70 protein-coding genes and 2 pseudogenes (2 of these 72 running past the window's edge) are annotated in these 51,899 nt (G+C 71.0%); 23 read left to right on the forward strand and 49 right to left on the reverse strand.

What is annotated here, in order from left to right; all coding sequences use genetic code 11:
• From AB0F62_RS06375 to AB0F62_RS06420, 10 genes are all read right to left on the reverse strand, one after another.
• Positions 1-597 carry the beginning of a phage tail tape measure protein gene (locus AB0F62_RS06375; protein WP_361792760.1) on the reverse strand. It extends 1,665 nt beyond the left edge of the window, so 597 of the gene's 2,262 nt are visible here — the first part of the coding sequence; the start codon lies at positions 595-597; the stop codon falls past the left edge of the window.
• Between the two features lie 4 nt (positions 598-601).
• The gene (locus AB0F62_RS06380; protein WP_361792762.1) at positions 602-811 is read right to left on the reverse strand and encodes a hypothetical protein; all 210 of its coding nucleotides are present in this window, start codon (positions 809-811) and stop codon (positions 602-604) included.
• Positions 808-1,302 carry a hypothetical protein gene (locus AB0F62_RS06385; RefSeq protein WP_361792764.1) on the reverse strand — a complete coding sequence of 165 codons (495 nt, stop codon included), beginning with the start codon at positions 1,300-1,302 and terminating at the stop codon, positions 808-810. Before AB0F62_RS06385 ends, AB0F62_RS06380 begins: the two co-directional genes overlap by 4 nt.
• Positions 1,302-1,814: a hypothetical protein gene (locus AB0F62_RS06390; protein ID WP_361792766.1), complete on the reverse strand. Its 513-nt coding sequence runs from the start codon at positions 1,812-1,814 to the stop codon at positions 1,302-1,304. Before AB0F62_RS06390 ends, AB0F62_RS06385 begins: the two co-directional genes overlap by 1 nt.
• 13 nt (positions 1,815-1,827) lie before the next feature.
• The gene (locus tag AB0F62_RS06395) at positions 1,828-2,262 is read right to left on the reverse strand and encodes a minor capsid protein (RefSeq protein WP_361792768.1); all 435 of its coding nucleotides are present in this window, start codon (positions 2,260-2,262) and stop codon (positions 1,828-1,830) included.
• Positions 2,259-2,615 (reverse strand): hypothetical protein, encoded by a 357-nt coding sequence (locus AB0F62_RS06400; protein WP_361792770.1) that lies wholly within the window; start codon positions 2,613-2,615, stop codon positions 2,259-2,261. Before AB0F62_RS06400 ends, AB0F62_RS06395 begins: the two co-directional genes overlap by 4 nt.
• On the reverse strand, positions 2,612-2,929 hold the full coding sequence (locus AB0F62_RS06405; RefSeq protein ID WP_361792772.1) for a hypothetical protein: 318 nt from the start codon (positions 2,927-2,929) through the stop codon (positions 2,612-2,614). Before AB0F62_RS06405 ends, AB0F62_RS06400 begins: the two co-directional genes overlap by 4 nt.
• Positions 2,926-3,318: a hypothetical protein gene (locus tag AB0F62_RS06410; protein WP_361792774.1), complete on the reverse strand. Its 393-nt coding sequence runs from the start codon at positions 3,316-3,318 to the stop codon at positions 2,926-2,928. The genes AB0F62_RS06405 and AB0F62_RS06410 overlap by 4 nt, the downstream gene beginning before the upstream one ends.
• Before the next feature lie 164 nt (positions 3,319-3,482).
• On the reverse strand, positions 3,483-4,346 hold the full coding sequence (locus tag AB0F62_RS06415) for a phage head protein (RefSeq protein ID WP_361792776.1): 864 nt from the start codon (positions 4,344-4,346) through the stop codon (positions 3,483-3,485).
• Positions 4,347-4,414: 68 nt separating this feature from the next.
• The gene (locus tag AB0F62_RS06420) at positions 4,415-5,155 is read right to left on the reverse strand and encodes a hypothetical protein (protein ID WP_361792778.1); all 741 of its coding nucleotides are present in this window, start codon (positions 5,153-5,155) and stop codon (positions 4,415-4,417) included.
• 127 nt (positions 5,156-5,282) lie between these two features.
• On the opposite strand from AB0F62_RS06420, the gene AB0F62_RS06425 reads away from it, so the two are divergent.
• Positions 5,283-5,579: a hypothetical protein gene (locus tag AB0F62_RS06425; protein WP_361792780.1), complete on the forward strand. Its 297-nt coding sequence runs from the start codon at positions 5,283-5,285 to the stop codon at positions 5,577-5,579.
• 40 nt (positions 5,580-5,619) lie between these two features.
• On the opposite strand, the gene AB0F62_RS06430 is transcribed toward AB0F62_RS06425, so the two are convergent.
• On the reverse strand, positions 5,620-5,784 hold the full coding sequence (locus AB0F62_RS06430) for an Rmf/CrpP fold protein (protein WP_361792782.1): 165 nt from the start codon (positions 5,782-5,784) through the stop codon (positions 5,620-5,622).
• A gap of 4 nt (positions 5,785-5,788) precedes the next feature.
• Positions 5,789-7,579, reverse strand: coding sequence for a phage minor capsid protein (locus tag AB0F62_RS06435; protein ID WP_361792784.1), 1,791 nt, complete (start codon positions 7,577-7,579; stop codon positions 5,789-5,791).
• A 174-nt stretch (positions 7,580-7,753) separates the two neighbouring features.
• On the opposite strand from AB0F62_RS06435, the gene AB0F62_RS06440 reads away from it, so the two are divergent.
• From AB0F62_RS06440 to AB0F62_RS06450, 3 genes are all read left to right on the forward strand, one after another.
• Positions 7,754-8,473 (forward strand): hypothetical protein, encoded by a 720-nt coding sequence (locus tag AB0F62_RS06440; protein WP_361792786.1) that lies wholly within the window; start codon positions 7,754-7,756, stop codon positions 8,471-8,473.
• A gap of 160 nt (positions 8,474-8,633) precedes the next feature.
• Positions 8,634-9,182 (forward strand): hypothetical protein, encoded by a 549-nt coding sequence (locus AB0F62_RS06445; RefSeq protein WP_361792788.1) that lies wholly within the window; start codon positions 8,634-8,636, stop codon positions 9,180-9,182.
• Between the two features lie 554 nt (positions 9,183-9,736).
• Positions 9,737-9,994, forward strand: a complete 258-nt coding sequence (locus tag AB0F62_RS06450) for a hypothetical protein (protein WP_361792790.1) — start codon at positions 9,737-9,739, stop codon at positions 9,992-9,994.
• A 21-nt stretch (positions 9,995-10,015) separates the two neighbouring features.
• Here the strand turns inward: AB0F62_RS06450 and AB0F62_RS06455 are convergent, their stop codons facing one another.
• The 7 genes from AB0F62_RS06455 to AB0F62_RS06485 all read right to left on the reverse strand — a co-directional run bounded on the left by AB0F62_RS06455 (position 10,016) and on the right by AB0F62_RS06485 (position 14,571).
• Complete coding sequence (locus AB0F62_RS06455) at positions 10,016-11,497, reverse strand: phage portal protein (protein WP_361792792.1); 1,482 nt, start codon at positions 11,495-11,497, stop codon at positions 10,016-10,018.
• Positions 11,497-11,649, reverse strand: coding sequence for a hypothetical protein (locus AB0F62_RS06460; protein ID WP_361792794.1), 153 nt, complete (start codon positions 11,647-11,649; stop codon positions 11,497-11,499). The genes AB0F62_RS06455 and AB0F62_RS06460 overlap by 1 nt, the downstream gene beginning before the upstream one ends.
• 16 nt (positions 11,650-11,665) lie before the next feature.
• Positions 11,666-11,881, reverse strand: a complete 216-nt coding sequence (locus AB0F62_RS06465; protein WP_361792796.1) for a hypothetical protein — start codon at positions 11,879-11,881, stop codon at positions 11,666-11,668.
• Between the two features lie 11 nt (positions 11,882-11,892).
• Positions 11,893-13,158, reverse strand: coding sequence for a PBSX family phage terminase large subunit (locus AB0F62_RS06470; RefSeq protein WP_361792798.1), 1,266 nt, complete (start codon positions 13,156-13,158; stop codon positions 11,893-11,895).
• A complete protein-coding gene (locus AB0F62_RS06475) occupies positions 13,151-13,702 on the reverse strand; it encodes a helix-turn-helix domain-containing protein (RefSeq protein ID WP_361792800.1) in 552 nt (183 codons plus the stop codon). Before AB0F62_RS06475 ends, AB0F62_RS06470 begins: the two co-directional genes overlap by 8 nt.
• A 167-nt stretch (positions 13,703-13,869) precedes the next feature.
• Positions 13,870-14,112 carry a hypothetical protein gene (locus AB0F62_RS06480; protein ID WP_361792802.1) on the reverse strand — a complete coding sequence of 81 codons (243 nt, stop codon included), beginning with the start codon at positions 14,110-14,112 and terminating at the stop codon, positions 13,870-13,872.
• A gap of 162 nt (positions 14,113-14,274) precedes the next feature.
• Positions 14,275-14,571 (reverse strand): hypothetical protein, encoded by a 297-nt coding sequence (locus tag AB0F62_RS06485; RefSeq protein WP_361792804.1) that lies wholly within the window; start codon positions 14,569-14,571, stop codon positions 14,275-14,277.
• 199 nt (positions 14,572-14,770) lie between these two features.
• On the opposite strand from AB0F62_RS06485, the gene AB0F62_RS06490 reads away from it, so the two are divergent.
• Positions 14,771-15,394, forward strand: a complete 624-nt coding sequence (locus AB0F62_RS06490) for a hypothetical protein (RefSeq protein ID WP_361792806.1) — start codon at positions 14,771-14,773, stop codon at positions 15,392-15,394.
• Positions 15,395-15,648: 254 nt separating this feature from the next.
• Here AB0F62_RS06490 and AB0F62_RS06495 read toward each other — a convergent pair whose 3' ends face one another.
• The 18 genes from AB0F62_RS06495 to AB0F62_RS06580 all read right to left on the reverse strand — a co-directional run bounded on the left by AB0F62_RS06495 (position 15,649) and on the right by AB0F62_RS06580 (position 25,064).
• Positions 15,649-16,497, reverse strand: coding sequence for a hypothetical protein (locus AB0F62_RS06495; RefSeq protein WP_361792808.1), 849 nt, complete (start codon positions 16,495-16,497; stop codon positions 15,649-15,651).
• 94 nt (positions 16,498-16,591) lie between these two features.
• On the reverse strand, positions 16,592-16,879 hold the full coding sequence (locus tag AB0F62_RS06500) for a WhiB family transcriptional regulator (protein WP_361792810.1): 288 nt from the start codon (positions 16,877-16,879) through the stop codon (positions 16,592-16,594).
• A complete protein-coding gene (locus AB0F62_RS06505) occupies positions 16,876-17,175 on the reverse strand; it encodes a hypothetical protein (RefSeq protein WP_361792812.1) in 300 nt (99 codons plus the stop codon). Before AB0F62_RS06505 ends, AB0F62_RS06500 begins: the two co-directional genes overlap by 4 nt.
• Entirely contained in the window at positions 17,172-17,783 is a 612-nt protein-coding gene (locus AB0F62_RS06510) for a hypothetical protein (protein WP_361792814.1), read from the reverse strand. Before AB0F62_RS06510 ends, AB0F62_RS06505 begins: the two co-directional genes overlap by 4 nt.
• Positions 17,784-17,990: 207 nt before the next feature.
• Positions 17,991-18,875, reverse strand: coding sequence for a hypothetical protein (locus AB0F62_RS06515; protein ID WP_361792816.1), 885 nt, complete (start codon positions 18,873-18,875; stop codon positions 17,991-17,993).
• A 40-nt stretch (positions 18,876-18,915) separates the two neighbouring features.
• Positions 18,916-19,152, reverse strand: a complete 237-nt coding sequence (locus AB0F62_RS06520; protein ID WP_361792818.1) for a hypothetical protein — start codon at positions 19,150-19,152, stop codon at positions 18,916-18,918.
• Positions 19,149-19,343, reverse strand: a complete 195-nt coding sequence (locus AB0F62_RS06525; protein WP_361792820.1) for a hypothetical protein — start codon at positions 19,341-19,343, stop codon at positions 19,149-19,151. Before AB0F62_RS06525 ends, AB0F62_RS06520 begins: the two co-directional genes overlap by 4 nt.
• Complete coding sequence (locus tag AB0F62_RS06530; RefSeq protein WP_361792822.1) at positions 19,340-19,627, reverse strand: hypothetical protein; 288 nt, start codon at positions 19,625-19,627, stop codon at positions 19,340-19,342. The genes AB0F62_RS06525 and AB0F62_RS06530 overlap by 4 nt, the downstream gene beginning before the upstream one ends.
• 61 nt (positions 19,628-19,688) lie before the next feature.
• On the reverse strand, positions 19,689-20,138 hold the full coding sequence (locus AB0F62_RS06535; protein WP_361792824.1) for a single-stranded DNA-binding protein: 450 nt from the start codon (positions 20,136-20,138) through the stop codon (positions 19,689-19,691).
• A gap of 2 nt (positions 20,139-20,140) precedes the next feature.
• A complete protein-coding gene (locus AB0F62_RS06540) occupies positions 20,141-20,683 on the reverse strand; it encodes an HNH endonuclease signature motif containing protein (protein ID WP_361792826.1) in 543 nt (180 codons plus the stop codon).
• Positions 20,684-20,832: 149 nt separating this feature from the next.
• Entirely contained in the window at positions 20,833-21,009 is a 177-nt protein-coding gene (locus AB0F62_RS06545; protein ID WP_361792828.1) for a hypothetical protein, read from the reverse strand.
• Positions 21,006-21,659, reverse strand: a complete 654-nt coding sequence (locus AB0F62_RS06550) for a hypothetical protein (RefSeq protein ID WP_361792830.1) — start codon at positions 21,657-21,659, stop codon at positions 21,006-21,008. The genes AB0F62_RS06545 and AB0F62_RS06550 overlap by 4 nt, the downstream gene beginning before the upstream one ends.
• The gene (locus AB0F62_RS06555; RefSeq protein WP_361792832.1) at positions 21,656-22,528 is read right to left on the reverse strand and encodes a hypothetical protein; all 873 of its coding nucleotides are present in this window, start codon (positions 22,526-22,528) and stop codon (positions 21,656-21,658) included. The genes AB0F62_RS06550 and AB0F62_RS06555 overlap by 4 nt, the downstream gene beginning before the upstream one ends.
• A gap of 162 nt (positions 22,529-22,690) precedes the next feature.
• Positions 22,691-23,323, reverse strand: coding sequence for a hypothetical protein (locus AB0F62_RS06560; protein WP_361792834.1), 633 nt, complete (start codon positions 23,321-23,323; stop codon positions 22,691-22,693).
• A complete protein-coding gene (locus tag AB0F62_RS06565) occupies positions 23,320-24,330 on the reverse strand; it encodes an ERF family protein (protein WP_361792836.1) in 1,011 nt (336 codons plus the stop codon). The genes AB0F62_RS06560 and AB0F62_RS06565 overlap by 4 nt, the downstream gene beginning before the upstream one ends.
• Positions 24,327-24,650 (reverse strand): hypothetical protein, encoded by a 324-nt coding sequence (locus tag AB0F62_RS06570; protein WP_361792838.1) that lies wholly within the window; start codon positions 24,648-24,650, stop codon positions 24,327-24,329. Before AB0F62_RS06570 ends, AB0F62_RS06565 begins: the two co-directional genes overlap by 4 nt.
• A gap of 43 nt (positions 24,651-24,693) precedes the next feature.
• The gene (locus tag AB0F62_RS06575) at positions 24,694-24,861 is read right to left on the reverse strand and encodes a hypothetical protein (RefSeq protein WP_361792840.1); all 168 of its coding nucleotides are present in this window, start codon (positions 24,859-24,861) and stop codon (positions 24,694-24,696) included.
• On the reverse strand, positions 24,858-25,064 hold the full coding sequence (locus tag AB0F62_RS06580) for a helix-turn-helix transcriptional regulator (protein WP_361792842.1): 207 nt from the start codon (positions 25,062-25,064) through the stop codon (positions 24,858-24,860). Before AB0F62_RS06580 ends, AB0F62_RS06575 begins: the two co-directional genes overlap by 4 nt.
• A 413-nt stretch (positions 25,065-25,477) precedes the next feature.
• Here AB0F62_RS06580 and AB0F62_RS06585 point away from each other — a divergent pair, with 413 nt between their 5' ends.
• The 7 genes and pseudogenes from AB0F62_RS06585 (at position 25,478) to AB0F62_RS06615 (ending at position 31,489) form a co-directional block, all read left to right on the forward strand.
• Positions 25,478-25,933, forward strand: coding sequence for a helix-turn-helix domain-containing protein (locus AB0F62_RS06585; protein ID WP_361792844.1), 456 nt, complete (start codon positions 25,478-25,480; stop codon positions 25,931-25,933).
• Positions 25,930-26,310: a hypothetical protein gene (locus AB0F62_RS06590; protein WP_361792846.1), complete on the forward strand. Its 381-nt coding sequence runs from the start codon at positions 25,930-25,932 to the stop codon at positions 26,308-26,310. Before AB0F62_RS06585 ends, AB0F62_RS06590 begins: the two co-directional genes overlap by 4 nt.
• Complete coding sequence (locus AB0F62_RS06595; protein WP_361792848.1) at positions 26,307-27,935, forward strand: recombinase family protein; 1,629 nt, start codon at positions 26,307-26,309, stop codon at positions 27,933-27,935. The genes AB0F62_RS06590 and AB0F62_RS06595 overlap by 4 nt, the downstream gene beginning before the upstream one ends.
• A gap of 47 nt (positions 27,936-27,982) precedes the next feature.
• A pseudogene (locus AB0F62_RS06600) lies at positions 27,983-28,627 on the forward strand (ATP-binding protein); the annotation flags it as partial.
• A complete protein-coding gene (gene dprA / locus AB0F62_RS06605; RefSeq protein ID WP_361792850.1) occupies positions 28,624-29,865 on the forward strand; it encodes a DNA-processing protein DprA in 1,242 nt (413 codons plus the stop codon). The pseudogene AB0F62_RS06600 and the gene dprA, both read left to right, overlap by 4 nt.
• 149 nt (positions 29,866-30,014) lie before the next feature.
• Positions 30,015-30,851, forward strand: a complete 837-nt coding sequence (gene whiG, locus AB0F62_RS06610; protein ID WP_361792852.1) for an RNA polymerase sigma factor WhiG — start codon at positions 30,015-30,017, stop codon at positions 30,849-30,851.
• 80 nt (positions 30,852-30,931) lie between these two features.
• Positions 30,932-31,489 carry a helix-turn-helix domain-containing protein gene (locus AB0F62_RS06615; RefSeq protein WP_361792968.1) on the forward strand — a complete coding sequence of 186 codons (558 nt, stop codon included), beginning with the start codon at positions 30,932-30,934 and terminating at the stop codon, positions 31,487-31,489.
• A 155-nt stretch (positions 31,490-31,644) separates the two neighbouring features.
• On the opposite strand, the pseudogene AB0F62_RS06620 reads toward AB0F62_RS06615, so the two are convergent.
• A pseudogene (locus tag AB0F62_RS06620) lies at positions 31,645-32,067 on the reverse strand (peptidoglycan DD-metalloendopeptidase family protein); the annotation flags it as partial.
• Positions 32,068-32,352: 285 nt separating this feature from the next.
• Here AB0F62_RS06620 and rpsB point away from each other — a divergent pair.
• The 5 genes from rpsB (at position 32,353) to AB0F62_RS06645 (ending at position 36,936) form a co-directional block, all read left to right on the forward strand.
• Entirely contained in the window at positions 32,353-33,255 is a 903-nt protein-coding gene (gene rpsB / locus AB0F62_RS06625; RefSeq protein WP_361792854.1) for a 30S ribosomal protein S2, read from the forward strand.
• Positions 33,256-33,370: 115 nt separating this feature from the next.
• Positions 33,371-34,207: a translation elongation factor Ts gene (tsf, locus tag AB0F62_RS06630; protein ID WP_361792856.1), complete on the forward strand. Its 837-nt coding sequence runs from the start codon at positions 33,371-33,373 to the stop codon at positions 34,205-34,207.
• Positions 34,208-34,367: 160 nt separating this feature from the next.
• Positions 34,368-35,132: a UMP kinase gene (gene pyrH / locus AB0F62_RS06635; RefSeq protein ID WP_361792858.1), complete on the forward strand. Its 765-nt coding sequence runs from the start codon at positions 34,368-34,370 to the stop codon at positions 35,130-35,132.
• A 134-nt stretch (positions 35,133-35,266) separates the two neighbouring features.
• Positions 35,267-35,824: a ribosome recycling factor gene (frr, locus tag AB0F62_RS06640; protein ID WP_361792970.1), complete on the forward strand. Its 558-nt coding sequence runs from the start codon at positions 35,267-35,269 to the stop codon at positions 35,822-35,824.
• Positions 35,825-36,006: 182 nt separating this feature from the next.
• Positions 36,007-36,936, forward strand: a complete 930-nt coding sequence (locus tag AB0F62_RS06645) for a phosphatidate cytidylyltransferase (protein WP_361792860.1) — start codon at positions 36,007-36,009, stop codon at positions 36,934-36,936.
• Between the two features lie 54 nt (positions 36,937-36,990).
• Here the strand turns inward: AB0F62_RS06645 and AB0F62_RS06650 are convergent, their stop codons facing one another.
• Both AB0F62_RS06650 and AB0F62_RS06655 read right to left on the reverse strand, forming a co-directional pair.
• A complete protein-coding gene (locus AB0F62_RS06650; RefSeq protein ID WP_361792862.1) occupies positions 36,991-37,830 on the reverse strand; it encodes a sulfurtransferase in 840 nt (279 codons plus the stop codon).
• 224 nt (positions 37,831-38,054) lie between these two features.
• Positions 38,055-39,290 carry a serine hydrolase domain-containing protein gene (locus tag AB0F62_RS06655; protein ID WP_361792864.1) on the reverse strand — a complete coding sequence of 412 codons (1,236 nt, stop codon included), beginning with the start codon at positions 39,288-39,290 and terminating at the stop codon, positions 38,055-38,057.
• 289 nt (positions 39,291-39,579) lie between these two features.
• Here AB0F62_RS06655 and AB0F62_RS06660 point away from each other — a divergent pair, with 289 nt between their 5' ends.
• Positions 39,580-39,945 (forward strand): DUF6233 domain-containing protein, encoded by a 366-nt coding sequence (locus tag AB0F62_RS06660; protein ID WP_361792866.1) that lies wholly within the window; start codon positions 39,580-39,582, stop codon positions 39,943-39,945.
• 216 nt (positions 39,946-40,161) lie between these two features.
• Here the strand turns inward: AB0F62_RS06660 and AB0F62_RS06665 are convergent, their stop codons facing one another.
• Positions 40,162-41,574, reverse strand: coding sequence for a vanadium-dependent haloperoxidase (locus tag AB0F62_RS06665; protein ID WP_361792868.1), 1,413 nt, complete (start codon positions 41,572-41,574; stop codon positions 40,162-40,164).
• Positions 41,575-41,794: 220 nt separating this feature from the next.
• On the opposite strand from AB0F62_RS06665, the gene AB0F62_RS06670 reads away from it, so the two are divergent.
• Complete coding sequence (locus AB0F62_RS06670; protein WP_361792870.1) at positions 41,795-42,196, forward strand: Imm7 family immunity protein; 402 nt, start codon at positions 41,795-41,797, stop codon at positions 42,194-42,196.
• A gap of 93 nt (positions 42,197-42,289) precedes the next feature.
• Here AB0F62_RS06670 and AB0F62_RS06675 read toward each other — a convergent pair whose 3' ends face one another.
• From AB0F62_RS06675 to AB0F62_RS06695, 5 genes are all read right to left on the reverse strand, one after another.
• Positions 42,290-43,021, reverse strand: coding sequence for a hypothetical protein (locus AB0F62_RS06675; protein ID WP_361792872.1), 732 nt, complete (start codon positions 43,019-43,021; stop codon positions 42,290-42,292).
• A gap of 504 nt (positions 43,022-43,525) precedes the next feature.
• Positions 43,526-43,930 carry a hypothetical protein gene (locus AB0F62_RS06680; RefSeq protein ID WP_361792874.1) on the reverse strand — a complete coding sequence of 135 codons (405 nt, stop codon included), beginning with the start codon at positions 43,928-43,930 and terminating at the stop codon, positions 43,526-43,528.
• Between the two features lie 197 nt (positions 43,931-44,127).
• Positions 44,128-44,556, reverse strand: coding sequence for a hypothetical protein (locus AB0F62_RS06685; RefSeq protein WP_361792875.1), 429 nt, complete (start codon positions 44,554-44,556; stop codon positions 44,128-44,130).
• Positions 44,557-44,648: 92 nt separating this feature from the next.
• Positions 44,649-45,545 (reverse strand): RNA polymerase sigma-70 factor, encoded by an 897-nt coding sequence (locus AB0F62_RS06690; RefSeq protein WP_361792877.1) that lies wholly within the window; start codon positions 45,543-45,545, stop codon positions 44,649-44,651.
• A 204-nt stretch (positions 45,546-45,749) separates the two neighbouring features.
• The gene (locus AB0F62_RS06695) at positions 45,750-46,949 is read right to left on the reverse strand and encodes an FAD-dependent oxidoreductase (protein ID WP_361792879.1); all 1,200 of its coding nucleotides are present in this window, start codon (positions 46,947-46,949) and stop codon (positions 45,750-45,752) included.
• 940 nt (positions 46,950-47,889) lie between these two features.
• Between AB0F62_RS06695 and AB0F62_RS06700 the strand changes: the two genes are divergently transcribed.
• Positions 47,890-48,036, forward strand: coding sequence for a hypothetical protein (locus AB0F62_RS06700; RefSeq protein ID WP_361792881.1), 147 nt, complete (start codon positions 47,890-47,892; stop codon positions 48,034-48,036).
• Between the two features lie 312 nt (positions 48,037-48,348).
• Here AB0F62_RS06700 and AB0F62_RS06705 read toward each other — a convergent pair whose 3' ends face one another.
• Positions 48,349-48,876: a DUF6584 family protein gene (locus tag AB0F62_RS06705; RefSeq protein WP_361792883.1), complete on the reverse strand. Its 528-nt coding sequence runs from the start codon at positions 48,874-48,876 to the stop codon at positions 48,349-48,351.
• 458 nt (positions 48,877-49,334) lie between these two features.
• Here AB0F62_RS06705 and AB0F62_RS06710 point away from each other — a divergent pair, with 458 nt between their 5' ends.
• Positions 49,335-49,673, forward strand: coding sequence for a hypothetical protein (locus AB0F62_RS06710; protein WP_361792885.1), 339 nt, complete (start codon positions 49,335-49,337; stop codon positions 49,671-49,673).
• Between the two features lie 181 nt (positions 49,674-49,854).
• On the opposite strand, the gene AB0F62_RS06715 is transcribed toward AB0F62_RS06710, so the two are convergent.
• Positions 49,855-50,010 (reverse strand): hypothetical protein, encoded by a 156-nt coding sequence (locus tag AB0F62_RS06715; protein ID WP_361792887.1) that lies wholly within the window; start codon positions 50,008-50,010, stop codon positions 49,855-49,857.
• 225 nt (positions 50,011-50,235) lie between these two features.
• Between AB0F62_RS06715 and AB0F62_RS06720 the strand changes: the two genes are divergently transcribed.
• Positions 50,236-50,433: a hypothetical protein gene (locus AB0F62_RS06720; protein ID WP_361792889.1), complete on the forward strand. Its 198-nt coding sequence runs from the start codon at positions 50,236-50,238 to the stop codon at positions 50,431-50,433.
• A gap of 257 nt (positions 50,434-50,690) precedes the next feature.
• Here AB0F62_RS06720 and AB0F62_RS06725 read toward each other — a convergent pair whose 3' ends face one another.
• Complete coding sequence (locus AB0F62_RS06725) at positions 50,691-51,005, reverse strand: DUF6416 domain-containing protein (protein WP_361792891.1); 315 nt, start codon at positions 51,003-51,005, stop codon at positions 50,691-50,693.
• Between the two features lie 608 nt (positions 51,006-51,613).
• Between AB0F62_RS06725 and rlmN the strand changes: the two genes are divergently transcribed.
• Positions 51,614-51,899, forward strand: the 5' portion of a protein-coding gene (gene rlmN / locus AB0F62_RS06730; protein WP_361792893.1) for a 23S rRNA (adenine(2503)-C(2))-methyltransferase RlmN. 821 nt of this gene lie beyond the right edge of the window; only the first 286 of its 1,107 coding nucleotides appear in the window; it begins with the start codon at positions 51,614-51,616; its stop codon lies off the right edge, out of view.

Consider the following 51,899-nt stretch of genomic DNA (forward strand, 5'->3'; position numbering starts at 1 on the left):
GTTCTTGGCCAGGCCCGTACGGAGCATCTGAGACACGGCGTTCGTCACGCCGCCCAAGTCCTGATCGAACGTCCCGGCGAGGTCGGAGACCTTCGTCGAAAGCTGCTCGATCTGCGCGTTCGTCGCGTCCGGCGGGAGCAGGCCCGCACCCATCACGGCCTTGATCGCGTCGGCCGCGCCCTGGACGTCTTCGGTGACGGCGTTCGCGTAGAGCTGCCCGGCTATCTGCCCGTACCGCTTCGCCTGCTCCGGCGTCGCTCCGAGCTGGGCGCCGAGCCGGTCGCCTATCTTCTCCTGCTCGATCGCCTGCCCCATGGCGGCGCCGAGGGCCGCCCCGATGCTCGCGCCGATCGTGGCCGCGGCGAGGGACTTCAACGCGCCCTTGATGGCGTCGGCTGCTCCGGCGCCACCCTCGGCGCCGCCGTCGGCCAGGCCGTCGCCGAGGGCCTGCCCGGCGTCCTGCCCGGCCTGCTGGCTGGTATCGACGATGCGGTTACCGCCCGCCCGCATGAGGCGTTCGGAGTTGTTGACGCCGTCGCGGACGCCGGAGTCGTCGACGGTGATCGTCGCGGCGAGTTCGCCAACGGTCAGTGCCACGACGTCACCTCTTCCTGTGCTTCTTCGGCTCCGGCGGCGGATTCAGCACGCGGGAGATGCGGGAGTCGGCCGACATGAGGCCGTAGATGCGGGCCTTGAGCCATCGCCACGACCGGCCGGAGAGGATCCCGGGCGCGCCAACGTCGACGCCGTAGATCTCGTGGAGATCGGCCTCGATCAGGGCCCACTCTTCGAGCAGCCGCGCCCACTTCACTTGCGGGCCGCGCTGGCCTTTCCTCCGCGGCGTCGCGCCGGGCGGGTACTCGTACCACTCCCAGAGCCCGGATTGCGGGTCGTACTCGCCCCGCCCGATCGGGCCGCCTGCGACCTGCGCGAGGCCCGATTCGGGGCCGCCGCTTTTGGGTCGCCGCCCGCGTTCCAGTAGCGCTCTGCGGCCTCGCGGTCCTGGACCACCCACACCATCGTGGTCAACGCGGCGTGCTTGAGCGCCGGCCACTTCACGCCGTCGGCGATCATCTGCGCGTGGGTGTCGCCGAGCAGGTCGGCGTACATGTCGCGTTCGGCCGCGTCGGCGAGGATCCGCTCATTCGTCCGCCCGCCGTCGGCCGCGATGGCGGCGGCCTGGACGAGGGCCTGAGTACGGAGGCCGATCTCCGCGGACGGGGCCTCGACGACGTACTCACGGCCCTTGATGGGGAGCGTGAGCGTGTCGTCGAGGAGGTCGTCTAGTGCCTCGAACCCCATCAGGCGGCCGTCCGGTCGAGGGAAACGACCTTGGTGAGGGCCTGGGCGCCGGCCTCGTTCGGATTGTCGATGTCGAGGAGTTCGCCGTCGCCGGTCAGGGTGACGGTGATGGTCTCCAGGTCCTCATCCGATCCGCCGTCGGGGGCCCACGTGACCAGGGCGTATCCCTCGTGGGCGTCCGGCAGGCCGTCGCGGTCGTAGTAGCGGACGTGCACCTTGGACGCGGCCCCGAACTTCTTCGACGCGGCCTTGAGGGCTTCGTGAGCGGGGTTGAACACGCCCGCGACGGGGTCGTATCGGTGGAGGACGGTTGCCTCCACGCTCCACTGGAGCGCGGTGCGGGTGTTGCCCTTCCATCCGCCGTTCTCGTAGTCGCTGGAGTCCTGGTCGGTCGGCTCGACGTTCGGCGTGAACTCCTGGACACCGGGAACCAGGGTCCAGACGGGGGCGCCGGTCGTGCTGAGGTCGATCTCCAGCCGGTACCGGCGGGCGAGGGCGGTCTCTTCGGACATGGGGGCGTGCTCCTTAGCTGAGCTGGGGGTGTGGCTGGTGGGCGCGGAGCTGGTAGTTACTGGCGCGCTCGTGACGCCCCTGGGAGTCGGGGCCGAGGGCGGACGTGGACACGCGGGAGATGAGCAGCACGCGGGCCGTGCCGAACGTGTGCGGGCCGGAGGCGTGTAGGACGGCGTGAACGGCGTCTTCGAGGTCCGCGGCTTCGCGCGGGTCGGTGCCCGCACGCACGCGTACCTGAACCATCACGGTGCAGTCCGTGAGGGTCGTCGACTCCTGCACGAAGTAGGCGGTCAGGACGACGGCGCGGTCCGTCGAGGACGGGAGCGCGGTGTCCGTGATGGCGGTGTCGTCCGGGCCGTACACGCCGCTGGGCGGGTAGTAGGTGCCGACGTCGGCGGCGTCGAGGAGTTGGGCCAGGCCGCCGACGAGGTCGGTAAGGAAACTCACCGGAGGGCCCTCCTGATTTGCGCGGCTATGAGGGCCTGGACCTGGTCGGCCTCTTCGAGTAGCGGGAGTTCGAGGTACTTCGCGGTGCGCCCCTGGTCGTGGTGGAGCGTCATGTCCTCGTGCTGGCGGACGGCGTACCTCGTGTCGTACGACACGGCCCCGGTCACCTGGTCGCCCTCGTCGTCGACGGAGGCGACGCCGGAGCGTTCGAGGGTGCCCTCCTCGATCGGGACGCGGTCCCGGGAACGTTCGAGGACGTGTTCCGTTGCCAGCTGCACGCCGCGCACCTCGGCGGCGCGGAGCTGCGCGATGACGCGCGGGCCGTTCCACTGGAGTCGGGCGCGCTGCGTCATTCGCACATCACCTCGGTCGAGGCGGGCACGGGCAGGCCCGGCGCGGTGTGCTGGGCGACGCTGATCGCCACGGTGCGCCGGCCGTCCGGCAGGGTGACGCGGGATCCGGCCGGGCACACGACGTCGGGCAGGCAGAGAACCTGCGCGGTGCTGACGACCTGGGCGCCGGTGCTGTCGCGGGTCATCTTGACGACCTCGGAGACCAGGGCGCGCACGCCCGCGACGGGCGGTCCCCATGCGGGCCCGTACGGGCCGTCGCCGAGGAACGGCGCGATCGTCACCCGGTGCCGGAGCGCGTACGCGGGGACCTTCACCAGATCACCCCCGGGAGCAGGCCCGCCCGGCGCAGCGCGCGAGCTGCGCGCGGCGCGAGGTCGAGGTCCCCGGGCGCGGCCTGGGCGTCGCGGCGGTCGGACAGGGCGACGGGGCCGACGGAGACGCTGCCCCATCGGCCGGCGGCCCCGGTGCCGTCGTCTCCGGTGGCGTCCTGGTACTCGACCTGGCCGCACACGGCGTCGGCGAGGGCCTGGCGGACGTCGGAGTCGGTCGGCATGCCGTCGGCGTCGGTGCAGTACACGGCGGTGAGTAGCGCGTCGTCGATGTCCTGCGACGCGCGGGCGAGCAGGCGGGCGGCGTCGGCCGGGGCCGGTCGGCCGGTCCACTCCGCGAGCTGTTCGGGGGTGGCGTAGACACGACCGGCCATCCGGTCATCCCTCCTTGGGCGTGCTCTTGCGGGGCCGGGACGAGGAACGCCCCGCGGCCTGTTCGGGCTGCGGGGCGTTCGGATTGTCCGGCGCGGTGTCCGGCGCCGGGTCGGCGGCCGGTCGGTATCGGCGGCGCAGCATCATGCGCGCGGCCTCCCTTCGGTCAGGAAGCGGCCAGGGTGCCGACGCACACGGCGCGGTCGCTGAGGCGCTTCACGGCGTAGTGGAGCGTGGTCGTGATGACCGTGGAGCGCGCGAGGATGTCGCGGTCGGACTCGACGAGCGGCCGGCGCTTGTAGAGCAGGCCGAGAGCGTTGTTCTTGAGCAGCAGGAACTTCCCGGCGGCAATCCGGTTCGTGACGAACACGTTCACGCCCGCGATCCGGCCGAGGGAGCCGGTCGCGGCGGCCGACGGGCCGTTGCCGAGGGTCGCGGCGTTGACGAACGAGTCGTCGGCGAAAGCGTCCTGGAGCTGCGCCGAGTTGATGTACAGGCCCGCGAACGCCTCGGGGTCCCACTCGTCGCCGAACTTACCGATCGCCGGAACGATCGCCTTCTTCCACGTGAGGACGTTCGCCCCGGTGCCGGTGGCGCCGGTCCACGTGAGGGGCACGCCGCCACCGAACGCGGACTCGTCGGCCTGGGCCTGGGCGATCAGGGCCGCGTCCACCTTCCGGGCGGCCAGTTCGCCGAACTGCCGGCGGGCCTCGGCCTCGGGGTCGCCGAGGGCGGTCAGCCGGGCCTTGTCGGTCAGCTCGACGGCCTTACCGGCCTCCTTGATGGTGGCGGTCGCGTCGTCCGTCGACATCGGGACGGGGACAAGGGCCTCGTCCTCGTCGAGGTCGTCGAGTTCGCCGAGGGTGCCCCACTTCGGGAAGTGGATGGTGTCGCCGGGCTGCCCCTGGAGGGTGTTGTCCTCCATGACGGCGGCGGAACCGGCGACGCGAACGGCCCCGGTGAACTCAGCCTGTGCCATGTCGCCCCACACCTCGGGGACGACGAGCAGGCCAGAGGTGGTCTGTGCCATGACGGTTACTCCTTCTCCGGCGCGGTCGGCCGGGCGTTACGGGGTGCCCGGCGCGGTGGCCGGGACGGTCAGGAACCGGCGGCCAGGCGCCGGTAGGACTCGGGGTCGGACTCGTACAGCGCGGTGCGCGCGGTGTAGTCCATGGCGGCGAACTGGGCCGGGGTGACCTCGTTCGCTCCGGGGGTGAAGTCGGCGCCCCCGCGCGGCACGCCCGGCGTCCGGGCGCCGACGTGCGGGTACGCGTTGACGGCCGCGGTGATCGCGGCGGTGACGGCGGCCGGGTCGGCCGGGTTGACGGCGGCGAGCGCGGCCATCGCGGCCGTGCTGTCGAGCAGGGCGGCCGGGTCGGCGCCCGCGGCTGCGGCGTGCTGGTAGACGGCGGCCTGTGTCGCGGCGCGGGCGGTCGCGGCCTGCCCGTCGGTGACGACCTGCTGTGCCCACTGCGGGAGTCGGCTGATGTCGCCCGGGACGTCCGGGACGGGCGGCGCTACGGGCACGACAGGGGCGGCCGGGGCCTGGGGCTGCTGCTGTCCCTGCTGGGCCTGTACGCGCCAACTGGCGGCCTCGGCGCGGGTGTCCGTGATGAGCTTCTGTGCCCACGGCGGCAGGCTGTCGACGGTCTGCGGCTCACCCTGCGGCGCGGTCGCCGGGACGGGCGGGGCTACCGGCGGCGCGGGGGGAGCTGCCGGGACGGGCGGCGCGGTGAAGGGCGCGGGAGCGGCCGGGGCAACCAGGGCCGCCGGGGCCTGCGGGCCACTGGCGGGCGCTGCCGGAGCAGCCGGGGCGGCGGGAGCGGCGGGGGTAGACATGACGCGGCCTCCTGGACCTTGTCGGGGTGGCGGGCGCGCGCCTGGCGGCCCGTTTCTGGGCATGTAAAAAGGCCCGTCCGCGCCTGGCGGTCGGGCCCCGTGAGGTGGTGTCGAGATTGACCTAGCCATGATCAACACGCTGTGCGATCATCTGCCGGTGCCTGGTCACTGGACTGGTTCGGTCCTCTTCGCCCTTCTCGCTGTCTGCGCCTTCGCGTTGGCCGTCCGCGATGCCGTCCATCGTCAATGGACCCCCGCGGTACGGGACGCCTCAGGCGCGCTGGGCTTCGCGTGTATTAGCGCCAGTAACGAGGGCTACGCCATCGCAGCCGGTGGATACGGGGCGGCGTTTTTCTTCACAATTTCGATGGCCGCCAGCCTGTTCATCCAGCGTGCGAACCGCAAGAAGCAGACAGCGGCGTAGGCTCCTCGACCGGCCCCTACGGGGCTGCTGCTGGGTAGTGCTAGCTGGTGGCGCTCGGCCTCGGCGCGGTCGAGGCATAACCCTTGATCCACGCCGTGCGGAGCAGCGACGACGCGGGGTACGGGCACACGGTGGCGCGCTGGCCAGTCCTGCCGGCCTCCGCCCCCTGCTCGATCGCGTGCGCGATGTCGACGCGCGTACCCATGGCGTCACCTCTTGTTCTGCTGGTCGGCCTCGTTCTTCCGGGCCCCGGCCGCCCAACGCTGCTCGCGTCCGGTGACCTGCTCGATGAACTCGGCCTGCGTGAGGCGGCCGTGAGTCTGCCACCACGCCTTGAGTTCATCGGACGCGCGGGCGTAAGCGATGCGCGCGGGACCGGAGAACAGGCTAGCCGGGTCGATGCCCTGGGCGTCGGCCCTTCGGTTGAGCAGGTAGCCGCGGCATGCGTCCTCGGCCGCGAGGTACTGACGCCACACGTACTCGTCGTACAGGGCGCGTGCCTCGCGGCGGGTGATGACGCGGGCCTCGCCCTCCTCGACGGCCCGGGCGGCCTGGGCGGTCTCGGCCGCGAACGCCTCGTCCGTGGCCAGGGCGCCCCACCCGTCCGGGTCCGGGGCCGGGTCCATCGCGTCGGCCAGCTGGTCGCGGTCGGCGAGCAGGTCGTCCGCGGCGTTGCCGGTGTCGGCCGGCGCGACGAGCTGCGTCGGGTACCGGCGGTCAAGCTCGTCGAGGACGCGCGTCTGATCGTGAGTGTCCGATGCGCTGGAGCGCAGCGCGGCGGCGAGCTGGTCGTCCGACATCTCTCGCACGGTCGCGGCGTCGCCTGCGCGGACGCGGGCGGCCTGCAAGTCGATGTCCGACGGGCGCGGCGCGGTCGAGGGGAGGTTCGAGGCGCCGGGCTGCTCGCGCTGCCGGAGGCGACGCAAGTCGGGGTGCTCGGCCAGGTGGTCGCGCATCATGCCCTGCCACTGGCGAACCTTCGCCCCGGCGGCGCGGCGCGCTTCGGGGGTGACGGCGGCGGCCTGCTTGTTCTTCCATCGGCGGATGCCGCGTTCGATCTCCCGTTGCCGCTGCCCGGCCTCGTACCCGTCGGGGTCGTGGCGGGCGTTGCCGACGGGCGTGATCCCCGGGGTGTAGGCGCTGACGGAGTGGCGGCAGTTGGGGTGTTGCAGTCCAGCGCGGCGCGCCTCGTCGAGCGTCCCGGCGACGCGGACACGCACCATGCGGCCGTCGTCGGTGGCGTGCTCGACCTCGACGACGCGGGGGCCGTCCGGGCCGGTGAGGGCGAGGACGTGCCGCTCCCACGGTCGGCAGAGCGGACACTCGCGCGGGGAGTCGGACACGATGACGAGGTCAACACCCGCGGCCGACAGGGTCGTCATGTGCGCTTCGGTGGCGGCGCGGGCGACGGACGTACGGACGGCCATCTCGGCGTATGACGTCATGGACCATCGGCGGCCGGCGCGGTCCCGGAACGAGGTGATACCGCGGTTGGCGAACCGGGCCATCGCGTCTTGCGTGGCCTGGCGGCGCGTCGCGGTACCGGTGAGGGGTTGGCTGGTGACCTCGGCAACGACCTGGCGGTAGCCGTCAAGGACGGCCCGCAAGATGCCGCGGTGCGTGTCCGTGACAAGGGTGATCGCCTCGGCGGCCAGACGGTCGACGGCCCGCAGTCCCGGGACCTGGTCGACGACGCGGCGGCGCTCCTCGCCGAAGATCCCGCCCAACTCTTCGAGGGCGGACGTGCGGCCGGAGTTGTACGCCTCGGCGATGACGTCGCGTACCTCGGTCGACGTCGCCCCGGCGAGCTGGTCGAGCAGGTCGCCTGCGGCCCGCCGTAGCGGCTGGATCGCGGCGAGCTTGGCCGCGGCCCACCCGGGCGCCTCCATGCCCTGTGCGAGTTGCCGGGCGATGATGCCGAGGAGTCGGGCCTCGGCGTTGGCGTACTGGTCGGCGGTCTGCGCGGCCAGGTACTCGACCTGGTCGGGGGACACCGGCACGGTACCTCCCCTAGAACTTTGGGCGGCCCCGTGATCTCTGGGTCAGTCAGCCTCTAACCTGAGTTGCCTTGAGGGAGGGACAACATGGCGAGTGGGCCGACGGAGTCAGAGAACCCGAGGCAGAACGTGGGCAGGAGGACCACCGACGGCGATCGGAAGTGGTCCGCTGAGTACGTGTCAGCGTTCACGGCCCAGCCGCGCATCACCGGTCCCATCGCTCATCGCGGAGCGGTGGAGAGAAACGTCACCGTTCGCGTTGATGCGGCGCTTGGCCGTCGGCTCATCACCATTGAAGTGAGTGCCAGTGATCGTGTGCTCACGAGGTCGGATATCTCGTTCTTTCAAGCTCTCCGCGATGACGACGCGCCATATCACGATGTGCGACTTCCTGACGGCGAAACACTGCGGGTGTCCTATGCGGCCGGTCATGCAATCGGTGAATTCGTCCGCCAAATTCAACATGCTGAGTATGGGGAGTTGGGCGCCCCATCATTCCGCGCGCTCCGGGACCTGCTGTACAGCGATGAGACACGAGTGCCTATGTTCAATTCACCGCCGTCTGATTGGCTTCCCCTAAGGACGGTCCTTGAACAGGCATCGGCTATCGGGGTTGGCGTCACGTTCGGTGGACCTCAAGGCGTCGTAGCCATGGTCGGTGCCTATGTCGGCGGGATCTTCTTGGTAAAGTTCTTCACGCCGATTGTTGCTGCAGCCGGAGACGCTACGGCTGCGGCAGTGAACGCGAAGATTCGAACTGCTTTCGGACTCGAAGCGCAAACGGCCGTGCCGGTACAACCTGACCCGACCGGCGATTCCGCCACCCTACCCGCATCGTCTGAAGGTGCGGAAGGAGAGGCGCCAGGGCAACCTGGCGGCGGGGGATCCCAACAGTAGGGCATGCGGCGTCACGTCACGCGGGCTGTGCGCGCATGCAGGAAGTGGGCCGCACATTAAGCGGCCCCTTTCTTTCTATCTGGAAGCTTTAAGGGGGGCTGGGCGTGGCGCTAGAAGTCGGTCGGCCTCCAAGACGCTCAAGCCTGGGAGCAGCTAGGGTATGTCAGAAGAAAAGGCCGTTGTGCTCGCCGCGCTCATTGGCGCCGCCGCAGCTATCTTGGTTGGAGGGTTGGCATTCGCGGCGGCAGTCCGCCAAGTTACCAAGAGCGCCGAGATTCAACGCGATCAAGCGTTTTGGCAGGCGCAGCGTGACAGCTATACCCAGTTCATCACTGCTGCACATGAGTGTGTACGCATGCTTCGTCATTTCGAAAGTATTTCCGAGGTCGAGTGGGAGGAGATAGCGAAGTGGCATGAGAAGCTAAGTCTCTCCTATTCTGCCCTCTTGCTTGCGGTGTTGGATCCGGAGATCCGGCAGAACGCTCATACCGTGAAGAATATATTTGACCGGATGAAACGCCTCCTCGACGAGCGCCGAACTCCCGGCTACGTGCCTAGCCGAGAGGTTTTGGAAACGATTCGGCGAGAAAAGGACATGGTCGTGAATGCCATCGGTGAGCTTCGGCTTGCGATGCTGCGGGATTTGCATCGCGCAGCAGTGACGCCGCCGCGGCGGCGTCCGCCCGTACCGTCATCGCCTCGGATGTAGGCCCACTGTTGCTGTTTCTGGAGTGAGGTGCCTACGGGGTCAGGCCCGGTCCCGCCGGGTTCGACGACCTCGGCCGTGCGACGGAACTGCCCCACGCAGCCGCCTAGTTGCCGGGGCATTGGTGCCGTGATCAAGGCCTGACCCGCTGGTTTGTAGTCGAGCCCGTGCGTTGTGTTACTTTCATGTCGCTGCAGAGCCGATGTCCGACACGGCAGTGCAGTCGGTGGCCGAGAGCAACGGTCACAACCCGCCACCCTGGCCGCCGGTCCGCCAGTGGGCGAAAGGAAAGACACGAAAGGAAGGCCATTCCCGTTCTGGGATGGCCAGCCGGTCCCTGTCTGGGACGGCGTGTGGGTACACGGTGCCCGCCTGTTTCGAGCCCAGCCACGACCGGGGCAAGGACTCGACCAACTCCTCTGGAGGCTCGCGTCAGTGACGCGGCGAACGAGAAGTCAACGTCATTTGCAATCTGCAAGTGGCTGGTCGAGACCTTCGTACGATTCCGTCGATGTGCTCACCGCGCCAGCCGCTTGCCTTCACGGAAGGAAGCGCAGTTGAGCGCGAACAGGAAGAAGCTCATCGCTCTCAGCATCGTGGTTCTGGTCGGCCTATGCGCTGGCCTCGGCACGTGGCTGGCGTTCCTCAGCACCGGCACGTCCGGGTCAGACAGTGCGAAGCTTGGCGGTGCCGTCCTGCTTGGTGTCGTGGCCACAGGAATTGCCGCCGTTGCCCTCTTCGGCTTCAAGGACGATGGTCTGACACCCCAGCAGCAGGGTGTGATCGCGGGCGACGGCCGTGTGATCAGGCAGTGACGTGGTTATCGGCGGCAGCCCTCACAACGGGAATGTACCGACAGGGTCGGGGGCTGCCACGCCGGTCTCTCGTAGGATCGCGGCGACCTCGGACCGTAGGGCGGTGTCGTCCCACTCGGGGTGGAGGACCTTCACCTTTGTTGCGGTCGATACGGCGCCGGCACGGTTCAACAGGTCGAGGGTTGTCGCCCTCGCCTGCTCCGACTCGACAACACCGGAACCGAACTCGACCGTCGGCCGCTCCGGCGTGTACCGCTGGCCGAACTGGACGACGTCGACCTGTTGCATGACGTACGTCATGCCTGCGACCTCGTACCGCCAGTACCCGGCCTTCTTCTTCCGGGTCATGTCGGAGCGCTGGTCGCGGGCGTCGACCTCGGTCGCGGTCTGCGCGGCCCCGTCGTCGGCCAGGCCGAACGAGGTCGCGGAGTAGCCGGCGGTCTGCGCGGCCTGCCGGATGGTGGCCTCCGCGGTGGCGCGGTGCTCGTCCACGCGGATGAGGAACTGCGACAGGGTGATCCCGCCTTCGGCGTTGGGCGGCATCTTCAGCGTCTGCCAGACCTCGCGGTCCTCGTCGAACGCTGCACCTATACCGGGGCCCTGGTCGCGGAGGTAGCCGTCCGGGACGATCAGGCGGGCGCGGGCGAGGCGGATATCCCGCATCCATGACGTCCATGTCTCGTCGAGCGCGTCGAACAGGTCGCGGATGCTGTCGTAGTCGGACCGGCCGATCGGCGAGCCGCGGTGCAGCCGGTTGGGCAGCATGTTCGGGACGTACGCGGCCGTGAGGTCGGTAATCCCGGTGAGGATGCTGTCGCCGTCGCCGTCCGGGGAGAGGGCGGCGACAAGCGGCGCGGTCTCCGGGTGTTCCGTTAGCGGCACCCGCCGGCCGATGTTGTCGGCGGTGCCCTCGTACAGGGCCTCGACGATGCGGCCGGACTCGTGACGCTCGATGTGCCGCCACGTCTGCGCGGGTGTGCTGCCCGACAGCTCTCGCCAGAACGACACGGCGCGGAGCAGGCCGAACGCGAACTCGGGCACGGCCTGATCGGGCTGCATCGCGGTGAGCAGGGGCCGTTGCGCGAGGGTCTTGTCCCACGTGACGCGGAGGAACACGCCCGACAGGGCGGCGGCCTCCTCGGCGGCCTGCAACAGGGTCTGCTGTACGCGGCCCTCGTCGAGCAGGGTCTCCAGCCGGGCGCGGGTCGTGGCGTCGGCGACGGTGATCGCGGGCATGTCCGCGAACAGAAGATCGGCAGACGTCTGCGCGATGTCCCCGGCCAGGGGGATGTGGAGCCGTCGGTCCCGGCGGCCCGGGGTGTGCGCATGGCGGCGTCCCCACAGGCCGCGGCGGCGCTCGGCGCGGTGCTCCTCGTGGTGCCCGTACACGCGGGCCAGGCGGCGGCGGTCGCCGGAGTACCAAGCGTCGTTCACGCGCATGTCTGCGTAGATCGGAGACCACTGCGGGGGCGGCCAGGCGGCGCCGTTGGAGGGCAGGGCCATCACGCACGCTCCCTGTCGGTGATCAGGGCCGCGAGGTGGAGCCAGGACGTCGCGAGATCGTCGAGGCGTTCCATGAGCGGCAGGTTCGTCAGTTCCAACTCGGCCTGTTCGAGCAGGCGCGCGGCGTTGGCGATGGCCTGGGTTGCGTCCATCGGGCGGGCCTCCTCATCAGGTGGCGTCGGTGTAGGGGATGCGGACGGTCATGGTGAGCGGCTGCTCGTCGCGGAGGACGTGCCGGCCTTCCCGGTCGCGCAGTAGCAGGGTCACGGTCGCGGCCTCGCCGACGGTGAGCCGCACCTCGGCGACGAGGGACGGCGGCAGGCCGAGGGCGCGCAGCACACTGCGGCCCTGCTCGGTGGTGATGGCGGCCGGGATGCTGGTCATGGGGTGGTTCCTTACGCGGCGAGGGCGAGCAGGTGCCGCCACTCCTGGGCGGTGCTGTGTACGGCGTAGCGCAGTGCGTCGACGGAGTGATCCGCGACCTTGACGGGCTTGTCCTGCCCGGCCGCGGCGGCCTTCTCGTCCCACACGTAGCTGGGCAGCTCGTCGAGCAGGCCGCGGCACGATCGGTGGATGCGGAGCAGGCCCGCGGCGAGCAGCGACGCGACGGAGCGGATGCCATCGACGACGTCGTTCGTCGCCTTGGCCAGGTTGGGAAACCCGTCCTCGTACGCCTGCGTGATGAAGCTCGCGGCCGAGGGGTCGACGAACGACCACTCGGGGACGACTCCGGCCGGCGCCCCGGCGGGCGCGTTCGGGTGCCGCCACTCGGCGAGCCACTTGCGTATGGCGGCGCTGTACTGGGCGTCGGTCATCTGCCGTTGCGCCTTGCGGCTGTCGTGCCGCCACTCGGCGCACGCGTACATGCGGCCGTCGACGCCCTCGCCGAGCAGGATCACGGACGTCGCGTTGACGGTGCCGTAGTCCATCCCGAGCCAGTAGCGGCGTATCTCCGGCAGGGTGTCGACGACGTGTGTCGCCTCGTCGTACGCCTCGTAGATGGCGCCTTCGGCCATCACCCACAGGCCGAGGACGTTGCGCTTGTAGAACAGGCCGCGGTAACTGGCCTTGGTCCGGGCCTTGTACGACTCCGAGAGACCCGGGTTGTCGTCCATCACGAAGTGCCACGACCGGAGCCGCGTCTCGCGGGGGCGGAGTAGGTACTCCTGTTTCGCCCAGTGCTGCGGGTTGTCGGGGTTGGTCGTCCCGAAGATGGCGCTGCCCTCGATCGAGCAGCGCGCGTTGAGCTGGTCGTAAAAGCTCTTGGGGAGCGTGGTCAACTCGTCGACGTACGCCCCGGCGCACGTGAGGCCGCGGACCTTCGGTTCGGCCTGGGCGTCGTTGGCGCCGAGGGTGTGCACGGTGCGGCCGAGGACGTTCGCCGTCGGCGCGCCGTTGGTGTAGTGGATATCGCGCGTGAGGCTGCCGAAGATCGTCGGGTCCGTGAGCGGGCCGAACACGTTGCGGGCGAGGCTGTCGCGGGTCCGGCCGACCATGACCAGTTCGCCGCCCTCGGGGCGGTCGGCGACGAAGTCGAGCCACCGGAGCAGGGACGCGATGGTCTTGCCGCTCCGGACGCTGCCCTCCCAGATGTTCTGGAACGCTCGGGCCTCGACGATGCTGTCTACCTGCTTCGGCGACAGGGCGAGGCCGCTACGCATCGCCGTCGTCCTCTGCGGCCTGGTCGTCGGTGACGAACTCGGCCGGCGGCCCGCCGTGGCGCTCCGCGTAGTCGCGGGCGAGGCCCGCCATCAGGTCGCCGATGACGCTGCGGGACTCGGCGGCCCCGTCGTCCTTCGGCGGCACAAGCTTGAGGGAGCGGTCTACGGCCGTCGCGATCGTCGACATGATCGCCCGGCGGTCGCCCGGGATGGGCAGGTCGGCGGTCTTCTCGGCGTACTTGTGATCCTTGCCGCCCCACTCCCAGTAGAGCGTGGGTGCTTCGAGGCGGTCGGCCTCGCGCTCGGCGATGTCCTGGAGTCGTTCGGCGAACGCTGCGCGGCGCTGGGCAAGGTCGGCTTTGCGGACGGCGGTCGCGGCGGCGACCTCGGCGGCGCGGTCGAACGAGAGACCCAACTCGGCGGCGATCTTCGACACGGTCGAGGGGCTGCGCTTGATGGCGCGGGCGATGTCGTTGCGGGACTTCCCGGCGGCGTGCATGCGCTTGACGGCGGCGCGGTCCTTGGCGTCGATGGGGCGTGCCACGGTGGCTCACCTCCTCGCGCGGGCCGGGCATGCGAAACGCCCCGACGGTGCCGGAGCGGTCGGGGCGTTCGGTCTACTTGCGGCGGTGTGTGGGCACGCCGGAGACGCCCCCCATGATGCGGGGGACGGCCCTTAAGTGCAACTGAAAGGTTGCGGGTCTGTTGGGGCTACCGACTCGCGCGGTAGACGGCGGCCTCGTTGGCTCCCTGCTCTCCTGCCCATACGAGGATCCGAGCGGGGTAGTCGCGCGCTCCGGTGTGCGCGAGGTACGCCGCGGCGGCGGCCTCGACCCATGACGGCGGCATGTCGTCTTCGCCTTCCTCCCATGGCTGCCATCCGGGGCCGGGCGGGCCGTCGAGGACGTCGATCCGCCACACGTAGCGGGCGCGGGGCCCGCTCGTCTCTTCCATGCTGCTCCTCTGGTGTGGGCCCTGTGGGACGGGCCTGTCCATCATGGCGCGGGCGTCGGACAGGCGTCGGACGGCCGCGGGGACGGGCCCGGCACGGCCGTCCGATGGGCGCGCGACCGGATCGGCGTCCGGTCGCACGGGTCACCTCGTCGAGGCGGCGTCCTAGCCTCTGACCTGCGGGTGTGACGTGTCGGATGCGGTTAGCGCGGTGATCGGGGGGCGTCCGTCGCGGTGGTAGCGGACGCCGAGGATGCGGGGTGCGGTGCCGTCTGGGACGTCGTCGTAGTCCCATGCGGTGCGGTAGGCGTCGGCCAGGTGTCTGACAGCGAGGCGGATCGCGTCGGATGCAGTGCCGCCGGGTCGCATGAGGACGGCGAGGTCGTCGTACACGCCCTCGTCGAGGACGCGGACGGACACGTTACGTCCGACGGCGGGCGGCGTAGGGTTGCCGGTGGTCATGGCTGGTTGCTCCAGTCGTGGTCGGGTTGGGCCCGTCCGGCGGTGAGGTCGCCGTGACGGGCCTCCGACGTTTTCAGGCGAGGGCGAACAGGGCGCCTTGTTCGGCGTCACGGGTGAGGGCGAACAAGGCGGCGAGCAGGGTGCTTGATTGCCGGGTGCTAGCGATGTTGTTGATCCGGGCGCGACGTAGAGTCGGCGCATGTCTTCGGGGTTGGGGCAGGCGGGGGTAAATGCGTGGTACGGGCCGGCGACACCGTGGGTGCGGCGGGTGCGGTCCTACCGGCTGAACAGGCGCGGCCGGCTGGTGTTGCGGCGATGGCTGCGGGTGGTCTTGTTGCGCGTGTTCGCCCTCTGCGCGGTCGCCGGGGCGGTGGGCGTGCTGTCCGCCGGTCCGGAGGAGAGGCTGTTCGTTGCCGTAGTGCCGTTGGCCTGTGCGGCGTTCTGGTGGCGCTGTTCCTTGATACGTATCGTGCTGCGTCCGGGGGAGATCGTCCGCTACTACGTCTTCCGCCATGTGGTCATTCCGGTGGGCGCTGTGCGTCGTCTGCACCGCGGCGCCTGGCGCGGTGGGCTGGTCCTGGAGACGCATGCGGGCGAGGAGATCGACTTCCTTTGGTTCGACGGGTCGCTGTGGGATTTGCTGTATGACTTCTCGGCGGTGTGCGTGGACGCGATGTGGGCGCATGTGCGCCGGCCCCGAAGCCAGGAACGCGCATCGGCCTCTGTGGCGCTAATCCGCCGCTTCACCTGGACCCCGGTGGGAGACTTGCTCGCTCTGTCTGCCGTGGCATGCCTGGTCGCCGGCGTGATCGCCCAGCTCTAAGGGGGCTTAGGTGGGCAGGGTTCCGGCGGTAGCGAGCGGACGGGAAATCCACAGATGCCTCCGGCGTACTCGCGGACGTAGTGGACTGTTCTGCGGCGGTCGTTGGTGGCGGCTTGGTAGAGGTCCATCTCTGTTCCATGGGGTCTAGCCGGTTAACTGTCCTGCAAGACAGAAAGTATCGCATATTTGCCACACGTGAAAGCTGTGGGGCGGGGTGAACCACACCACACGGCGCACCCTGCCCCTGTCCGGCCCTACTTGCCCGGCTGCTGACCAGCGTCTATCGCTGCCCACAGGTCGACGAGGTCCGCCCCTGCCCACGCCCGGCGCCCCCGGTCGTCGAGGAGAACAGGCGCCCCGCACTCCTGTCCGGTCGGACAGGTAATGACGGCCTCCGTCGCTCGGCCGGGCTCCGTCCTCGCTGTGAGGCGCGCCCCGCACCACGGGCACGCCCGGTTCAACCGGGTCGTACGTCCGTCACGGATGAGTGCCCGGGTGATCCCGCGGGCGCAGTCCCGTGCGATGCCGGCGGCGTCGGTGAGCAGCCGATCGGGGAGCAGGCCGAACAGGTCCCCGTCGGACTTGCCGGTTACGCGGGCGGCGAGCCATCGGGCGGCGAACGGCACGCCACGGGCCCGGCTGCCCGGCGACGTCGGCGCGGCGTAGTGCCACCTGGCGGGGTCGGTGGCGTCGGCCGGGTGCGTGATCCACACGGTGTCGCGGCTGACGGCCGGGACGGGAACGGACCGGATCGACCGCTGCACCGTGGCGGCGACGCGGTCGGCGAGGTCGGCGAGCCGGCGCTCCGTCGACACGGCCGCGTCGAGGGCGTCGAGGTTGAGCGGCGCCGGGTGCTCCCGGATGACCAGGGGTGCGCGGTTGTCCGGGTGCGGCCGGGCGCGTTCGCCGTCGGCCGGGTGTTGGTCGAGGAATCCGCGGGACTCGCGCGGGGGCCACTCCGCGGCTGGCGCGCGGTCGATGGCGTCGACGAGGTCGGGCCACTGCTCGGCGATGGCGTGGAAGTTGGCGTACGCGTTCGTGACGGTCGAGGTGACGCGGAATACCTCGTCGAGGATCACGCCGGCGGGAGGGGTGCCGTTCATCGGGCGAGCATGTCGATCAGGCGGGCTGCGAGGCTGATGAACGAACTCGCGGCGATGGTGGCGAGCCACCAGACGGGGACGTTGACGGTGCTGTTCATGTGGCGGGCCTCTCCTCGGTCTGCTGGCGGGTGATACGGGCGGCGCGGGTTGCCCGGCGCTGGGCGAGGTAGCGCATGCGGCGCACCTCGCGGCGGTCGAGGCCGCCCCAGATGCCGTCTCGGATGTCGTTGTCCTCGGCGAACTGGTCGCACTCGACGGCGACGGGGCACGCCCGGCAGATGACGAGGGCGGACCGGCGGCGGGCGTATTCGGTGGGATGGGCGAACCACAGATCGGGGTCGTCGTGGCCGCGGCATGCGGCCTGCTGGCGCCAGTCCCTCATGCGGCACTCGTGGCGTCGCGGTCGGCCTCGACCTCGCGGATAGCGTCCTCGGCCGCGGCGAGCTGCTGTTGGAGCGCGCGCGTCAACGACTGGGCCCCGGCGGTCGAGCGGCGCAGAGCCTCGGCGTGGGCTATCTCGGCTTCGACCTGGGCGCGGAGCTGGGCGGCTTCGGCGGTCGTGAGGCTGAGTCGGCCGGCGGCGGCGCGGTCGACGCGGGCGAGCAGGTTGCGGATGGTCTGGCGGCGGTCGTCGCGCTGCTCGGTCGCGATGCGGCGGCGCTCTCGGCGGCCGGTCACTTGGCGGTCTCCTCGGCCTCGTCGGCGGCGCGGGACTCGACGTCGTACCGGGCGGCGTCGGCGATCTGCTGCAAGCGGACGATCAGCTCGGGCAGCTCGTCGACGGGCACGCCGCTGCCGTTGCGGTCGGTCCGGAAGTAGAGGGCGGCGCCCTGGCCGGGGATCTCGCCGACGGCGATGAGCAGCCGGTCGCCGTCGACGTCGGCGCGGTGGTACTTCGGGAGGCCGCGGTCGTCGACGCGGTACGTGTCGGGCTCGTCGTCCTGGTCCTCGTCGTCGGGGTCGACGTACTCGGCGGGGATCCGGGCGTCGGCCTCGTCGAGGGCGTCGGCGTACTGGCGGACGCGGCCGGCGGCTTCGGCGAGGGCTTCGCGGGCGTTGTCGTTGCCGTACTCCTCGGCGGTGTCGTCGACGAGGGCCGCGGCGTGGCGGTACGCCTCGGCGACGACGGAGGCGCCGGAACCTACCTCGACGCCGGTGATGCCGTCGCGGTCGTCGAGGGCGCCCTCGATCCATCCGGTGGCCTGCCCGGCGAGGTCGTCGGCGTCGGCGTAGGCGGACTGGTCGTCGTGGACGTGGACGAGGACGGCGAGGGGGAGGGCGTTCACTGCTGGCGCTCCTGGTCGTGGTCGTCGTCGAGCGGGGGGAGCTGGGGCTCGCGGAACAGGTGGTCGCGGCGCCACTCGGGGGGCGGCGCGGTGATGTTGCTCATGGGCGTTCCTGGTGGGGCGGGCAGCACTGGGGGTCGTCACACCGGCTGCCGCCCGCCGTCATGACGACGGCGAGCAGCAGCGCGGCGAGCAGGGCGGCGATGGTCACTTGAGGGCGGCGGCGAACGAGGCGTTCACGTCGAGGGCGGTCGCGTGCTCGTCGAGCAGGCGGCGGGCGGAACCAAGTCCCGTGAGCAGGCCGCGGGTCGAGCGGGTCACGCCGAATCGGGAGCGCTGGCCGTCGTAGCGGTCGGCGACCTGGCGGGCGAGTTCCCGCGCGTGCTGGGCGAGGATCACGTACGCGACGGCGAGGGCGGTGTCCGGCGTGCCGTAGTCGCCGGAGAGCAGGACGTCGCGGAGCGTCGACAGGGCGGGGGAGTGCTGGCCGCTGTTGAAGTCGAGGGCCTGGCGGGCCTTGCTGACGGCGTCGGCGACAGTGCGCGGCTCCTCGGCCGGTGCGGGCTGCGGCTCCGGCTGCTCCTCGACGGCCTCGGCGTCTGCGGCCGGTGTGCCGTGCTCGGGGCACGGGAGTCCGGTCATGAGGGTGAACGCGCATGCGCCGGGCTCCGGGGTCTTCCCGGCGAGGCGGCCGAGGACGTCGAGCAGGGTCTCCCCGCCGTCGGCGCGGTGCTGCTCGGCCTTGCGGATGCCCTCGGTTGCGCCCTCGGCGGCGGGCGCTCCGGCGGCGCGGAGCGCGGACAGGATCGGCGAGGGGGACCACTGGCGGGCGACCTCGCGGAGGACGAGCGCGGCGTCCGACTTGGCCAGGCCGCGGGCTCCGGCCTCGACCTCAACCGTTCCGGGCTTGTCGCCGGGGCTGATCAGGACGTAGGCCAGGGCGTCGCGGCCGTCGACGACGGCCAGGCGGTCGCCGTCCTCGGCGGGCTGTTCGGTGCCGATGCTGTCGGCGACGTGGGCGAGGAGGTCGTCCAGTCCCGCGGGGCGGTGGTCGTCGGGGCGGTCGGGCGTGGCAATGGCGGTCTTCGTCATGGGGTGTGCTCCTGGTCTCGGTGAGGTCGAGGGGGCGGGGCTACTTGAGGCCTGCGCGTCGGCCGGCCTCGGTGTGGGCGGCGCGGCATCCGTCGCACGCGGTCTCGCCGCGGTTGAGGTGCTGCCGGTATCCGGCGTTGCTGCCGCACTTCGGGCCGCGGGTGGGCGGGAGCTTGGCGGGGCGCTGCGCGGGGGCGCGGTAGGTGCCGACGTCGCGGATCGCCTGGACGTCGGCGAGGGCCTGCGCGTACAGCTCGGGGGCGACGGGGGTCGTCACGGGGCGGTCCTCGGCGGGTGGTGGTGGGCAGCGGTTCGGGCGCGGTGCACGTTGGCGGTGCGGTATCGGGTGCCGCCGTGGCTGGTGCACAGGGCGCCTGCGGCTGCTCCGCAGTCGCCGCACGGGACGGCGAGGGCGGGCAGCTCGTAGGCGGGCGCGACTGTGGGCGCGGGGCGGGCGGGCGTCGTCATCCGACGTACCGGGCGTAGACGTGGAACTCCGGCTTGGCGCCCTTGGCCTGGATGGTTCGGGCGGCGGCCTCGAACGATCCGGCCGGTTCGTACGCGGTGAAGTGGGCGGTCTTGATGCGCTGCGCGAGGCTGTAGGCGGCGGCCGGCGTCTTCGCGCTCGTCACCTTCCCCCACTCGGTGGGGCGCGCTTCGAGCCGCGTTGCTATGTCGGCGTGGTCGAGGATCGGGCGCGGGCCGCGGGCGGCGCCGCCGGGCAGGGTGTCGATGAACGTGATCTCGGGCATGGTCGGGTGCTCCTGTGGTGTCGGTACGTGCGCGCGGGGCGAGGGGCGACCGGTCGGGCGGTCAGTAGCCGGGGCCGGTGTTCCATCCGTCGTTCTGCTGGCTGCTCCACTGCTGGGCCTGCTGCTGGGCCTGCTGGGCGCCCTCGCGTCCGGCCTTGGTGATGTGGGCGGTCGCGCGCTGGAGGGAGGCGGCGACGTCGTCGGCCTCGACCTCGTAGACGGTCCGCTTGATGCCCTCGCGGTCGTCGTAGCTGCGCTGGGTGAGGCGGCCGGTCACGATGACGCGGGCGCCGCGCTGGAGGGATTCCGTGACGTTCTCGGCGAGCTTGCGCCAACACGACACGGTCAGGAACAGGCTCTCGCCGTCCTTCCATTCGTTGGCCTGCTTGTCGAACGTGCGGGGGGTGCTGGCGACGCGGAACTTCGCGACGGCGTGTCCGGCGGGGGTGAATCGCAACTCGGGGTCGTCGACGAGGTTCCCGGCGAGGGTGAGTGTGGTCTCTCCGGCCATGGTTAGGCGGCCTGCCTTTCGGTGGTGTGGGTGGCGCGGGCGGCGCGCTGGCGGGCGTCGGCGCATGCGCGGCATGTGCGGTAGGGGCGGCCGCTCGATCGGCGGGTGTCGATGCGGACGTTCGCCGGGTCTGTGAGGTCGTGGCCGGAGTCGCATCGCGTCTTGGCGGCGTTGCGGGCGGCCGGCGCGGTGCCGCGGAGGGTGTTGGTGCGGGCGGTGACCACTTCGAGGTGGTCGGGGTTGACGCAGTTGCGGCGGCGGCATCGGTGGTCGAGGACGGCGCGCTGTTCGATGCCGTCGCCGTCGTCGGCGGTGGCCGGTATGGGGCCGTGCTGTTGCTCGTAGGCGAAGCGGTGGGCGAGGTAGGTGCGGCCGTCGCCCCGGAACCATCCGTAGAACTCGCCGTGTTCGCCTGCTCCGGCGGGTTTGTGGGGGGCTGCGGTCCAGAGGGCGCAGCGTCCGGGGGCGCCCTTGTAGAGCGACCACGGGCCGTCGGTGTCGACCTTGTCGGCGAACCGTTCGGCGGCTGCTCGGGCGGGGGGCATGGGCGCGGTTCTCCTCGGTGGTGCTGAGCCGCGGGGCTCGCCGTTCGGTCTGCCTCGCGAGGCTTTATGTCTCGCGAGGCAGAAAGCTAACACGGGGATTCGCGCCCTGACCAGGTCTTTTCACTCTTGGTAACTGGACCTGCGAGGGTCTACGCAGGTGTCTGCGGGCCGCTCTCGGGGTCGGTCGGGGCGATGGTCCATCCGGACCGTTCGAGGGCCCTCACGACGCGCTGGGCCACGTTCCCAGGCCTGCTCAGTAGCTCGGCGATGTACGCCTCTTCGAGTTCGGCGCGGATGACGGCGACGGCGGCGGCCGGGGCGCTCATCGGTCGTATCCGTTCTGGGCGGACGCGAGGTCGAGGCGTGACGGGTGGGGTGCGGCGCGGTGTCGAGCGCGCTTGCGGCCTGCTCGGCACGGCTCGTTCACGCGGGCCTGGCACGGGGCGTACGGGCACGGCACGTTGAGCGGGTCAGGGAGTCCGCCGTCCGCAAGGGCTTCGCGCTGAGCGCGGCGCTGCCGGTACGGGCCGAGAGCTTCGGCGACGTGGTCGGGCATGCGGGCGACGAACGCAGCGACGGCGGGGGCCGGGCCGCCCGTGAGGGCGAGAGTGCCCGGGGCGGCGCCGACGGCCTGGCGGACGGTCTGCGAGGCGATCCGGCCGTCCGCGATGGCGGCGTTCATGGCGCGCTTGCGGGCGAGGTACTGGCCGGGCGTCTCGTCGGGGCGGCCCTCGTCGAACACGTTCGCTTCGGCGATGCGGGCGGCGCGGATCTTCGTGCGCTGCTGGATCACGTGCGCGGGGGTGATCCACCGGTCGGTGTCGGCGTAGTGGCGGGCGACGGCGTCGCGGGCGTCCTGGTCGAACGGGACGGCGTGAAGTGCGGCGCCCCACGCGAGGGCGTCGGCCTCGCCGATGGTGCGGCGGTCGAAAGCGGCGGCGAGCGTCAGCAGCTCGGCGGCGTCGGCGGGGTTCACTGGGCCTCCTGGGCGCGGAGGCGGGCTGCCAGGGCGAGGCCTTCGGCTACCCGCTGATCGGTGGTCGAGGGGCGGGCGGCGAGGGGGACGACGTTCCCGCCGGCCGGGCGGCTGGCCTGGAGCCGCAAGGTGTCGTACTTGGCGCGGAGCTTCGGCAGGCTGAGGATGTTCGCCCGCCAGAACTCGGAGTCCTGGCACCACTTGATCGCGGTGTGTACCTGCTCCTCGGTGCGGCCGTCGCGGTCGAGCATGAGGCGGGCGGCGGTGCGCCAGGCCTTCGTGATCGTCGGTCGCTGGCTGCCGTTGCGCTCGATGCGGTCGGCGAGGTGATGACACAGGCGCTCGACGTCGTCGCGATCGGTCGCCGGGTCGGACGGTCGCGGAGCGATCTCCGACGTAGGTAGTTCTCCCTGTTCCTTGCTCCCTGTTCCCTGTTCCCTGTTCCTTTCCTGGGGTGAGTCCTCAGTGAGTCGTGCGTGAGTCCTCGGCTCGTCCTCATCCCTGCTGGTCAGGGGCTCGGTCGGGGCAGAATCAGCCTGGTCGGGGGCCGGGACGCGGCTGCGCGTCGGGCGGTTGATCCGCTGGTGCTCACGCCACCCGTTGACGGCCATGTACCGCCGGGCGTTGACGGTGTACCGAGTGATCAGTGAGTGATCAGTGAGTGCGCAGAGGTCGGCCTCGACGTCGGCCGCGGTGCGGTCGTCGAGCGGCCAGACGGCGGCCTTGATGAGCCGGGCGTCGTCGACGCAACGGCCCTCGTCGTCGACGTGCGTCCACAGACCGATGAACGTGAGGCGCTGCTCCGGAGAGAGGTCGGCGATGGTCAGGGAGGTGAAAAACTCGGGCTTGATCGTGCGTATCCGTGCCATGGCGCGGTGGTGCTCCGTTCGGGGGCCCGCCCGGCGCGTGGCCGGGCGGGCGGTGTGACTACGGGCGGCGGTGGCGACAGCCGGGTCGGCCGGTGAGGCGGTCGGCGATCCATCCGGCGGCGAACCATCCGGCGGCGACGACGGCCAGGACGAGGACGGCGATCACTGCTCGATCACCTCGACCGGCACGTCTACGGGCGCGGCCGGCAGTTCCGGCGCGGTGCGGATGTCGAGGCGTGCGGCCTCGATCGCGTCGAGGGCGAGTTCCTGCCCGGTGAGCTGCTGTCCCTTGCTCTTGCGGGTGAACGACCACCGGAAGTAGGGGCGGCGGTTGGCGCGCATCCGGACGCCGGGGACTTGGTGGACGAGGCCCGTGTCCGGGTCGGCGTACTCGGTCGAGTTGGCAGCCGTGAGGGCGTCGAGGACGGCGGCCTCGAACTCCTCCGTCACGAACGTCTCGGTCCGGGCCGGGATGATCCGGTAGTCGAAGTGGTCGGGGTAGGTGTCGCGCACCCACTCGACGAACGCCCCGCGGTTCTCGACCTGGGCGGCGGCGCTGCCGGGCACGCGGGTCACGGTGGCGAACTTGGTCTCATCGTCGGGGAGCGTGATGTCCGACTTCGTCGAGCGGGTCGCCTCGTACTGCTGGGTGAGGGCGTGGGCGGCCTCGGTGTCGGCGACAGCGAACAGAGCCTCAGCCTCGTCGAGCTTGGCGCGCATGGCCTGTCGGCGGCGGAGGACGGCGGCGAGGTACGCGGGGTCGGGTGCCTGGGGCTTCTTGCCGACGTCGGTCACTTCGTAGCTCCGGCCTGCTCGATGCGGTCGGCGAACGTGTTGAGCTGCTGCGCGGTGGCCTGCTCGATCGGCACGCCGTACACGGCGATGAAGTCGGCATCGACGGTCGCGAGGTGGGCGCGGCTGGCCGCGATGCGGAGCCGTTCCTCGGCCTTGATGGCGTCGGCCGGGGCCTGCTCGACGACGACGGAGGGGTCAACGACTGTCGTCCCGCGCTGCGGCTGCTGGGCTTGGGCGGCGCGCTGCTTCTCGGCGGCGATGGCGTCGAGCTGGCCGAGGTAGTCGTCCGGGGCGCCAGCCGCGACAGCGGCCGCCCGTACGGCTGCGAACTGCTCGGGGCCCGGTGCCTTGCGAGCCTCGGCGAGGTAGTCGCGGCGGCCCTGCTGCTGCGGCTGCTGGGCGGGCTGCTCCCACTGGCCACCCTCGGCGCGGTCGCTGCGCCGCGGCTGCTGGCGGCGTTGCTGCTTGGCGGCCTGGCGGGCCTTGTCCTCGGCTATGTGCGCTTCGGGGACGGGGTGGTGCCGGTCGCCGTCGTCGATGCTGCGGCCGTCGACGGGGAGCATGAAGAGGGTAAAGAGCAGGTACTTAAGGGCCGCGCTCTGCGCCTTGTTGGTGGCCTTGTCGGCGAAATCGCTCGCCTCGCCGGGCACTTCGGCGATCAGGCAGTCACCCGCGGGGCCGTACACGCTGTACCGCATGAGGATGTTCGCCCGGGTCATCTTCCCGTCGCGCTGCTGCTGGTGGTGCGCGATGCGCGGCAGGATGAACAGGCCGTGCTTCCGGAAAGGTCCGGCCATCGCGCTCATCACGTCATCGATCCCGCGGAACTTGTAGTTCTGCTGGGTGTTCGTTTGGTCCTTGCCGACGGGCATCGCCTCGGCCATGACGGCGGCGATGACGGCGAAGATGCGCGGAGCGTCGGCCGGGGCGCCCTCGGGCGCGGGCACGTACTCGACGTCGACGGACGGGACGAGGCCCGGGAACGTGGGGGCGGCAGCGGTGGTCATGCGGCGTATCCGTTCGTGAGGTGCGTGGTCAGGGCCAGGTGCGCGGCGTCGCGGGCGGCGTTGGCGTAGTCGCGGCCGTAGTCGGTGGCGCGGTGGTCGGCGCGCATGTGCTCGTGGTGGTCGACCGCGTCGCCCAGGTCGCGGAGCAGGGCGTCGGTGGTGTCCCCGTCTCGGAGGTAGGTACCGACGAGGAGTGCGGCCGTGCCGACTGCGAGAGGCGAGGCGGCGACGATGTCGAGGAGGTCGGCGCGGTCGCGGCGGCCGTCGCGGTAGTCGCGGGCGATGTCGTCGAGGTCGGTCGGGTTGTGCTGCGCGTTCACGGTGGGTCCTTGGTGCGGTTGTCCGGGTGAGGTCCGGAGTGGTTCAGGCGGCGGCGCGGTGCTGGGCGCGGTGCTCGGCGCGGGCGAGGATCTGCGCGGCCTGGGGGGTGAGTCGGCCGGCGGCGCGGTCTCGGGCGAGGCGTTCGCGGGCGGCGTCGAGGACGGCGCGGGCGTTCGCGTAGCAGGCGGCGCGGTCGCGGGTGCCGGTCACGCTGCGGCGGTGCCGTACACGTCCGCGACGGTGATGTTCACGGCGGCGGCGATGCGGGCGGCGATGGGGAAGCGGGGAGCGGTGCGGCCGGTCCACACGCGCCATGCGGTGGGGACGGACACTCCGGCGGCCTGGGCGAGCTGGTGACTGTTCTCGATCCCGGCGGCGTGGGCGGCGCGGTGGAGAGCGGTGCGGTCGTACATGGCTGTGCGTAGTCCTTTCCGATCAGATCCGCTCGGTTACAGATCTGACTGGTCAGAAAGTAGCACCGTTCTGTCTGGAGGGAAAGATAGGTTCCGTTTTCGTCCTGACCTGGCACTTTCCATCACCTTCACGACTACTTCATGAGTCGTTCACTGGAAGCGCTTATCTCTTCACAGGTGGGGCAGTTGTCCGAACTTGTCCGTAACTTGCCTGTGGGGCAAACAGCTTGCTCGCGGGATGGTTTGGTGCGGTTCAGGTTGTTTGGGTGCCTAATAGGGACTAGCGGGACGGCAGATAATTAGAAAGAATGTTCGAACGTCATCGGATGCGAGGGGGGCGGTAGAGGTGCCGCGGAGCGACCCAACATGTTCGCGGTCTGTCAAGGCCGATAGCAGGCCGCTATATTTCACCCATGACAAACAGAAAGAGCGACGCTGCTCAAGCGTTCGCAGAGTGGCTTCATACCAAGCTCACCGCCCGCGGCTACGACCTCACAGGGCCGCGCAGCGGGGGCAAAAGCCGCTTCTCCGAAGACAGCGGCCTTAGCCCGTCGACCGTCGGCCGCCTCCTGCGCGCCGAACCGGTCACCGACACCGACGTCCTCGCCCGCCTGGCCGCCGCCCTCGGCGTACCTCTCGGGGAAATCCTCGTCCGCGCCGGAGTCCTCAGCGAGGACGAACTCGGGGCCGTCCGCGCGCCCGACACCGGACCGCGCCGCATCACCCCCGAAGACGCAGCCGCCGAACTCGGCATCACCGATCCGCAGGCACGGCGACTGTTCATCAACATGACAGAGACGCTGCAACGCACCCCACGCCCCAGCGAGAGACGCGGCGCAGACCCCAACCACGGAGCACAACCCAAGTGATCGCACCCTCGCGCCTGATCACCACGTTCGGGCCGCAATCCCTCCTCGCCATCGGAGGCACGTCCGCCGCCATAGGCATCATCGGCACCGAAGACACCGCGCGCCGCGCCGGAGTCGCGCTGCTCATCGTTGCCGCACCTCTCCTCGTCATCCGCGCCCTCACTCGCCTATTCGTCACCGACGCCGCCCGCCTCGCCGAAGCGCACACCGCCGGATACCGGCAAGCCCTCGATCACGTCGCCCGCGGCCTGCTCGACCAATACACCGCGCCGACCGGCCCCGGCCGGCCACCGGCGGACGGGCAGACCACGGGCGCCGTGATCGAACTACGCCGCCCGGACCGACATCAACCGCGACGGAAGGCACAAGGTCAGTGACCCCAGCGGAAGCACCCGCCGCCCTCGGCGGCCTGGAGCCTTGGCTCGGCTACATCAGAGTCAGCACCTGGCGAGAGGAGAAGATCAGCCCCGACCTACAAAGGACAGCCATCGAGGCGTGGGCGCGCCGCACCGGCCGCCGCATCATCGACTGGATCATCGACCTCGACGCGACCGGCCGGAACTTCCGGCGACGCATCATGGGCGGCATCCAACGCGTCGAGGGCCGCGAGGCCGTCGGCATCGCCGTATGGAAATACTCGCGCTTCGGCCGCAATGACGTCGGCATCGCCGTCAACCTCGCCCGCCTGGAGCACGCCGGCGGACAGCTCGAATCCGCCACAGAGGAGATCGACGCCCGCACGGCCGTCGGACGCTTCAACCGGCGGATCTTGTTCGACCTCGCAGTCTTCGAGTCGGACCGCGCCGGAGAGCAATGGAAAGAGGCGCACCAGTGGCGCCGCGCCCACGGCATCCCCGCCACCGGGGGCAAGCGACTCGGCTACGTCTGGCACCCGCGCCGCATCCCCGACCCTGCCCGGCCCGGACAGTTCCTCATCCAAGAGGAGCGGTACGAGGTCGACGAGGCCGCCCGCGCCGACATCGAGACCCTGTTCCAGCGCAAGCTAGGCGCCCGCGGTGACGCCGGATACGGCAGCCTCGCCGGGTGGCTCAATCGGCTCGGGTACCGGACCAGCGTCGGCACCCTGTGGAAAGCGGACAGCCTCCGCCGGTACATGCTCTCCGGCTTCGCCGCTGGCCTGCTCCGCATCCACGATCCCGCCTGTAAGTGCGACTACACGGGCAACGGCGGCACCTGTACCCAGTGGACGTACATCGACGGGGCGCACGAAGCGATCATCACCCCCGAAGCGTGGGAGAAGTTCCTCGACCACGTCGAGCAGCGCCGCCGCATAACCCCACGAGCCCGGAACCCGGTCTACACCCTCACCGGATTCGTACGCTGCGGATCATGCCGAGGCGACTGCGGGGCCGTATCGGCGACCCGCGCCGGAGGCCGTATATACGGGTACGCCTACGCATGCGGACTCCACAACCGCTCCGGCGGCACCGTCTGCGAGTGGGGCGTATGGCTACAGCGCTTCATCGTCGAAGAGGAAGTGTTGACCTGGCTCCGCCGCGAGGCAGCCGCGGGCATCGACGCGGCGCCGGCCGCACCGCGCCTCGTCCTCGTCCGTGCCGAGGCCGACAGGGACCGGGCCGCCCGCGAACGCTCCCGCCTCCAAGCGGAGCGCACCCGCATCGAGAGCGGCCTCGCCAACCTCGCCGCGGACCGCGCCCTCAACCCGGACGCGTACCCGGCGGGAGTGTTCGAGCAGGCCCGCGGTCGGCTGCTCGCGCAACAGGCCGACGTCACGACCGCCCTGGAGGAAGCCGCTGCCGTCGAGGCCGCGCCCGTCCGCGAGGACTTCCAGCCCGTCATGGGCAGCCTGCTCGACCTGTGGGACGTCCTCGACGCCCAGGAGAAGAACGCGCTGCTCCGGCAGCTCGTACGCCGCGTCGTCATCACGCGAGGCGCACGCGGTATCAGAGGGAAAGAGGGGAGCGGGAAGCACACGGTCAGCGTGCACCCGCTGTGGGAGGCCGACCCCTGGGCGGCGTAGTGCCCCCTCTTCACGTGGCGTAGCCACCTGTTTTACACGTCTCGTCCCTCGACGAGGCACCCGAGTTCCACGGTCAGGCCCTCGACGCGCTCCGTCAGCCCCTGGAGTCCGGCCATGTGGTGATCGCCAGGGCCGCCGGGGTGGTCCGGCTCCCGGCACGGTTCCTGCTCGTCCTGGCCGCCAACCCCTGCCCCTGCGGTCGGCACGGATCGCCGGGCGGCCTGTGCGAGTGCACGCCGAGCATGATCCGCCGTTACCAGGGACGGCTGTCCGGGCCGCTGCTGGACCGGGTCGACCTGCGGGTGGACGTGGAGGCCGTCAGCCGCTCCGAGCTGATCGGCGGTGCCGGTTCCGCGGAGTCCACCGGCGTGGTCGCCGCGCGGGTCGTGGAGGCACGCGAGCGCGCCGTCGCCCGGTACGCGGGCACGCCCTGGCGCCTCAACAGCGAGGTCCCCGGGCATGCGCTGCGCACCCGCTGGTCCGTGGCCCACGGGGCCCTGCGCCCGGCCGAGCGGGACATGGAGCGCGGACTGCTCACGGCGCGCGGGCTGGACCGCGTCCTGCGCGTGGCCTGGACGGTCGCCGACCTCGCGGGCCGGGACCGGCCCGACGGCGTCGACATCGAAGGGGCCCTGGAGCTGCGCACCGGCGTACGGCGCGGCATGGCGGCGGCGAGCGGGGACGCGCGATGACGGACGCATCGTCCGGGGTGGACGAGACCACCGCGCCGGACCCGGAGGAGGAACCGCCCCCCACGCCCGAGGAACGCCTGGCCCGCGCCGCTGTGACGAGGATCGCCGATCCCGGTGACGAGCTCGTCGCCACCTGGCTGGGGGAGCTCGGCCCCGTCGAGACGGTACGGGCGCTCATCGCAGGTGAGGAACTGCCGAGGGCCGGCCAGGCGAAGACGGCCGGCTATACGCAGCGGGCCCGCCGGGCCGATCCCGAGCGGGATCTCGCGGCGGCCCGGGCCATGGGCGCTCGCTTCGTCTGCCCCGGTGACCCCGACTGGCCCCGGCAGCTCGACGATCTGCGCGGCGAACGCCCGTACGGGCTGTGGGTGCGGGGCGGTGCCTCCCTGCGAATGTGGGCGCTGCGCTCGGTCGCCGTCGTGGGCGCCCGGGCCTGCACCGACTACGGCTCCCACATGGCGGCGGTCCTCGGCGCCGATCTCGCGGAGGCCGGCTGGGTCGTCGTCTCCGGGGCCGCCTACGGCGTCGACGGCGCCGCGCACCGAGGTTCGCTGTCCGCGACGGGGGCGACCATCGGCGTCGTCGCCTCCGGTGTGGACGTTCCGTATCCGCCGGGTCATGCGGAGTTGATCGGACGCATCGCCGAACAGGGACTGCTCATCGGTGAATTGCCGCCGGGATCACATCCCACCCGCAGACGCTTCGTGCTCCGCAACCGTGTGATCGCCGCCCTCACCCGGGGCACGGTCGTCGTGGAGGCCCAGTACCGCAGCGGCTCCCTCATCACCGCCCGGCGGGCCCGCACGCTGGGCCGATTCGTCATGGGCGTGCCGGGACCCTGCACATCGGCGCTGTCCCAGGGGGTCCACGAGCTGCTGCGCGCGGACGGGACTCTGGTCACCGGCGCCGCCGATGTGATCGAGCTCGTCGGCCTCATCGGCGAGGACCTCGGGCCGGAGCGCCGCGGGCCGGTCCTGCCGCGCGATCTGCTGCCGCCCGCCGCCGCGCGCGTGCTGGAGGCCGTGCCCGCCCGGGGCGGCGCCGGCTGTGCGGAGCTCGCGGTCGCCGCGGGCGGTACATCCGACGACACACTCGCCAGGCTCCATGAGCTGCACGCCCTCGGTTTCGTCGAACGAGACGGCCCGCTGTGGAAGTTGGCGGGAGCCGCCGGGCAGGACGCCGCCCCGAAGGGAGCCTCCAAGCCGACACGCTCTGCCGGTGAACACACCATCAGGTGACAGGACGGTTCTTGACCTGGGACCCCCTGGATGGCGAGGTTATGGGGACGCCAGAACGTCGCCCTGAGCGACGCCTTCGTCACGCTACGCTCAAGGAGGTTCGAGTCCCGCCCGTCCCTCAGGTCACGCAGAACGGCTCAAATCGACGCATGCACCGGCACACTCCCGGGCCCGACGGCAGCACGGCGGCGACCGCCGTCACCGGAAACCCCCGGCCGCCCGCCCCCACCTCGCTCGACGCGCTGTGGCGGACCTACAAGGCCACGGGGGACGCACGCCTGCGCGAGCAGCTGATCCTGCACTACTCGCCCCTGGTGAAGTACGTGGCGGGACGGGTGAGCGTCGGCCTGCCCGCCAACGTGGAACAGGCGGACTTCGTCTCCTCCGGGGTCTTCGGCCTCATCGACGCCATCGAGAAGTTCGACCCGGAGCGCGCGATCAAGTTCGAGACCTACGCGATCACCCGGATCCGCGGGGCCATGATCGACGAGTTGCGCGCCCTGGACTGGATCCCGCGCTCCGTGCGGCAGAAGGCCCGGGCGGTCGAGCGCGCCTACGCCACGCTGGAGGCCTCCCTGCGGCGCACCCCGAGCGAATCGGAGGTCGCCGCCGAGATGGGCATCGCCCTGGAAGAGCTCCACGGCGTGTTCAGCCAGCTCTCCCTGGCCAATGTCGTCGCCCTGGAGGAACTGCTCCACGCGGGCACCGAGGGCGGCGACCGGCTGACGCTCGTCGACACCCTGGAGGACACCGGCGCCGACAACCCCGTCGAGGTCGCCGAGGACCGCGAACTGCGCCGGCTGCTGGCCCGCGCCGTCAACACACTGCCGGAACGCGAGAAGACCGTGGTCACCCTCTACTACTACGAGGGCCTCACGCTCGCCGAGATCGGACAGGTGCTCGGGGTCACCGAGAGCAGGGTCAGCCAGATCCACACCAAATCCGTGCTGCAATTGCGCGCGAAACTGGCCGACGTCGGCCGTTGAACGCGCTTTGCCTACGGGTGCGCCCGGCAGCGGCATCGCTTCCGTACAGTGGTGAGGTGCCCAAGATTCGAGCGGCCTCGGTGGCCGAGCACCGGTCGATGCAGCGTGACGCCCTACTGGACGCCGCGCGCAGTCTGCTCTCCGAGGGCGGGACGGAGGCCCTGACCTTCCCCGCCCTGGCGGAGCGCACGGGGCTGGCCCGGTCCTCCGTCTACGAGTACTTCCGCTCCCGGGCCGCCGTCGTCGAGGAGCTGTGCGCCGTCGACTTCCCCGTCTGGGCGGCCGAGGTCGAGACGGCCATGCAGGCCGCCCCCACCGCCGAGGCCAAGATCGAGGCCTATGTGCGCAGCCAGCTCGCGCTCGTCGGCGACCGCCGGCACCGGGCCGTGGTCGCGATCTCCGCGGGTGAACTCGACGCGGGCGCCCGCGAGAAGATCCGCGCCGCCCACGGCGGCCTGGTCGCCATGGTCGTCGAGGCGCTCGCCGCGCTCGGCCACGGCGAGCCGAGGCTCACCGCGATGCTGCTCCAAGGCGTGGTGGACGCCGCGGTGCGCCGTATCGAGCTCGGCGCCGCCGAGGAGCCGGACGCCATCGCCGACGCGGCCGTCACCATGGCCCTGCGCGGCGTCCTCGGCTGACCCGCGGTGCCGTCGCCCTCTGGCAACGGCAGCCCGAAGACCGGCAGCAGCCGCGACGGACCGCCGCGCAGCATCCCGTCCGGGAGCAGCGACAGCGGGTCGAGATAGACCTCCCCGCGCAGCAGCCCCCAGTGCAGGCAGCCGCCCGGGCAGTGCCACGGCCCCTCCGCGAGCACGCCCACCACCTGCCCCGCGCCGACCTCGTCACCCACCGCGACCGAGGCCTTCACCGGCTGGTAGGTGATGCGCAGGCCCCCGGCGAGTGCGATCGCCACCACGGGGCGCCCCGCCACCACCCCGGCGTACGACACCCTGCCGGGCGCCGCCGCGCGCACCAGTGCGCCGGGTCCTGCCCGCAGATCCACCCCCCGGTGCCCCGCCGCCCACGGCACCGCCGGCGGGTCGAACCCCCGTTCCACCACGGGCCGTCGCAGCCCGTCGGCCGGCGCCACGGGCCAGGCCCAGTCACCGCCCCCGTCGGCCGCCGTCCCCGGTGTCCCTGCCGAGGCCCCCACCGGATGCACCAGGCCCCCGAGCCACACCAGCACCGCAGTCACCACCACCACGCATGTCGTCATGGTCCAACGGTGACGCGTGCCGAGGCGGAGAGACGATCATGGACCCGGCCTGTGGACAACCCCCGGACGGTCGCCCCCTCAGGTGCGATGTCGCCCGCCGCTCCGGCGGTCCCGTACACTTTCCATGGCGATCCGGGTCACCGGGTCGACTTCGCACGCCCCGCCACCGCCCTCTAGTGAGCGGTGGACGCGCTCCTCGGTCCCTCGTGGCACGGCGCGTTCGGGGCGTCAGGCGTGGCCGCCGTCCGGCGGCCGCGGAAACCGAGTATCTCGAGGAGTACGGCCATGGCCGTCGTCACGATGCGGGAGCTGCTGGAAAGCGGCGTCCACTTCGGGCACCAGACCCGTCGCTGGAACCCGAAGATGAAGCGCTTCATCTTCACCGAGCGCAACGGCATCTACATCATCGACCTGCTCCAGTCGCTGTCGTACATCGACCGCGCCTACGAGTTCGTCAAGGAGACCGTCGCGCACGGCGGCACCATCCTCTTCGTCGGCACGAAGAAGCAGGCCCAGGAGGCCATCGCCGAGCAGGCGACCCGCGTCGGCATGCCCTACGTCAACCAGCGCTGGCTGGGCGGCATGCTCACCAACTTCTCGACCGTCTACAAGCGCCTGCAGCGCCTGAAGGAGCTCGAGGAGATCGACTTCGAGGACGTGGCCGCCTCCGGCCTCACCAAGAAGGAGCTCCTGGTCCTCTCCCGTGAGAAGGAGAAGCTGGAGAAGACCCTCGGTGGTATCCGCGAGATGCAGAAGGTGCCGAGCGCCGTCTGGATCGTGGACACCAAGAAGGAGCACATCGCCGTCGGTGAGGCGCGCAAGCTCCGCATCCCGGTCGTCGCGATCCTCGACACCAACTGTGACCCCGACGAGGTCGACTACAAGATCCCGGGCAACGACGACGCGATCCGCTCCGTCACCCTGCTGACCCGTGTGATCGCCGACGCCGTCGCCGAGGGCCTCATCGCCCGCTCCGGTGCCGCCACCGCCGGTGACAAGGCCGAGGGCGAGCCGCTCGCCGCCTGGGAGCGCGAGCTGCTCGAGGGCGACAAGGCGAAGGCCGAGGAGACCGCTGCCGAGGCCGCTCCGGCCGAGACCGCTGCCGAGGCTGCTCCGGCCGAGGCCGAGGCCGAGACCGCCGCTGCCGAGACCGTCGAGGCGCCCGCCGCCGACGCCGAGCAGGCCTGAGCCTCAGCCCGCCTTCCGATGCGCGTGAGGACGGCGGGGGCTCCGGCCCCCGCCGTTCGTCCGTAGAACCACCGCTCACCGGATCCACCGACTTCCGAGAAGAGACTGACAGACCATGGCGAACTTCACCGCCGCCGACGTCAAGAAGCTCCGCGAGCTCACCGCCGCGGGCATGATGGACTGCAAGAAGGCGCTCGAGGAGGCCGAGGGCGACCTCGACAAGGCCGTCGAGATCCTTCGGGTCAAGGGCCAGAAGGGCGTCACCAAGCGCGAGGGCCGCTCCGCCTCCAACGGCGCCGTGGTGTCCCTGATCGCCGGTGACTACAGCGAGGGTGTCCTCGTCGAGCTCAAGTGCGAGACCGACTTCGTCGCCAAGGGCGACAAGTTCGTCGCCGTCGCCGACGCCATCGCGTCCCACGTCGCCGCCAGCAAGCCGGCCGACCTGGAGGCGCTGCTCGGCTCCGAGATCAAGGACGGCCAGACCGTCCAGGCCTTCGTCGACGAGGCCAACGCCACCCTCGGCGAGAAGATCGTCCTGGACCGCTTCGCGCAGTTCACCGACGGCTACGTCGCCTCCTACCTGCACCGCACCAGCCCGGACCTGCCCCCGCAGGTCGGTGTCCTGGTCGAGCTGGACAAGGCCGACGCGCAGGTCGCCAAGGACGTCGCGCAGCACATCGCCGCCTTCGCCCCCACCTTCCTGTCCCGCGAGGAGGTGCCGGCCGAGACCGTCGAGAACGAGCGTCGCGTGGCCGAGGCCACCGCCCGCGAGGAGGGCAAGCCCGAGGCCGCCCTGGCGAAGATCGTCGAGGGTCGCGTCAACGGCTTCTTCAAGGAGAACGTCGTTCTCGAGCAGGCCTTCGCCAAGGACAACAAGAAGACCGTCCAGAAGGTCCTGGACGAGGCCGGCGTGTCGCTGAAGCGCTTCGCCCGCTTCCGCGTCGGCGTCTGAGCACCAGCCGCGCAAGCGATTGACCGACGGCCCGGCTAGGGTCGTACGCAGCCGGCCGCTCACCGGCAGGCCGCAGTTGTGACGAGGAGGCCATTGCCCGCAGGGAACCATCAAGGACCCTCGGCAATGGCCTTCTTCGTACGTGCACGAGGAGATCTCCATGGACCAGGACGCCGACAAGGCACACACCGCCACCGGCAGCACCCACAAGGGCCGGTATCTGCTCAAGCTGTCCGGCGAGGCCTTCGCCGGCGGAGGGGGACTGGGAGTCGACCCCGACGTCGTGCACACGATGGCCCGCGAGATCGCGGCGGTCGTCCGTGACGGCTACGAGATCGCCGTCGTCATCGGCGGCGGCAACTTCTTCCGCGGTGCCCAGCTGCAGCAGCGGGGTATGGACCGGGCCCGTTCCGACTACATGGGCATGCTCGGCACCGTGATGAACTGCCTGGCCCTCCAGGACTTCCTGGAGAAGGAGGGCATCCAGTCGCGGGTGCAGACCGCGATCACCATGGGCCAGGTCGCCGAGCCCTACATCCCGCTCCGTGCCGTGCGCCACCTGGAGAAGGGCCGCGTGGTCATCTTCGGTGCGGGCATGGGCATGCCGTACTTCTCCACCGACACCACCGCCGCGCAGCGAGCCCTGGAGATCCACGCCGAGGCGCTGCTGATGGGCAAGAACGGCGTCGACGGGGTCTACGACTCCGACCCCCGCTCGAACCCCGACGCGGTGATGTTCGATGCCCTGGAGTACGTCGACGTCATCGCCCGCGACCTGCGCGTGGCGGACCTGACGGCGATCACGCTGTGCCAGGACAACAAGCTCCCGATCCTCGTCTTCGAGCTGCTCGCGGAGGGCAACATCGCGCGGGCCGTGAAGGGTGAGAAGATCGGCACGCTCGTCAACGACACGGGCGCCCGCTGACGGACGACGCCGGCCGCAATCCGGCCGGTGATCCGCCCGGAACGGGGATGGACAAGACGCTGCCGGTCGGACACCGTGCAGGAAAGACGCGCGCAAGGGCCGAGGCTCTGCCTTCTGAAGACCAGGAGCACATGGTGATTGAAGAGACCCTCCTCGAAGCCGAGGAGAAGATGGAGAAGGCCGTCGTGGTCGCCAAGGAGGACTTCGCCGCGATCCGCACCGGCCGTGCCCACCCGGCGATGTTCAACAAGATCGTGGCGGACTACTACGGCGCCCCGACCCCGATCAACCAGCTCGCCTCCTTTGCGGTGCCCGAGGCGCGGATGGCCGTCATCACGCCGTTCGACACCTCCGCGCTGCGCAACATCGAGCAGGCCATCCGGGACTCCGACCTGGGTGTCAACCCGACCAACGACGGCCGTATCATCCGGGTGGTCTTCCCGCAGCTCACCGAGGAGCGGCGCAAGGAGTACATCAAGGTCGCCCGCGGCAAGGCGGAGGACGCGCGGATCTCGATCCGCAGCGTGCGCCGCAAGGCCAAGGAGACCCTCGACAAGCTCGTCAAGGACGGCGAGACGGGCGAGGACGAGGTGCGCCGCGCCGAGAAGGAGCTCGACGACACGACCCACAAGTACGTGGCGCAGGTCGACGAGCTGCTCAAGCACAAGGAAGCCGAGCTGCTGGAGGTCTGATCCGGCGCACCGCCGGATCAGCTCCGCGGCTGCGTACGGACGCGGCTCAGCCACCCATCCACCCACCATCCGACCGACCCGGACCGGACGAAAACGCGAGGCGAATCTCCGTGAACGACTCTTCTTGGGGGCCCTCGCAACATGTCGGCTCCTGGGGAGGCGAGGATGAAGGGGCCACGCGGATGAGCGGCCCCTTGTTCCGCGACGACGCCCCCGAACCGGAGCGGCACTCCGCCCGGCCCGACCGTTCCGTGCCGCAGCCCTCGGCTGCGGGCGGGAACGGCGGCCGGGCGAAGAAGAGCGCCGGGCGCAATCTGCGGGCCGCGATAGGGGTCGGCGTCGGCCTCGGCGTCGTCATCGTCGCCTCGCTCTTCATCGTCAAGGCCGTCTTCGTGGGCGTCGTCGCCGCGGCGGTCGTGGTGGGCCTGTGGGAGCTCACCTCGCGCCTGGCCGAGCGCAAGGAGATCCGGGTTCCCCTGGTGCCGCTCGCCGTCGGCGGCGCCGCCATGGTCGTCGCGGGCTACCTCCGCGGCGCCGAGGGCGCGTGGGTGGCGATGGCGCTCACCGCACTCGCCGTCCTGGTGTGGCGCATGACGGAGCCTCCGGAGAACTACCTCCGCGACGTCACGGCGGGTGTCTTCGCCGCCTTCTACGTGCCCTTCCTGGCCACGTTCGTGGTGATGATGCTCGCCGCGGCCGACGGCCCGTGGCGGGTCTTCGTCTTCCTGCTCCTCACAGTGATCAGCGACACCGGTGCCTACGCCGTCGGATGGCGGTTCGGCACGCACAAGCTCGCTCCGCGCATCAGCCCCGGCAAGACCCGCGAGGGGCTGGTCGGCGCGATCACCTTCGCGATGGCCGCGGGTGCCCTGTCCATGGAGTTCCTGATCGACGGCGGTCGGTGGTGGCAGGGTCTGCTGCTCGGCCTCGCCGTCGCCGCCAGCGCGACCCTCGGCGACCTCGGCGAGTCCATGATCAAGCGGGACCTCGGCATCAAGGACATGGGCAAGCTCCTGCCCGGCCACGGCGGCATCATGGACCGCCTCGACTCCCTGCTGCCGACCGCCCCCGTGGTGTGGCTGCTGCTGGTGGTCTTCGTCGGCTCGGGCTGATCCGTACGGCCGCGGGCACCCGTCCCGGGCGCCCGCCGGTCCACCGCTGGGCGTTCAGCCCGGTTGCGACCCCGTGGCCGCCGGCCGGGCGGGGTCGGCGCTCCACTCGCTCCACGAGCCGACGTACAGCGCGGCGTCGATCCCCGCCACGGCCAGGGCCAGCACCTGCTGGGCGGCCGAGACCCCGGAACCGCAGTACACCCCCACCCCGCCGCCGTCCGCGGCGACCCCCAGGGCGGCGAAGCGGCCGGCCAACTCGCGGGCGGACCTCAGAGTGCCGTCGGGCCGGAGGTTCTCCGCGGTCGGGGCCGACACGGCGCCGGGGATGTGGCCCGCGACCGGGTCGAGCGGTTCGACCTCCCCGCGGTAGCGTGCGGCCGCCCGCGCGTCCAGCAGCACCCCGGTGCGCGCCAGCGTCGCCGCGTCGTCCGCGTCCAGTACCGGCAGCGCGCCCGGCTCGGGCGTGAAGTCGCCGCGTCCCGGCGCCGTTTGCCCGGTGGCCAGTTCGCCCCCGGCGGCCGTCCAGGCGGGCAGCCCGCCGTCCAGCACGCGTACGTCGCCGTGGCCCGCCCAGCGCAGGGTCCACCAGGCCCGTGCCGCGGCCCATCCCTGGCCGCCGTCGTAGACGACGACCCGGCTGCTCCCACTGACCCCGGCCCGCCGCATCGCCTCCCCGAACACCGCCGCTTCCGGCAGCGGATGCCGCCCGCCCGCGCCCGCCGGACCCGCGAGTTCGGCCTCCAGGTCGACGTACACCGCGCCCGCGATGTGCCCCGCGGCGTACGCCGCCCGTCCGGACGGCCCCGCACGCTCGTACCGGACGTCCAAGAGCGCGGGAGCGGGCCCTGCCCCCATCTCGGCGGCGAGGTCCGCGGCGCTGACGATCGTGTTCATGGCCCCATCCTCGCGCGTCCCCCGGAGCTCGGGGAGAACGGGGACGGGACGGGTCCGTGCCGACCGCTTGGCCGGACCCGTCCCGTCCCCGCCCGGCTCGGGACTCGGGCTGCCGAAGGGGAAATCCCTCCACCGGTCAAGGCCGTTGGGCCCCGGCGGCGCCGACCGCCGAGCGGGCCCGCGGCCGGCATCCCGTCCTGACCGTCCCGAGGTTCACCGGGCCGCTACGACGCCGCCGGGAGGTCGTAGACGTTGCGCGGACTGACGATGTCGGTGACCGCCTTGGCGACCCATGTGGCCGTCTGCTTGCCCTTGGTGTAGACGTCGGAGTTGGCATGCACCACGAGCGTGGCGTCGGCGGACGGCAGGTGGACCATCACCGTGGTGTAGCCGGGCAGACCGCCGTTGTGGCCGATCCATCCGTGGTTGTCCATCACCCCCAGGCCGTAGCCCAACCCGGGGATGCCCACCGGGACCGTCCGCATCCGCTCCTTCTGCGTGGCCGGCTTCAGCAGGTCCCCCCGGACGACCATGGGTGCCCAACGGCGGAGGTCGGACATGGTGGAGATCATGTCCCCGGCCTCGTTGTTGGACGACGGGTCCCAGTGGGTGGCGTCGACGATGGACTGGTCGGGGGTCTGGTTGGTGTAGCCGCGTGCGTGCGGCGCCGGGAACTCGTTGCGCTTGGGGGAGAAGGTGTGCCGCAGGTGCGCCGGCCTGATCACGTGCCGCTTCACGAATCGGTCGATGGACTCGCCGCTCACCTTCTCCACCACCTTTCCGATCAGCAGGGTGTTGGTGTTGGAGTAGTGGAACTTCGTGCCGGGCTCGGACTGGAGCCCGTGCTTGAAGGAGTACGCGAGCAACTCGTCCCGGGTGAAGTGGTGGTTGGGGTCGGCGGTGACCACCTTCTGGTACTCCTCGTCGGCCATGTAGTTGAGGAGGCCGCTGCGCATCTCGGCGAGCTGGCGCAGGGTGATGCGGTGTCCCTGGGGGACCCCGCGCACGTACTTGGCGATCGGGTCGTCGAGGCGGACCTTCTTCTGGTCGACCAGCTGCAGCAGTGCGGTGATGGTGAAGGTCTTGGTGACGCTGCCGACGCGCATGTTGAAACCGGTGGACATCGGGGCGCGGGTGCCCTTGCCCGCGGTGCCGAAGGCGCGGACGTAGTCCCGGCCGGGCTTCCACAAACCCACCATGACCCCCGTCGCCTTCGACCGGCGCAGTTCGTGCTTGATGGCCCGGTCGAGCCGCGCCTGTACGGCCGGGGTCAGTTCGCGCACCGTGGGGGCGGCGGCCGCGGCGGACTTCACGGGCTGCGCCGAGCCGGAGTCGGCCGCGTGTGCCACGGGGCAGGCCGCGAGGACCGCGCCGGCGGCTATCGCCAGACCGACCGCCCCCGCGACCCGGCGGCGGGCCTTCTGCCGCCCGTGGTCCGCTGTCCAGGACGAGTTGAGCATGCTTGCGCCTTTCTCCATGGGGGCCCGGCCCCGTCGGCCGTGCCCGATCCATGACCAATCGTCCGGCTGCTGCCAGGGCCCGCCCTCTGCCTCAGGAGGGCTTTCGGGTCTCCGCCGCGGGGATGAGCCAGGTCGTGCCCTCCACGGAAAGGACCAGGAGCGCCGAAGGTGCCGCCGACCCGCGCCATGCTCCTGACCTGCACTGTCGCGGCCCGCCGCGGCGCCGAGTGGAGAGCGCGGCGGCCCGCGCGGCTGGTCGGCGGTCCGCCTGCCCCTTACACTCGAACGTGTGTACGAGCTTCCTCCGGATTCACAGCGCCTGCGGGTGATCCGCCTCTATCTGCAGATGCAGATCGCCGCGGTCGACGCCAAGATCCAGGAGGTCGAAGCAGGCGCCGCGGCCGGAACGGAGGCCGGGACCGAGGCCGGGACCGGGACCGAGCCCCCACCGCCCTCCCGTGGCCGTTCCCGGGCCTCCGCCCGTGCCTGGCGGCTGCAGAGCGTGCCCGACCCGCGCGGCGGCACGGGCCGCGGTGTCCTGCACCGGGACGACTGCCGCGTCCCCGGGGGAGGCCGCCTCAACCGGCAGGAGTTCGAGGTCGCCCTCGGCATGCCGGACGTCATCCCCTGTGAGGTCTGCCGTCCGGAGCGGTAGCCGACCCGTTGAGCCGGCACGGACCCCGACCGGGGCGGCGCGGGTGACCTCGGTTCCGGGCGCGGGGTCGGCACCGGGACCGGCGGCCGGGTCGTACCGGGCGCGGCGCTCCGATTCGAGGGCCGCCGCGCCCGCGCGTACGACCGCGGTCAGGGCCGGAACGAGCACGGCCGGGTCGACGTGGCCGGGGGAGGGATCCCGACGATGCGGGTGCGGTCAGTCGGAGCCGCCGCGGGGGCAGGTGCGCGGCACGGGAGGCGAGGACCGGGGATGTGCCGGGTGCAGCGGCCGGAAGTGGTGGGCGAGCGTCCAGGCGCCGACGCGAGCCCCCGCGAGGCACCCCTCGGTGTCCGCCGTGCGGGAGTGGATCCCGGCCCAGACGCGGGCGTCGATCATGTCCTGGTTGAGTTTCACGGCGTCGTCGTAGTGCCGTGTGGTGCCCGTGGCCTCGGACGGGAAGGTGAGGTCGAGGCGGGTCGTGCCGAAGAGCCCCGTCAGGGTCCGGGTCACGGCACCGGTGACCGCGGCGTGCCCGCTGATGTAGTCGGGGTGCGGTGGCGTCACGAGCAGCGGCTGCCACTGCGGATCGGGCTCGGTGGCGGGATTGCCGTCGGTGCCGGCGAGTTGGATGGCGGTGATCGGCCGCCAGGTCCCGTAGTGGAGTTTGGTGTTCCACGAGGTGATGACGGCGTCGGTCGCCGATGCGTTCGCCGCGGCGAACAACCGTGCCGTGTCGGCGATGTCCAGGTGGTGGCGCGCGCTGTGGTCGCGGTATGCCGACTGGAGTTGCACCGCGAGATTCCCGCCGAAGAACACGGCGGTCTCGGTCTGCTGGGCGGTGCGGGGGGAGTTGGCCCTCGCCCCCATGATCTTCACCTCGTTCACGTCCCGTGCGTAGCGCTCCGAGGAGAGGGCGGGCGGCGGGCCTGGCCGGAACTGGGCCGCAGAGGTGAGCACGAGCGGGCGCAGCCGGGCGAGCCAGGTGTCGATGAAGGGGAGGTTGGCGGGCGGGGTGGGCCGCCAGACCCCGGGGGCCGGCGGGACGGTGAACTCGACCGCCGCGAACCGGCCGTCCCCCTCGCGCAGTTCGATGACGTGGTCGGCGGCCCGCGCCCCGAAGGCCATGCCCTGACGCTTGGCGGTGCCGTCGGGGATCTTGGCGAGGGAGTCGGCGTACGCGGCGTCGAGCAGTGTCCTGGACGCGGGGAAGTCGGCGAGCAGTACGTGGTGTGCGGCGGTCACGGCCGCCGCTTCCGGCGACGCGGTCGCGGGCCCGCGCGCCCGCCACTTGTAGGGGGCGTAGCGGCCTTCGATGCCGACCACGGCGTTGTAGACGGCGACCGAGACGAACCCGTGCCAGACGACCGCCTGCCCGGAGGGCCGGGTGGGGCCGAGGTTCGCACCGATGACGTCGGTGGCGATGGTGTTCCAGTCGCGGATCGCCGCGGGGTCCGCCGAAGGCGAGGGGTTCCCGTGGGCGGCGGTCGCGGCCGCGTCCGCGGCCTGTGCCGGGACGAGGGCGGAAGCCGATATCGCGGTGGCTGCGAGGACCACGGGCACGACGATGCCGGTGAGCCGTCCGAAACGCCGCGGCTTGGAGGGCGGCGAGGTCCTGACTGTCGGACTCATGGAAAGACTCCTCGTCGATCTCGGGCCCGAGCCGAACCGGACGGTATTCCGGCCCGGTTGGGGCCCACGTCGACGAGATGTCTACCCAACGGCCACCGGCGGAGCCCCTCGGCGCGCCGGGAACCCGCGGCCGGCCGCTCCGGGTTCGTCGGGCCCGACGCGTCGCTGCCCGGGGAGAATCGCCGCGCCCGCGCGCGCATGCCGTCGGTACGCTGCGGCGATGTTCGAGTACCACGGATGGATCAGCGTGCGGGAGAGCGCCGGCGCGGACGACGACGACCGCGGGGACGAACACCTGAGGGACATCGCCGAGGGCATCCGGTGCCGCGTCCGGGAACTCGGCAGCCCCTACCTCATGGACCTGCGGTGGATGAACGGGGAGTTGTTCCTGCATCTCGGAGGCTTCTCCAACCACCGGGACGAGGCCGTACTCGGATTCTTCGAGGAGGTGGGCGAAAGGGCGCCGGGTTCCTACGGATTGCTGCACGTGCGCGATGACGAGGACCCCGGCCACGAGAACGAGATCGTCGTCCACAGACTGGTCCGCGGCGTGGCGGCCGTACATGTGGAGCCGAGCCTGTCTCCCTGTGTTCCCGTGCTGGAGGACCCTTTCGGGGAGTAGCGACGCGGGAGCGTGCGGCGGACCTCGGCCCCGGCACCGTTCCGTGCGGGCCGGCCGGTCGCCGGCCCGCACGGGTTCACACGGTGGACCCGGTCAGAGCGTCGGGGGCGGTTGCTGGCCCAGGAGCGGGGTCCAGACCCCGCCGCACATCAGGGAAGGAGGGGTAGAGGTGATGACGCAGCGGTTCTCGAGGACCTGGCCGCGGAAGGTGACGATCTTGACCGACAGCTGGGTCATGTCGAGCACGCTCAGGCTCGCGCCGCAGACTCCGGTGCCGGGGTACCCGGCGTTCCCGCTGAGGTTCTGCCACTGGTAGACGCCGCTCACCTGGGCGGGGTCGCGCTGGCCGACGTACGTCCGGCCGCGGACGACGGCGACCGAGAACTCGCGGTTGGGCACGGTGGTCGAGCTGGTCGAGTCGATGTCGCATCCCGCGAGCCTGCCGGGGCCGGGGCCAGGGCCGGGCCCGCGGAAGGGGCCGGGGCCGGGGCCGGGCCCGCGGAAGGGGCCGGGGCCGAGGAAGGGACCGTCGCCGACGAGAGGCCCGTCGCCGATGAGGGGACCGAGACCGAGACCCGGACCGATGCCGAGACCCGGACCGGGGTCGAAGTACGGATCCGGGTAGCCGTCCGGGCCGGGAGGCCACGGGTAGCTGTTCGCCGTCGATGCGGCCGGGGCGGGCGCCTCGGTGGCCTGCGCCGGGGCGGCCGCGAAAGCCGATATCGCGGTGGCGACGAGGGCGGCCGGCACCGCTATGCCGGTGAGCCGTCCGTAACGCCGGAGGGACCGCTTGGAGGGCGGCGGGGTCCTGTCTGCAGGACTCATGGGGAGACTCCTCGTCGATCTCGGGCCGGCACCGCACCGGAGGGCCTTCCGGCACGGCTCGGGCCTGTGTCGACGTGATCCGTACCCCCGTCAGCCGCCGCCCGCCGCCGCTTCATCCCAGTGGCGCAGCCTCTTCGGGGCGATCCGGCAGCGGTCACCCGATCGACGCCCCGTGTGTCGACAGGACCCGGCCTTCCTGCGCCGTGAAACATTGGCCAGCACCAACGAGTGTGAACGGCACCGGCCTTCGGTTCCGCGCCCCCTCAGGGCACTGCGGCTCAGGTGACCTGCTGCCAGACCCCCATCCCTCCGCGCCGGTTGACCCGGCCCGTCGGACAGCCGCATTCGCCGAGCGTCCCGAGCCTGTGGTGACCAGTGGTCAAGGCATCGGCGTGACGTGTAAGTCGAGAGCCGTGCATCCGCGCTGCCGGAGGCCGGTTCGCCGGCCTCATGCCACGTCGTGTCGCACCCGACTCGGTGACCCGGGGCCGGCACGACAGGCCGTCAGGGTCTGACCCGCCGTCTGCGCCGCGTCACAGCGGCGATGACGGCGGAAGCGGCAGCGGTCACCGCGAGACTCCCCACCATGACCATCCCCACGCCGACCACGAAGAGGCCGCTGGAGTCGTCAGACCAGTCGACATAGGCGGCAGCGGTCAGGCCGGCCGTGGTGCCGAGTACCGCGGCCGCGAAATGGCGCCGCGAAGCCGCCCAGTACACCGGCGCCGGCAGTGTCAGGACCAGCCCGATCACCTGCCACGCCTCGTAGGGGCCGGTCGTCGAGCCATCGGGTTGCACATCGCGATGCTGGTCCCAGCCCAGCCAGGCGGCCCACATCGCCGCCGCGACGACAGCCGTGACGAGGATCGGCCACTGCCGGAGAACGGGTTTCACGAGTCCTGGGCGCATGGCTCAAGCGTTCCGGCTCACCCCGTCGCCGAACAGAGCGTTCGTACTCAGCTCCACCCGAGTATCCGAGCCATGGGCAGGTGGCGCTCCCAAGGACGGCGAGGGCCGTGGCCGCACCCGGCCGCGTCATGTCGCGGTGTCAGTGGCCGCGCGGCGCCTTCACGATGACGGCGATGCCGGCTCGGTGGGACCGTGGCTCACATCCGGTGCTCCTGTGGCACTGCACCCTCGTCGACGGTCAGGATGCCATTGCCGCGATGGCCGGCGAGGAAGGCGGTGAACTCGTCCGTGTCAGCGGCCGTCGCGGGCAGGTCCGCGGTGCGGGGTTCGAAGCATCCGACCAGCTCGGTCGCGAGCTCGTCGCTCAGAGTGGGCAGTGCGTACCGAGGAACCGTGCCCCGCCAGAACAACCAGTCGGCCACACGCAGGGCCGGGCAGCGTGCCTGCTGAGGCTCGTCGGATTCGTGGTGGTCGGCCCATGTGCCGAGGTACAGGTAAGCGCCTTTGCGCATGGCGGCGTCCAAGGCGGGCGTGGGGTCGTCCTTCGAGTTCCAGTACGCGCGCATTTCGCTCACGGGCACGGAACCGTCCAGGGCCGCCAACCACAGGTGCAAGGGCTGCGTCATTCCGGCAGCGTCCCACGGGAGGCGGGAGCCACGTCCGGCACCGCCGCGGCGTCCCGGCCGACCGGCAGGTTCGCCTGTCTCCCGGCCGGCGGTCAGCGGGAGGTGAGGGGGGTTTCGGACTCGACACGGGTGAGCTTTTCGGGGTTGCGGACGTAGTAGAGGCCGGTGACGCGGGCGTTCTCCACGCGGAAGGCCAGCACGCCGTCGATCTCCCCGTCCAGGCGCAGGATGAGCCCGGGGTTGCCGTTGACCGTCGTGGACTCACTGGTGAGGATGCCGCCGGCCTTGTCGACACTGCCGGCCATGTAACGGAGCACCTTGTCGGCGCCGACGACCGGCTTCAGGGCCGCCAGCTTGAAGCCGCCGCCGTCGCTGACGAAGACGACGTCCGGGGCGAGTACGTCGAGCAGTCCCTGCAGATCCCCGGTCACGAGTGCCGACTGGAACGAATCCAGCGCCGCCCGGGCTTCTTGCGGGGAAGCCGGTGTGCGCGGCCGGCGGGCGTCGACGTGCTGGCGGGCGCGGTAGGCGATCTGGCGCACGGCGGCGGGGCTCTTGTCGATCGCGGTCGCGATGTCGTCGTAGCCGAAGTCGAAGACCTCGCGCAGCACGAAGACGGCGCGTTCGGTGGGCGAGAGCGTTTCGAGGATGAACATGAGGGCCAGCGAGAGGTTCTCGGACAGTTCCACGTTCTCGGCCACGTCCGGCGCGGTGAGCAGGGGCTCGGGCAGCCACGGACCGACGTAGGCCTCCTTGCGCCGTTTGAGGGTGCGCAGCCGGTTGAGTGCCTGGCGGGTCGTGATCCGCACGAGATAGGCGCGCTGGTCCCGCACCTGCGCCAGGTCGACCTCGACCCACCGCAGCCAGGTCTCCTGGAGGACGTCCTCCGCGTCCGCCGCCGATCCGAGCATCTCGTAGGCGACGGTGAACAACAGGTCGCGGTGGGCGACGAAAGCCTCGGTCGCGGGGTCGGACGGATGGTCGTTCATCTCGTGCGCTTCACTCTCTCGCGGTCGGTCCCACATGTCGGAAGCGGGCCGTGGATGTGTACCCGGCCCGAAGACGGGCTATCGGCGGCAGCCTCCCGGCTCACCGGGCCATGTGGGGGTGGGCTGTCGTCGTCGCTCCGGATCGGTCCTTTGTGGCCGGACCGGTCGGTCCGGCCGGTCCGGCCCAAGGAGGGGACCCGGTGGTCAGGCCGAGCGCCGGGAGCCGGACGGCGTCGTGTGGTGTTCCGGCTGAGGGGTACCCGGACGATCGGTGCCGTCGCCGCGGACGGCACGGGAACTGGCCTTGCGAGCCCCGGACAGCAACTTGTTGAGGGTGAACCGGCAGGCGATCTCCTTGACACCGGCACCGGTCCGCCCGCTGATGCTGAGCGAGTTCACCTTGTCGTTCGGGTAGGAGAACTGGGTGACGCCCGCGTTCCGGCCGAGGCTGAGGCACTGCCCGGCGAAGAACATCCGGACCGGCGCGGGCCTCTTCCCCGCGATCCGGTGCAGGATCGTGGCGGCGGCCGCCGGGCCCAACTGCACGGCTGCCTGGCAGCTCATCCGGAACGGGTGGTCCGGCATCACCCCGGCATCGCCGGCGGCGACGATGCGCTCGTCGTCCACGCTGGTCAGCGTCGTGTCGGTGACCAGGCGGCCTTCGGCGTTGGTACGCAGTCCGCTGCGGGCGGCCAGGTCCGGGACACGGAATCCGGCGGTCCAGATCGTCACCGCGCTGGGCACCTCGCGGCCGTCCTCGAGCCGTACGACGTCCTGTGTCACCTCCGTCACCTGGGCGTGGGCGCCTTCGAGGACGGTCACCCCGAGCTTGGCGAGCCGGCGGGCGACCGGGCGGCGGACCCGGGCGTGCAGGGAGGGGCCGAGCACGTGGCCGCAGACCAGGGTGACCTTGCGGCCCCCTTCCGCCAGCTCGGCGGCGGTCTCCAGGCCGGTCGGGCCGGCCCCGACCACGGTCACCGGAGCCGACGCGGGCGTGGCGGCCAGCGCCGTCCGCAGTCGTTCCGCCCCTTCGAGGTCCGACACCGAATGAGCGAACTCCGCCGCTCCGGGGACACGGGGGTCGGAGGCGCCGCTGCCGACCGCGTAGACGAGGTAGTCGTACGAGACCGTGTCCCCGCCCGCCAGCGACACCTGGCGCCCGGCGGGGTCGATCCGGGTCGCGGTGTCGACCACCAGCCGGACGTTCTTGCCGAGCACCTCACCGTAGCCCTCGAGCGCGTCGTCGGAGCCGGTCACCATCTGGTGCAGGCGGATCCGTGAGACGAATTCGGGACGTGGGTTGACCAGGGTCACCGACACGCCGTCGCGGCGTGCCAGGCGGTTGGCCGCCGTCACGCCGCCGTACCCGCCGCCGACCACGACCACCTGGACATTTCCGTTCATTGTGTCTCCCTCGAGTTGTGGACTCGGCATGGAGACACCGGCCGCGCAGCCCGCATAACGGCTCGCGGATGAGACGTGGCGCACATCGGGCGCGGTGGGAACGCCGCCTCTTCGCGAGGGCGCGCCCCGAGGTCGTGGAAGGTCGGCCCCGACTTTGGATTCGCATCGCCCCGGATTTCACGTCACCCAATTATTTTGATTCCCGCTGCTCGGGTTGAAATTGTTGCGCCGGAGTGTCGCGTCAGGGTAATCCGAAGCGGCCTGTTTTTTGCCAAATCCGACTCGCTTGAATGAATTAATTTTATCCTGCCCTGCAGCGCATTCTCGGTGTGGAGAGTCCGTTCCGGATTCACTCCAAGGTGTACCCGTGTGGTGTCCGGGAAATCACGTTCGGCAGGGCGTTATGGGTCCTGAGCTGGAGGAACGCCGGAGTTGCGGTCTCCTGGATGTCGTCGAACATTTCTCGGTGGTGCCCTGTTCGGCGCACCTTCGCCGTGAAGCGTGAATGACTTCCGGGCGGCTATCGGCTAGCTTCGGTTTCGCATCGGGAAATTTCCATCTCCAAAGGAGGAATGCAGTGAAAGGTCTTGCTCGAGCCGCGGCCACGGTGGCATTGGCGGTATCGGCCATGGGGGTTCCCCTGGCCGGCACGGCGCTGGCCACTTCCGCGACCTGTTCGGGGTGCGGCTGGGACGACGGCTGCGGTGGCCGGGGCCATGACCGCGGAGACTACGGTCGTGGGGGCTACGGCCACGGAGGGTACGACCGTGGGGGTTATGGCCACGGAGGGTACGACCGTGGGGGCTACGGCCGCGGGGACTACGGCCGTGGAGGCCATGGCCGCGGAGGGTACGACCGCGGGGGCTACGGCCGCGGAGGGTACGACCGCGGGGACTACGGCCGTGGAGGCCATGGGCGCGGAGGGTACGGCGGTCGGGGCGTGGACTTCGGCTACTTCAGCTTCACCAACAAGTCGCTCGAGTCTGCGCACGTGAAGGCCCACAACGAATCGCTGTCGGCCAACGTCGCCTCCCCGCTGGCGGTCGCACAGTCCCAGGCGGTCCAGGCCATCAACATCCGTCAGTAGTTCCCTCCCGAAGTCGACCGTCGTCCTGGACAAACCTGCCCTGTCGGGGACCGGTCACCTTCGAAGGGGTCAATTGGCGAAGGCCCGACCGCGGCCGATCCTCGTCGGTCGGTCGCGGTCAGGCTTGAATCTCCGGAATCGAGGGTTCCGCAACGGCCGTTTCGCGGACCCGTCTCACTGCTGCCACGGCCGGCGCACACCGGGCACTGCGGGATCCTTGCGCTCGTCACCGGGGGCCCTGTTCAGGGGAGTTCCGGACGGTCTCACCGGAGCTCGAGCGGTGCTCCTCACCGGCCCGGGTGACCTGAGGAGTCAGTCGAAGAGGGCAACGACTCCATTCACCCAGATCGCAAGGAACGCAAGAGCCCCCACCAGGCAGCCGACGCCCGCCAGCACACCGCCGACCGTCCACGGCTCGGAAGGCGCCTCGTACTCCTCCTCCAGGCCGTCCCGGTAGGAGGCGGGGTCGTCCCAGTCGACGGGGTGCCCCAGTTCCTTGGCGCAGGCGGTCCGCACCGCGATCAGTTGCCCCTCCGCGAAGGCGGTGGCAGCCATCGCCTCGGGGCCGCGCCAGGCGAGGGCCTTCATCCGCCACCCGGGAGAGCCGTACCGCGCCTCGAAGGCGGCGGTCTCATCGGCGTTGCGGTCCTCCTCGAGGTACATCCAGCGTCCAGCCTCGGCGGCGTCGCCGTAGAGCCGGTACACCTCGGCCAGACGCCGGCGGAGCGTCAGGTCATACGGGAAGGACGAGACGAGACCGCGCAAACGCTGGCGCGCGACGGGAACACGGCCGGCGACCAGGTCCGCGTCGACTCGGGCAAGGGTCTCTCTCAGGGGCATGAACGCATGATCGGGTAGCGCGCTGATCGATGGCGACCTGGTTTTGTCGCTTCAAGGCGCTCCCGCCGCGCAGAGTGCGGCCGGCGCCTCGGGCCGCTGCTCCATTCTTAGCCCCGCTCCGGCCCGGCCGCCGACCGCCCGCCCGCCAGTCGGCGAGGCGACGGCTGAGGAGGCAACCCGCTGTGGCTGGGGCGGTCGGCTCCGCGGCTTTACGCAGCCATCATGGGGCGGGCCTCGAAGATCGGGGCCCACATCTGGCTATTGCGGGCAGGCGAGGAGCCGGCCCGATTCGTGGCCGGCGTACGGGCTCGATCTCTCGCCCCATGGCAGTTCCCGCCCAAAGCCGCTGCACCGACCTCGCATACCGTGCGCCCGTGGACATCAACCCCGCTCAGGATTAGCGCACGCAGGCGACAGCCGATCTCTCAGCCCCGGACATGCCGGGCGGAACCGACCCGTTGAGTGACGACGAGATCGTGTCGGACTACCTGGAGCACTCCCGTCGCCTTGCCCGCGAGGTCATCCACGGAGACGATCCCTACGCCACCGCTTTGTACGTGATGGGTGCCACAAGCGAAGTGGACGTCTTCAGCACATACGACCATGCAGGCGGCGTGTATGTCATTTGGGGTGCCCTGACCGACTGGGTTGAACTCAGGCCGCACGAGGAAAACCTTGCGGTGCAGCACATGGTCGCCGCAGCACGGGAATGGCTGGTTCTTGACCATCACGACGATGCCGCCGTGCGCCGCTACCTCGACCACTGGCACGAGATCCTCGGTATCGGCGGAAGGTAGCGAGCGGTCGACCGGCAACCTCCACATCACAACAGCAGATCGCACTTCGTTCGGCAGCGATCGAGCCACCTGGAGGGCTCCCGCCATACGCGTGCCAGGTGACGCGGTGGCGGGCGGGGAGGATGACAGTCTCGCTTCACCACAGGTCAGCGTCTGCCCAGGTGGGCCATGGTTCGCAGCCTCAGTCTTCCAAACCAGGGACATAGGGAGTGGCATCAGCGTGGTAGACGGCCACCTCCTCGACGTCGGACTTGAGCTGTACCGTCCCGTTGCTGCTGTATCCCCTGATGACGTCCCGGGCCTGCTCCCATCGCGCGCTGCCGTAGCGCTCGGACATCCGCAGAGCCCATTCGCGGCGCGTGGACCGGCGATCCCCCAAGAACGGGACCGCGAGGTGGCCTCGCGCGGCACCGCCCACCAGCGCCTGTCTGACGGGTGGCGTCACCGGCCACGCACCTGACAGCCCTGTCACCCGAATGGCCCAATATGAGGTGCCACCCACATGGGTGAAGATCAAGCTGGCTAGTGACCCAACCGAGGCAATGCGTGAAAGGGGAACCACATGCGCATTCGACGAATCCTCGCCGCCGTCATCGCCACGGTAGCCCTCGCCGGACTCGGCCTCACAGGCGCCGCCACCGCCACCGCCACCACCGCCGCCAGCCCCACACCGGGTGAGTGCCAGGACGGCGGCGGAACGGTCGATTGGGCGACCAACACCTGCAAGGGCGGTACGTACGACGGGCAGATGGTCGACTGAGCCCCCCCTGGGCGCCCCGCAGCCACGTGCTGCGGGGCGCTCCCGCGTGAGCGCAGCCGGAGAATCGCAGGGACCGTGCCGAGCCACCGTGCCCGCACCGGATGCGGGCCGGTGCCCGGCGCCGTCCTCGGGACGTGGAGGGGCGCTCGGTGATGACCGATGTCGACAGCTGCCGACAGCTCGGCAGCGGGTCAGGACGTTGGTCGATGAGACGGCCGCAGGTCACGGCCGCCGGCGGTCGGCTGCGGTTGTGCGGATCACGCGGCGTCGAGTTGAGCGGCCAGGAACACCGCTGCCACCGAAGGGCGGACTGCGTACGTTGCACCCGCGCTCCCCTCAGGAGCCTCCCACCAGTAGAACGGAAGCCGCCGCTCACTGTTGCTGTGTCCCTTGCTCATGCCGGACAGCACCCCTGCCACGCGCCGCGCCGGATCACTCTCGTTCGGCCCGCCCAGGACCTTGTCCACCAACTCGGTGCAGTGGATCCCCCGACCGGGATTGCGTAGCAGGTACTCGAACACCCGCCGGGCCTGCGGCGCGATTTCGGTCAAGAACGTCGCGGCGCGCTCCAAGTCCTCCGGACCCCACTCCGAGGCCTGGTAGTGCCCTGCTTCTCCAGCAGTGCCTGACCCATCGTGGATCAGTCTCGGTCAGATACGCCGTCATGCCCGCCCCCAACAATTCGCCCCAGCGTGTGTGTCGTTCGCACCGTACAGATCCGCCAGGACACCGCGTGTCGAATCCGTGGGGAAGTTCTATCGGCAAGCAGTTCAGCAGAGGAAGCGCACAGGTCAAGAGGAGGACGGGACGCCGCCATGGAGCGCCTTCCAGGCGCCGGCGCCGACGCAGCGGCTGACATGCATGGTCTCGTCCGCGTTGTCGTGGTGATCTGAGACGTGCGGCGGTCTCGAATGTGTGTGCGAATTATTTGAACGTTCAGAACACCTGCGTGCGATCCGGCTGTATCGACAGATGCGGCTCGACAGCTGTGGACGCGAAGATCCGCGAGGCCCATGCGGCTGCGCGCTCCCGAAGCCGTCCCACAGCGAGGGCCGCGACCTCTGGGCCGTCTCCGGGTCGTGAAAGATCGGCCGAGGTCGACAGGGGACGCCTGAGGGTGACGGGAGCCTCACCCATCTGACCTGGGCGGCCCCAAACGATCTGCGACACTGGACGCACCATGCCTGCACCCGGAGAACTCACATTCGTCGCCCCGCGCGGAGCCAAGAAGCCGCCGCGGCACCTTGCCGACCTCTCGCCCGAGGAGCGCCGGGAGGCGGTCGCGGAACTGGGGGAGAAGCCGTTCCGTGCGAAGCAGCTCTCGCAGCACTACTTCGCGCGCTACGCCGACGACCCCGCCGCGTGGACGGACATCCCGGCCGCGGCGCGCGGCAAGCTGGCGGAGGGGCTGCTGCCGGACCTGATGTCGGTCGTGCGGCACAGCAGCACCGACAACGACACGACGC

Origin of the sequence: Streptomyces sp. NPDC026673, assembly GCF_040638135.1 — a bacterium.
Lineage (GTDB): Bacteria > Actinomycetota > Actinomycetes > Streptomycetales > Streptomycetaceae > Actinacidiphila.

Excerpts from the sequence above, each read along its gene's own strand:
- AB0F62_RS06385 (WP_361792764.1), bottom strand. The coding sequence starts at position 1,302 with ATGGGGTTCGAGGCACTAGACGACCTCCTCGACGACACGCTCACGCTC.
- AB0F62_RS06390 (WP_361792766.1), bottom strand. The coding sequence starts at position 1,814 with ATGTCCGAAGAGACCGCCCTCGCCCGCCGGTACCGGCTGGAGATCGAC.
- AB0F62_RS06400 (WP_361792770.1), bottom strand. The coding sequence starts at position 2,615 with ATGACGCAGCGCGCCCGACTCCAGTGGAACGGCCCGCGCGTCATCGCG.
- AB0F62_RS06410 (WP_361792774.1), bottom strand. The coding sequence starts at position 3,318 with ATGGCCGGTCGTGTCTACGCCACCCCCGAACAGCTCGCGGAGTGGACC.
- AB0F62_RS06415 (WP_361792776.1), bottom strand. The coding sequence starts at position 4,346 with ATGGCACAGACCACCTCTGGCCTGCTCGTCGTCCCCGAGGTGTGGGGC.
- AB0F62_RS06420 (WP_361792778.1), bottom strand. The coding sequence starts at position 5,155 with ATGTCTACCCCCGCCGCTCCCGCCGCCCCGGCTGCTCCGGCAGCGCCC.
- AB0F62_RS06425 (WP_361792780.1), top strand. The coding sequence starts at position 5,283 with ATGATCAACACGCTGTGCGATCATCTGCCGGTGCCTGGTCACTGGACT.
- AB0F62_RS06430 (WP_361792782.1), bottom strand. The coding sequence starts at position 5,784 with ATGGGTACGCGCGTCGACATCGCGCACGCGATCGAGCAGGGGGCGGAG.
- AB0F62_RS06445 (WP_361792788.1), top strand. The coding sequence starts at position 8,634 with ATGTCAGAAGAAAAGGCCGTTGTGCTCGCCGCGCTCATTGGCGCCGCC.
- AB0F62_RS06455 (WP_361792792.1), bottom strand. The coding sequence starts at position 11,497 with ATGGCCCTGCCCTCCAACGGCGCCGCCTGGCCGCCCCCGCAGTGGTCT.
- AB0F62_RS06460 (WP_361792794.1), bottom strand. The coding sequence starts at position 11,649 with ATGGACGCAACCCAGGCCATCGCCAACGCCGCGCGCCTGCTCGAACAG.
- AB0F62_RS06465 (WP_361792796.1), bottom strand. The coding sequence starts at position 11,881 with ATGACCAGCATCCCGGCCGCCATCACCACCGAGCAGGGCCGCAGTGTG.
- AB0F62_RS06470 (WP_361792798.1), bottom strand. The coding sequence starts at position 13,158 with ATGCGTAGCGGCCTCGCCCTGTCGCCGAAGCAGGTAGACAGCATCGTC.
- AB0F62_RS06480 (WP_361792802.1), bottom strand. The coding sequence starts at position 14,112 with ATGGAAGAGACGAGCGGGCCCCGCGCCCGCTACGTGTGGCGGATCGAC.
- AB0F62_RS06485 (WP_361792804.1), bottom strand. The coding sequence starts at position 14,571 with ATGACCACCGGCAACCCTACGCCGCCCGCCGTCGGACGTAACGTGTCC.
- AB0F62_RS06490 (WP_361792806.1), top strand. The coding sequence starts at position 14,771 with ATGTCTTCGGGGTTGGGGCAGGCGGGGGTAAATGCGTGGTACGGGCCG.
- AB0F62_RS06495 (WP_361792808.1), bottom strand. The coding sequence starts at position 16,497 with ATGAACGGCACCCCTCCCGCCGGCGTGATCCTCGACGAGGTATTCCGC.
- AB0F62_RS06500 (WP_361792810.1), bottom strand. The coding sequence starts at position 16,879 with ATGAGGGACTGGCGCCAGCAGGCCGCATGCCGCGGCCACGACGACCCC.
- AB0F62_RS06515 (WP_361792816.1), bottom strand. The coding sequence starts at position 18,875 with ATGACGAAGACCGCCATTGCCACGCCCGACCGCCCCGACGACCACCGC.
- AB0F62_RS06525 (WP_361792820.1), bottom strand. The coding sequence starts at position 19,343 with ATGACGACGCCCGCCCGCCCCGCGCCCACAGTCGCGCCCGCCTACGAG.
- AB0F62_RS06530 (WP_361792822.1), bottom strand. The coding sequence starts at position 19,627 with ATGCCCGAGATCACGTTCATCGACACCCTGCCCGGCGGCGCCGCCCGC.
- AB0F62_RS06535 (WP_361792824.1), bottom strand. The coding sequence starts at position 20,138 with ATGGCCGGAGAGACCACACTCACCCTCGCCGGGAACCTCGTCGACGAC.
- AB0F62_RS06540 (WP_361792826.1), bottom strand. The coding sequence starts at position 20,683 with ATGCCCCCCGCCCGAGCAGCCGCCGAACGGTTCGCCGACAAGGTCGAC.
- AB0F62_RS06545 (WP_361792828.1), bottom strand. The coding sequence starts at position 21,009 with ATGAGCGCCCCGGCCGCCGCCGTCGCCGTCATCCGCGCCGAACTCGAA.
- AB0F62_RS06555 (WP_361792832.1), bottom strand. The coding sequence starts at position 22,528 with ATGGCACGGATACGCACGATCAAGCCCGAGTTTTTCACCTCCCTGACC.
- AB0F62_RS06565 (WP_361792836.1), bottom strand. The coding sequence starts at position 24,330 with ATGACCACCGCTGCCGCCCCCACGTTCCCGGGCCTCGTCCCGTCCGTC.
- AB0F62_RS06580 (WP_361792842.1), bottom strand. The coding sequence starts at position 25,064 with ATGTACGACCGCACCGCTCTCCACCGCGCCGCCCACGCCGCCGGGATC.
- AB0F62_RS06585 (WP_361792844.1), top strand. The coding sequence starts at position 25,478 with ATGACAAACAGAAAGAGCGACGCTGCTCAAGCGTTCGCAGAGTGGCTT.
- dprA (WP_361792850.1), top strand. The coding sequence starts at position 28,624 with ATGACGGACGCATCGTCCGGGGTGGACGAGACCACCGCGCCGGACCCG.
- whiG (WP_361792852.1), top strand. The coding sequence starts at position 30,015 with ATGCACCGGCACACTCCCGGGCCCGACGGCAGCACGGCGGCGACCGCC.
- rpsB (WP_361792854.1), top strand. The coding sequence starts at position 32,353 with ATGGCCGTCGTCACGATGCGGGAGCTGCTGGAAAGCGGCGTCCACTTC.
- tsf (WP_361792856.1), top strand. The coding sequence starts at position 33,371 with ATGGCGAACTTCACCGCCGCCGACGTCAAGAAGCTCCGCGAGCTCACC.
- pyrH (WP_361792858.1), top strand. The coding sequence starts at position 34,368 with ATGGACCAGGACGCCGACAAGGCACACACCGCCACCGGCAGCACCCAC.
- AB0F62_RS06645 (WP_361792860.1), top strand. The coding sequence starts at position 36,007 with ATGAGCGGCCCCTTGTTCCGCGACGACGCCCCCGAACCGGAGCGGCAC.
- AB0F62_RS06650 (WP_361792862.1), bottom strand. The coding sequence starts at position 37,830 with ATGAACACGATCGTCAGCGCCGCGGACCTCGCCGCCGAGATGGGGGCA.
- AB0F62_RS06655 (WP_361792864.1), bottom strand. The coding sequence starts at position 39,290 with ATGCTCAACTCGTCCTGGACAGCGGACCACGGGCGGCAGAAGGCCCGC.
- AB0F62_RS06665 (WP_361792868.1), bottom strand. The coding sequence starts at position 41,574 with ATGAGTCCGACAGTCAGGACCTCGCCGCCCTCCAAGCCGCGGCGTTTC.
- AB0F62_RS06670 (WP_361792870.1), top strand. The coding sequence starts at position 41,795 with ATGTTCGAGTACCACGGATGGATCAGCGTGCGGGAGAGCGCCGGCGCG.
- AB0F62_RS06675 (WP_361792872.1), bottom strand. The coding sequence starts at position 43,021 with ATGAGTCCTGCAGACAGGACCCCGCCGCCCTCCAAGCGGTCCCTCCGG.
- AB0F62_RS06680 (WP_361792874.1), bottom strand. The coding sequence starts at position 43,930 with ATGCGCCCAGGACTCGTGAAACCCGTTCTCCGGCAGTGGCCGATCCTC.
- AB0F62_RS06685 (WP_361792875.1), bottom strand. The coding sequence starts at position 44,556 with ATGACGCAGCCCTTGCACCTGTGGTTGGCGGCCCTGGACGGTTCCGTG.
- AB0F62_RS06690 (WP_361792877.1), bottom strand. The coding sequence starts at position 45,545 with ATGAACGACCATCCGTCCGACCCCGCGACCGAGGCTTTCGTCGCCCAC.
- AB0F62_RS06695 (WP_361792879.1), bottom strand. The coding sequence starts at position 46,949 with ATGAACGGAAATGTCCAGGTGGTCGTGGTCGGCGGCGGGTACGGCGGC.
- AB0F62_RS06705 (WP_361792883.1), bottom strand. The coding sequence starts at position 48,876 with ATGCCCCTGAGAGAGACCCTTGCCCGAGTCGACGCGGACCTGGTCGCC.
- AB0F62_RS06715 (WP_361792887.1), bottom strand. The coding sequence starts at position 50,010 with ATGTCCGAGCGCTACGGCAGCGCGCGATGGGAGCAGGCCCGGGACGTC.
- AB0F62_RS06720 (WP_361792889.1), top strand. The coding sequence starts at position 50,236 with ATGCGCATTCGACGAATCCTCGCCGCCGTCATCGCCACGGTAGCCCTC.